Below are 46,092 nucleotides of genomic sequence, written 5' to 3' on the forward strand. Positions count from 1 at the left end.
GCGGCCCCCCCCCCCCCCCCGCGGGATTCGCGCGGCGTACGCGAGCCTCACGGCGGTAGGTAGGTCTACCCCCCTCCCTACCCCTCCCCCCCAAGGGGGGAGGGGACAAGAGTTGCCGACGGTGGCGGTCTCCGTCGTCACCCCCGACGGCACGGCCGCCCTCCGCGAACAACTCGCCGCGGTCGTGAAGTCCCTCTCGCGGTCCGCCCTCGCGCCGAGCCAGAGCCGCTGCCGGCATCACGTCGAGGCCGCGCTCGACGCCCTCCGGCGGGCGCACGGGCACGTCCTTCAGGACGACCCCCAGGAACTGCTCGCTTTGGAACTCCGCACGGCCCTCGACCAACTGGGGGAGATGGTCGGCGCGGTGTACACGAACGACTTGCTCGACCGCATCTTCAGCCGCTTCTGCATCGGGAAGTAGCCGGCCCTTTGCCCGCCACGACCTCCGAAAGTATCGAACCATCGGGGGTTCTCGGGGACAACGCGATCAACGAGCGCTACGTCCTGTCCTCCGCCCGGAAGCCGGCCGCGCGTGTTCGGCCTGGATTCTGTCACATCCCCCGCCCGGCCCGACAAGTCTACTTCGGGTGACGTGCTCGACGACCTGATCCGGCGGGCCGTCGTCGGGAGGGTCCGCTGTTGGACGGAAATGCTTTCGGACCCGGTAAATCAGTTGCTGCGGGTCTTGACAGGCGAGACGACCTCGGTTCAACTTGTCCGAGATTGGAACGTGCATCCGAAAACGATCAACCGACGGGTCGCCGACTTCCGCGCCCGCGCCGCCCACGCCTTGAGGGAGCTGGCCCCGTGACAATCGACCTCGTCTTCCCCGCCCGCGGCGACGCCGTGGCCGTCGATCACGCCTACCCGCTGTACGCCGCCCTGTCCGGCCTCGTGCCGCAGTTCCACGACCCGGCAACTGCCCTGCGGTTCGCCCCGCTCACCGGCGACCCGGCCGGCGACGGCCGCCTGCGGCTGACCGACCGCTCCTGCCTGCGGGTCCGCGTCCCGGACGACGCCGTGCGGGTCGTGCTGCCGCTGGCCGGCCAGCGGCTGGACGTGGGCGGCCGGCCGGTCCGGCTGGGCGTGCCGTCGGTCCGCACGCTGACCCCGGCCGCGAGCCTGGTGGCCCGGCTGGTGACGTTCAAGGGCGCGGACGGGCCGGACCCGTTCCTGGCGACGGCCCGCGCGAAGCTGGCGGCGCTCGGCGTGTCCGGCGAGCCGGGCCTGCCGGTCCACCTGGACGGCGACCGGGCCGGCGAGCCGGTGCGGCGGGTGGTTCGGATCAAGGGGGCAACGATCTGGGGCTACGCGCTGGTGGTGTCGGAGTTGTCGGCCGCGGACTCGCTGACGTTGCAGGCCCACGGCCTCGGCGGCCGCACGCAGCTGGGCTGCGGGTTCTTCGTCCCGGCACGGGGGGTGGGGTGATGGACTCGAACAAACTTTGGGCGAAGAAGCCATTCTTTGGGTCCGCCCCGTCGGTCGTCGAGCACTGTTCGGACGTGCGCGATGCAGCCGAGATGGTGTGGAAGCTTACGGCGTCGGATTTGGCAGCCGCACTCGGCCCGTCATGTTCGATAGGCGACATGGCATCGCACTTATTGGCCGCAACAACGCTTCACGACTTCGGCAAAGTGAATTCCGCGTTCCAACAAATGCTTCAAACGCATGGGACGCGACAACCCGTCCGCCACGAGATCGTGGCCGCTTGGCTGCTGACGGACGATGCCGTCCTCGGGCGATGGTTCCAAACCCTCGGCCCCGTCGAGGCCGTCTGGCCGATCATCTGGGCCATCGCCGGACACCATCTGAAGATGAGTGATCCGAAGCACGCCGGCAAGCCCGGTCAGCCGCCGCCATTGTTCGTCTTGGGGGATACGCCCGACGAGGTAACGATCCCTTTGGCCGCGGTGGAATCTCTATTCCGAGATGCGATGACTGCGCTCGGTCCGAACCAAGCGTTGCCGCCCCTCGGGGAACTTCGCTTCCGCACCCTCGACAACTTAGAGCAGCGAATCGACGACTACGTGGATGCTTCGATCCGTGCGTGGACAAAACTCGGCAAGGCAAGGGAGGTGAAACTCCGTACTGCCGTGTTGAAGGCGTTTCTCATCGCGGCGGACGTAGCTGCCTCGGCCCTGGAGCGAACTGGTCGCCGGCCGGTCGATTGGATACCCGAGGCCCTCGGCACCCGGATCGAAGCACGGACACTTGATTCCGTAATCGCAAAAGGCACAAAAGGGCAAGAGCCGCTCGAATTCCAGAAGCAAGTCGGCACGGCAGCGTCGGCCGCCGTTGTCATCGCCGGCTGTGGCAACGGGAAGACAACGGCCGCGTACCTGTGGGCGCGGCGGCACGCCGTCGGTCGGAAGCTTTGGTTCACGTATCCGACAACGGGCACGGCGTCCGTCGGATTCGAAGATTACGTCTTTCGACAACCGGAACTCCAGGTCGTGCTGATTCACGGTCGTTCAAAAGTGGACCTCGTGGCAATGCAGGGAACGAAGGAAGACGACCGCGACGAGGAAGCCTTACGGTTGGAATCGCTCGAATCTTGGAAGTCGCAGGCCATCGTCTGCACGGTAGACACCGTCCTCGGCTTACTCCAGAACCAACGGCGGCCGCTGTTCTCGTTCCCTGCGCTCGCGGCCGGGGCGTTCGTGTTCGATGAAATCCACAGCTACGACGCCCGGATGTTTGGCTGCCTGTTGCGATTTCTGAAGACGTTTCCCGGCCTACCCGTGTTGCTCATGAGCGCGTCCATTCCCCCGGCTCGGCTGGTCGCGATTAAGGCCACGCTCGGCGACCGTGCAGGCGACGAGATTCGTGGCGACCCCGCGCTGGAGGGCTACAAGCGTTACCATCTCGAACCAGGGGCGTCGGCCGAAGCGTGCCAAGAGTCGGTGAAGGCCAAACTCACGGAGAAGAAAAAAGTCCTTTGGGTGTGCAACACCGTCGGGGATGCAATCCGGATCGCGCAGGAAGCCCGAACGTGGGCCGGTGTCGAACCGATCGTTTACCATAGCCGGTTCCGGTACCGCGACAGGGTGAACCGCCAACAAGAATTGATCCGGGCGTTCAAGTCCCCAGGAGCCGTCCTCGCGGTCACGACACAGGTGTGCGAGATGTCGCTCGACATCAGCGCGGACCTGCTCGTCACGGCCGAGTGCCCGCTCCCGTCGTTGGTGCAACGCCTCGGCCGCCTGAACCGCTATGCGACGGCCGACGACCCGGGGCTTTGCCTCGTCTATCCGTTCACCGGCGACCCGTACAACGAAGACCCGAAGCACGCGGCGACCCGCGGCAATTTTCGTGTCGAGATGCAAGCGACCCGTACGACGGTGGCCGAGCTTGGTGGACGCCCGTGTAGTCAGAAAGACCTCGCCGAGCGGTTAGACGCGATGTTCGTCGATGAGGAATTTGAAGAAGGCTCCGCGTGGCTCGACGGGGGCTGGGTGACCGTGCCGGCTCACGTTCGGGATGCGGGCGCGAGTGTCACGGTCGTTCGCGAGGAAGACTTGGCCGCGGTCGAGGCGGAACTCGGACCGGGACACGCGAAGCCGGCGCGATGGAGTTTCCAGTCGTTGGTGCCGTGGAGCATTCCGATGAACTCGCCGGGGCGCTTGCGGACGAATCGGCCACCGGCCGGCGGCTACCCGGTCGCGGCGGCAGGAACCATTGCCTATTGCGAAAAGGAGGGGGCCACATGGCAGACGAATGCAAACTAACGTGGAACCTGTCTGACGACGGTATGGACATGTTGGAACGGGCCGGGCTGGCGGGGTTGTACATGGCCCTGCAAGCGGCGGACGACAAGGATCGCGATCTTTCCCCGCTGTCGTGGGAGTTGAAACCCGACTCCGTGACGGCGCGTTGGGTCGGCCCGGCTCGGCCGGCGTTCGAGAAGCTGATCGAATGGGCATGGCAGGTTACGAAGAAAGACGGCGTGCTGTACCTACCAGGGGTGCACGACACTCACGAGCGCGACAATTTTTACCTCCGTGTGCCGACGCACACCGGAATCATGCGGACTTTCCTACAGCACACTAACGTACAGCCGAAAGGTGAGCCGGTCCAAAAGATTGTTCAGTTGGAGGACAACCGGGAAATCAGCGTGTCGTATCAACCGCCGATCATTCGCCCGCCCAAAGTAAAGGAAGGGGCAGCCCCCACGCCGGTAGCCGAGCCGAAGAAACTCCTCAAGCCCGCGAAAGACGTTGGCGAACTGTTTGACCGCAAGGGGGCGTTCCGAACGGAGGTGGTCGAACTCTCGAATTGGGTTTATCCCGGAATTGCCGGCCGGTACGGGGGCGAAGGGGCCTGGAAGGGGATGCCCGAGCGAGCCGTTCTCCTCATGTTGGCCCCCACGGTCTGCTTGTTCCAGCGCCTGCAGGGAGAGGGCGGCAATTGGGTGTTCGTCGTCCCGGACGTACGCGACCTGGAAGACTTCGCCCCGACACGACGGCGGATGGCTCTCAACGCCGACTTCGTGGATGTTGCGAGCATGGGGGACGCAGGGTTGCAGTTCTTCGCCGAGTACTCGTCCAAGAAGCCGCGGCGGTCCCTCGCAGGTTGCCGCGTCGTGGCGATGGGCAAGGTCGGGTACTACGCCAGCCAGAGCATCCGCAAGGCGGTCCTCGACGTAACCGCGGACCAGCACCAGGTAGATCGCTATCGCCTCCTTCACCAACAGTTCCCGAACGTCTACGTGCCCCCCCGCACCGAGGAGACGAATACCGAGTCGGACGTCAAGCGGAAGAAACCAGCAAAGGCAAAGAAACCGGCCGACGAGCCGCCGCAGGCGGCGGGGTTCATTAAACTCCCGGCCGCCCGCGGCCGGATCGCCGACAACCTCGTCAATCGTCGGCCGTGGTACGAGAGCTTGCACGTGCCCCAATCTTGGGACTTGGCCGAGATGGAGCGACAGCGGAAGAAGTCCCCCGGCAAATCAATCGAACGGCTGTGGTTTGAGGCCCTCTGCTACCAAAGGAGCAAGCTAATGAAGCTCATCCGGGAAGAAGCTATGTGGGATACGGAGGCCGAAAAGGTCTTCGTCGAAGCGTTCTGGGAAGTAATGGATTCCCTTTACGCGCAAGAGGCAGCGGCGACAGAGCGAGGTGGAAGCCGAACCATCATGGATCGGTTCGAGGACCTAAACGACGACATCCGCCGCAAGCTCACGCAAGCGAAGACGCGGACCCTTCTCCGTGCGGCACTGTCCGACTTGTTCGCTAAAGCCGGGCGGCAGAAGACGATTCGGACCCATCCGGCAGCGATTTGGCGACTCATCGATCACCCGGACCATTGGCGGAAGGGCCGCGACCTGGCACTCCTCGCCCTGTCGAGTCACCGCAAGAAGGAAGACCGTGAATCCCCCACCAACAAGAACGGAGCCTAACCCATGACAATGCACTTGTTCGGAACGATCATCACCGCCCAGGCGGTCGCCCACAACAACCGCGGCGAGTCCGAGGGGACGGTGTCCACACTTCAAAAAGTGATCCGAAACGGCGACCTCTACTCGACCGTAAGTAGCGAGGCCATCCGTTATGCCCTCCGGGAGAGCTGGTTGGCCGACCCGAAGCTCAAGCTCAACCGCAAGGTGTCGCACGACGGCAACGAGTGGGAGGACAAGGAGTTCAAGAAGCCCGAGGACTACATCGACAACGACGTGCTCGGGTACATGCACGCGAAGAAAGAAACGGTCAGCCGCCGCGGCATCCTGGAGATCAGTCGGGCGGTTAGCACGACGCCGTGGCCGGGCACTGTGTCCGCGCACTTCGCGTCGGCCGGGTCCAACCCTGCGGTCGCCGCGGACAACCCGATCCCCTACCAGTGCGAGGTTCACGACACCCGCTATCAGTACACGTTCGCGCTAACGCCGGACGCGTTGCTGAAGGACAAGAAGGCCCGGACCGAGAAGACCCTGCTCTCAATCCAGAACCTTCGCCGCCCGGCCGGGAACCACGCCCGATTCCTGTACGACTTCGCGCCCGAGGCCGTCGTTCTCCGGTGGACCACGGATCCGGCCCCGCGGATGATGTTCTGCTTCGAGCAGGCCGAGAGCGGCACGCTCACGTTGGCTAGGTTGGCCGCCCGCGTGAAGGGCGGGGACATCGACCCGAAAGAACTCGCCGTCGGCACGGCCGAGGGCGTCGCCGGGTTGGAAGAATTGAAGGCCCTCGGCGTGCCCACCCACGCCGGCGTGAAGGCCGCGTTCGCCGACATCCTGGCCCGAATCAGTGCCGACAAGTCTATCAAGTGACGGAGGAGTACATGATGACTTCGCCACCGATCCGGGTAGAAGTGCCGGTTTGCGCCTTCCGCCCGTATGCCTCCCGCGAGTACCAGGACACGTTCCCGGTTCCGACCCCGTCGAGTGTGTACGGCATGTTGCTCTCACTGCTCGGCGTACCCCGCGAGGAAAAGGCCCGGCATCGTGGGGCTGAGATGGCGCTCGCCGTCGCTCGACTGCCCGGCCGGTCGAAGGTCTTCCGGAAGCTCCGCCGCGGCAGCGACCTGGAGAACACCCGACCGGACTATCAGGACTTGCTCATGGACTTAACGCTGTGGGTGTGGCTGCGTCCGGGGGCCGACGCCGCCGAGCCGCCGCTGTCCCAGCGCGTGCCGACAGCCCTCTTGCCTCCTCACGCCGTCACCCGATCCGGCGGGTTGTCACTCGGCGAAAGTAGCTACCTCGTGGATACTGTCGTGACCGACCCCAATCCACCGGACCGCCTCGTGTTCCTTACGCCCAACGAGCATGGCTTCTTTTCCATTCCCATTTGGGTCGATCACCTCGAAAGGGCCAACACCGTTCTCCGCCGGTTTGTGATTTCTGACCCCATTCCTGTCAAAGACGGCTTGGAAGCCGCCTGGTTCCGCGTCGGAGGATAACCCCCCATGCTCCCGCTCCCCGTCCTCGACTCGCACCGGCCGCCGGTGCGGGTCATGGCCCTGCACGCCCTCGCGTACTGCGAACGCCTCTTCTACCTCGAAGAGGTCGAACAAATCCGCGTCGCCGACCACCGCGTCTTCGCCGGCCGGCAACTGCACGCCGCCCTCGACGCCGACGACGAGGGGGAGGCCACCGCCCTCGACCTCGCGTCCGACGCCCTCGGCCTCGTCGGCAAGGTCGATTGCCTCCGCCGCCGGGACGGGTCGTACCTCCCCTACGAGCACAAGCGCGGCCGCCCCGCCCGCGACGCGGCCGACCAGCCGGCCGCGTGGCCGTCCGACCGGTTGCAACTCGTCGCCTACGCCGTGCTGCTCGAAGAGGCGTTCGGCCAGCCGATCCCGGAAGGGCGCATCCGCTACCACGCGGCGAACGTCACCGTGCGGGTCCCCATCGACGACGACGCCCGCGCCGACCTGCGGGCCGCCATCGGCCGGGCGCACGAACTTCGCGAGTCGCTCGACCGGCCGCCGGTCACGGAGAACCCCCGGCTGTGCGAGAAGTGCTCGCTCGCCCCGGTCTGCCTTCCCGAAGAAGTCCGGCACGACCGCGAGCCGGAGCGGGACGTGGTCCGGCTGTTCCCGCCGGACCGGGACGGCACGACGCTGCACGTCGTCGCCCAAGGCACGGCCGTCGGCGTGAGCGCCGACTCGCTGGTGGTGAAGCCCCGCGAGGGGCCGGACGTGAAGCACCCGGCCCGCGGCGTCGAGGCGGTCCTGTTGCACGGGTTCACGCAGATCAGCACGCAGGCGATCCGCAAGTGCGCCGAGCACGGCATCGGCGTCCACTGGCTGAGCGTCACCGGCTACCACACGGCCAGCCTCGTGCCGACGGCCGGGCAGGTCCAACGACGGATCCGCCAGTACCGGGCGCTGACGGACGAAGACACGTGCCTGCGGCTGGCGCGGGCGCTGGCGGCCGCGAAGGTCGAGGGCCAGTACCGCTACCTGATGCGGGCCAGCCGCGGCGACGAGGAGGCGCGGGCGGCGATCCAGACCGCGCTGAATTCGATGCAGCCGATCCTCGCGCAAGTCCCGGACGCGGGGAGCCGGGACACGCTCCGCGGGCTGGAGGGGTCGGCGGCCGTGCATTACTTTTCCGCGCTGCGGCGGCTGCTCGGCCCGCAGGTCCCGGAGGCGCTGCACTCCGCCACCCGGTCCCGGCGGCCGCCGCAGGACCGGTTCAACGCCGCCCTCAGCTTCGGGTACGGGCTGTTGCACACGGCCGTCATGCGGGCGGTGCTGGCGTCCGGGCTGGAGCCGGCCCTCGGGTTCTTCCACACGCCCCGGTCGGCCGCGTACCCGCTGGCGTTGGACCTCATGGAGCTGTTCCGCGTCACCCTGTGGGACATGCCGCTGGTCGGGTCGCTCAACCGCGGGCAGTGGGACCCGGACGGGGACTTCACGGTCACCCGCACGAAGGTCTGGCTGTCCGACGCCGGCCGGAAGAAGGCGATCGGCCTGTTCGAGGACCGGCTTCAAGAATCGTGGAAGCACCCGGTGTTGAACTACTCCTTGAGCTACGCCCGCACGATCGAGCTGGAGGCCCGGCTGTTGGAGAAGGAGTGGACGGGCGAGCCGGGCCTGTTCGCGTGCAGCCGGCTCCGCTAACGGACGGGGTGTGGAATGACCGATGCCAAGTGGTGGCTGGTGTGTTACGATGTCCACGACGCGGCCCGGCTGCGGAAGTGTGCGAAGCACATGGAGGGGTACGGGGTGCGGGTGCAGTACTCGGTGTTCCGGTGTTGGATGACGCGGCGGGAGGTCGAGCGACTGCGGTGGGAGTTAACGGAGTTATTGAAGACGGACGACGACGTGATGTTGATCCCGCTGTGCGGCGGCTGCGTGTCGGGAATCGTGGGCATACACGGCATGGACCGTCCCCCGGACTGGACGGCGGAGCCGCGGCGGCACACGATCGTGTGAGTCACGCACCGCCGGCCGTCGCCGGGTACGCGGCGGCGAACCGGGTCGAACCATTGCCGTAGCAAGCGGTAACGATCTTTGACAACGCGACTCGGTGCATGACGAGGTCGATTTTCCGCGATTTGAAGCTGTCCTAACCCAGCTTATGCGGTCTTGGTCGTGACATTCGGGACCGGATCGAGGGTTGCTTGAAAGGAGGTGAGGCAAACGGCTGCTACTTCAGTAGTTAAGAGATCGCGTGACGAAATCAGTGACGCCTTCGGGCGTTGAGCACACGGGACCGGGGTGTGCGGCCACGACGGACCCGGCCCACCGTGACGAAATCAGTGACGCCTTCGGGCGTTGAGCACGACTTCTGGACGGAGGTGGCGGGCGGGGCGCGGTCCAGTGACGAAATCAGTGACGCCTTCGGGCGTTGAGCACGGGTACGCCCCCGGCAAGGACTGGACCCCGTTCCCTGTGACGAAATCAGTGACGCCTTCGGGCGTTGAGCACCCGGGCAAACAGGTTCCGCAGCCGGCCGCCGTCACTGTGACGAAATCAGTGACGCCTTCGGGCGTTGAGCACTCCGTGTACCCGAACGACGATAGCGCGCCGTTCACCGTGACGAAATCAGTGACGCCTTCGGGCGTTGAGCACCCTAGGAGATTGAAGTGCAACAGAAAGCGTTTGTCGTGACGAAATCAGTGACGCCTTCGGGCGTTGAGCACCTTGAGCAACTAGCTAATGCTTTGGAGCGGACGCGTGACGAAATCAGTGACGCCTTCGGGCGTTGAGCACTTGCTGTTCGTCAGCTCGACCGGGCCGGTGTTCTGCAGTGACGAAATCAGTGACGCCTTCGGGCGTTGAGCACGTCCCCGACGACGAACTCGAACGGGTGGCACGGTGTGACGAAATCAGTGACGCCTTCGGGCGTTGAGCACACGCCCTTGCTGTTGGTTTCGACTTGGGTTCTGGCCCGTGACGAAATCAGTGACGCCTTCGGGCGTTGAGCACCTGTTCCTCGACGGGGACAAGGCGACGAACAACACGGTGACGAAATCAGTGACGCCTTCGGGCGTTGAGCACTTCGCCGCCACCTCCGCCTTCGCGAGGACGGCCTGGTGACGAAATCAGTGACGCCTTCGGGCGTTGAGCACGACAGCCCCTCGGCCGCCGCGTCCCCGTAGTCGCTGTGACGAAATCAGTGACGCCTTCGGGCGTTGAGCACCCGACCAGAGCAAGGAACACGACGCGAACGATGTCGTGACGAAATCAGTGACGCCTTCGGGCGTTGAGCACCCTCACTTCTTCGCGGGAGTCTTGCCGTTTTGGCTCGTGACGAAATCAGTGACGCCTTCGGGCGTTGAGCACCGAGTTTCTGTAACTTGTGACAGCACAATGGGTAGGTGACGAAATCAGTGACGCCTTCGGGCGTTGAGCACAAGTCAGTGTTATGCGATTCGCACAACACTCCCCCGTGACGAAATCAGTGACGCCTTCGGGCGTTGAGCACCCCAACGTCACCGCGGCCGACGCCGAGAACCGGGCAGTGACGAAATCAGTGACGCCTTCGGGCGTTGAGCACTGACGCCGCGTCAGCCTGTGCAACTCAATGCTGATGTGACGAAATCAGTGACGCCTTCGGGCGTTGAGCACTTCGCCGGCGGGTCCACGATCAGTTACGAGGTCATCGTGACGAAATCAGTGACGCCTTCGGGCGTTGAGCACTACGTGCCGCGGGCCGAGGTCGAACCCTACGCCAAGTGACGAAATCAGTGACGCCTTCGGGCGTTGAGCACAGGGTTTGCTTGAGGACGAACGCCGTCATCGCGTCGTGTGACGAAATCAGTGACGCCTTCGGGCGTTGAGCACATTTGGAACATCGGCAGCCGGCGCGACGGGGCCGGGTGACGAAATCAGTGACGCCTTCGGGCGTTGAGCACACCGGCCCGCCGCCCTCGGCCCGCCGCTCGACCTTGGTGACGAAATCAGTGACGCCTTCGGGCGTTGAGCACAGGGCTAACCGGTGTTCAATCACATCCACTTCAACGGTGACGAAATCAGTGACGCCTTCGGGCGTTGAGCACTCCGGCAGCTTGAACGGCTGCGGGGCGTCCGGCACGGGGTGACGAAATCAGTGACGCCTTCGGGCGTTGAGCACGAGGAGGGCGACGACCTGATAACCGACGTGCGGGACGTGACGAAATCAGTGACGCCTTCGGGCGTTGAGCACCGCTTCGGGTAGTTCGTCCACGGCCCTTTCTTCCCGTGACGAAATCAGTGACGCCTTCGGGCGTTGAGCACTTGCTGAGTTGGTGCGTCACAGTTCGCCCTCAGAACGTGACGAAATCAGTGACGCCTTCGGGCGTTGAGCACAATTCCGCCCCCTCCTCCAAGATCGCAACCTTGTGGTGACGAAATCAGTGACGCCTTCGGGCGTTGAGCACCCTCGTGGCGCAGTGTCGGCACGGGCGACGAACACGGTGACGAAATCAGTGACGCCTTCGGGCGTTGAGCACGCTAACGAGGCGTACAAGATTCACGTCGGCGACATCGTGACGAAATCAGTGACGCCTTCGGGCGTTGAGCACGGTGTAAGACGCGGCTTGTCCTGTGCGGCCGGTCGTCGTGACGAAATCAGTGACGCCTTCGGGCGTTGAGCACACTCGCGGCTGTACCGCACCAACTCGGCCGCCGCGGTGACGAAATCAGTGACGCCTTCGGGCGTTGAGCACGGGTTCGAGTCCCGCCCGTCCGCCTATCTCGCGACCCGTGACGAAATCAGTGACGCCTTCGGGCGTTGAGCACAATTCCGCCCCCTCCTCCAAGATCGCAACCTTGTGGTGACGAAATCAGTGACGCCTTCGGGCGTTGAGCACAAAATTCGGGACGTGAATAGCGTGCGGTTCCGCCGGGTGACGAAATCAGTGACGCCTTCGGGCGTTGAGCACGCCCCGTTTTATAATAGCCGAATTGTCTGCCCCCAAGTGACGAAATCAGTGACGCCTTCGGGCGTTGAGCACTACCCGGCGGTCCTGCACGACTTCGGGCTACCGGTCGCGTGACGAAATCAGTGACGCCTTCGGGCGTTGAGCACGGTCTCGACCATTCCGGCAACTCCCGCGACTTAATGTGACGAAATCAGTGACGCCTTCGGGCGTTGAGCACCGCTCGTCGCGCGTCGTAATCGGTTCGCCCCGGACCCGTGACGAAATCAGTGACGCCTTCGGGCGTTGAGCACCTCCACCGGCTTCGGCCCGGCCGGGTGTCTACAGACGTGACGAAATCAGTGACGCCTTCGGGCGTTGAGCACTTGGCCCGGGCCGCGCGGGGCCGGGCCAACAAAAAGGTGACGAAATCAGTGACGCCTTCGGGCGTTGAGCACTCCTTCATGCTCTTCCGCTCGACGGCGGGGTACCAGGTGACGAAATCAGTGACGCCTTCGGGCGTTGAGCACATCTTCACGGCCATGTGTTCGGGCCGGCTGCACCCGTGACGAAATCAGTGACGCCTTCGGGCGTTGAGCACCAGGCCTACGAGGAACTCCGCACCGCCCGCGCGACGGTGACGAAATCAGTGACGCCTTCGGGCGTTGAGCACTTGTCGGCTTCGCCCTGCGACGGAATCAAAAACGGGTGACGAAATCAGTGACGCCTTCGGGCGTTGAGCACTCATGTCCGGCGGGCTGAACTCGGAGGAAACGACGGGTGACGAAATCAGTGACGCCTTCGGGCGTTGAGCACTCCTGCGCGGCACGGAAGGGCTTTCGCCGAACGAGATGTGACGAAATCAGTGACGCCTTCGGGCGTTGAGCACGACGCGCAGGTGGACCGCCGGGTGGACGAGCTCGTGTGACGAAATCAGTGACGCCTTCGGGCGTTGAGCACAAGCGACACCCGCGGGGGAACGCTTACGCCACCTGGGTGACGAAATCAGTGACGCCTTCGGGCGTTGAGCACGTCAAGGGAGTCGTACACAGCCTCCTACAGGGGTCGTGTGACGAAATCAGTGACGCCTTCGGGCGTTCAGCACTTCAGTGCCTGTGCGTCGTGGTCCAACCACAGGCCAGTGACGAAATCAGTGACGCCTTCGGGCGTTGAGCACTCACTCTGGCCCGGTATGTATACAGGGAAACTTGCCTGTGACGAAATCAGTGACGCCTTCGGGCGTTGAGCACTAGAGCCGGCCGCGTTGGGCGGGCCGGTAGCGGTGTGACGAAATCAGTGACGCCTTCGGGCGTTGAGCACGTCCCCACGAGCCAGCAACTCAGTTGGTCCGGGGCGGTGACGAAATCAGTGACGCCTTCGGGCGTTGAGCACGTCTAATTGATGGTCTGCACCGTTACAATGCAGCTTGTGACGAAATCAGTGACGCCTTCGGGCGTTGAGCACCCGAACGTCACGCTGGAAGACGCGAAGGCGCGGTCGGGTGACGAAATCAGTGACGCCTTCGGGCGTTGAGCACTGGCGGGCGGCCGTCCCCTGCGACGTGCCGCCGACCGTGACGAAATCAGTGACGCTTTCGGGCGTTGAGCACAGGTTACTCAAACGCTCGCCCGATCAATCGGGCAGTGGTGACGAAATCAGTGACGCCTTCGGGCGTTGAGCACACTCGCGAGTTTTCATTGGCCACATAATCCATTTCGTGACGAAATCAGTGACGCCTTCGGGCGTTGAGCACTAGTCTTCGAGATCGTCCACCACGATCTGCAGGAGCGTGACGAAATCAGTGACGCCTTCGGGCGTTGAGCACAGACCTGGCTGAGCACCTGCCCGCGTCCAGTGTGGTGACGAAATCAGTGACGCCTTCGGGCGTTGAGCACCCCTCCCGGTGGGAGTAACAAGCAATGTCGTAAGAGTGACGAAATCAGTGACGCCTTCGGGCGTTGAGCACCCGTCGAAGCGCAGCAGCCGGGACAAGATCGACGGCGTGACGAAATCAGTGACGCCTTCGGGCGTTGAGCACCAGGCGAGCATCGCGACGGGGACGAAGACGATCCTGGTGACGAAATCAGTGACGCCTTCGGGCGTTGAGCACCAAGAGGAAGCCCGCAAGCGTCAGCTAGAAGACATGGTGACGAAATCAGTGACGCCTTCGGGCGTTGAGCACGTCGTCGGGTGGACGGCCGCCTGGTGCGCGAGGACGTGACGAAATCAGTGACGCCTTCGGGCGTTGAGCACCCACTGCCTGGAACGTCGCCGACGAACCCGATACGTGACGAAATCAGTGACGCCTTCGGGCGTTGAGCACCTCAGGATCAACCAGTTGCCGGAGTCGAACCGGGAGTGACGAAATCAGTGACGCCTTCGGGCGTTGAGCACATCGAAGATCAGCACGGCTGCCTCATGACGAGATCAGCGACTACTGAGCAGTGACGCCTACGCGAGAAGGCACGACGATCGCCCTCTCATTCCGCGATCGACGCCGGGCCGAATGCGTCAAGAATTTATGGTTGACAATTGTACATTATATCTTAATTATCCCCGTCGGTCGTACGTCGCCCTCGCACCTCGTTCCGGGCGGTAACCCATGCCCCGTCGCCAGCCGTCAGCCCCGCCCCCGTTCTTCTTCCGGGCGGCCGAACTCCGCGCCCGCGGGGCGTCGTGGGACGCCGTCGCGAAGGAAATCGGCCGGACCGAACGGACGATCCGCGGGTGGACGCGGACGTTCGCCGCCGCGTGGCGGAAGGCCGTCCGCGACGCCGGGCGGCAGTTCGCCGAGGAGGCGGCCGAGTCCGTGCTGACGCTGCGGAAGCAGCTGCGGTCCGAGGACGCGAAGGTCTGCCGGGAGGCGGCGGCGGCCCTCGTCAAGTTCGCCGCGGGCCGGAAGCCGGTCCCGCGGAAGAAAAGCGATCCCAAGTCCAGGCTCACGTCGCAGGCGGCCGCGCTGGCCGAGTTCGTCGGAGGGTTGACCGATGCGGAAGTCACCACGCTACTTCGCGAACTCCGCGACGAGCCGTCGCCGGCTGGAACTGATGCTCCGCCTGCGGCTGTCGCTGCCGCGGGTACGGCGTGAGCCGGACGCGTTCATCGAGTTCTGCTTCCAGGAGCCGACCGGTCGGCCGATCCGTCAGGCCCCGTTCCACCGTGAGTTGCAAGCCTTCCTCTCGAACCATCGCAAGGCGCTGATCGAACTCCCCCGCGACCACGGCAAGAGCACGCAGGTCTGCGGCCGCGTCCTATGGGAACTCGGCCACCGGCCGAGCCTGCGGGTGAAGCTCGTCTGCTCGACGGACGCGCTGGCGGCGGAGCGTACACGATTCCTTCGCGACGCGATCGAGACCAACGCCCGCGTGCGGCTCGCGTTCCCGGAGTTGCGGCCCGGCCAACCGTGGGCGGCCGAGGCGTTCGCCGTGGCCCGGCCGACGCCGATGATCGGCCCGACGGTCGCCGCCTTCGGCGTCGGCAGCGGCGCGACCGGGGCGCGGGCCGACCTGCTCATTTGCGACGACATCGTGGACGTGGCCGCCGCGTACAGCAAGGCCGAACGCGACCGGGTGACGAACTACTTCCACGACAACCTTCTCAACTTGCTCGAACCCGACGGCCAGTTCTGGGGGCTGTTCACACCGTGGCACGCGGACGACTGCAACGCCCGGCTGAAGAAGAACACGTCGTTCGCGCACTTCCGCCGGGCGGTCGGGCCGGACCTGGAACCGGTGTGGCCGGAGAAGTGGCCGCCGGAGAAACTGGCCGAGCGGCGGCAGGAAATCGGGGCGGCCGCGTTCGCCCGTGGGTATCATCTGACGCCGATCGCCGCGACCGAGATTCTGATCCGCCCGGAGTGGGTCCAGTTCTGGACGGAAGCGCCGTCTACTTACGACTACTTGATCCTGTCCGTCGATCCGGCCGCGAGCGCGAAGGCGACGAGTGACAACACGGCGCTGGTCGTGTTGGGACGCATCGGCAACGAGGTCCACTGCTTGGCAAGCGTCGCCCGGCGGGTGGCGTCGCCGGAGATGGTAGCGCTGATCGCCGAGCTGGACGCCCTGTGGAACCCGGCCGTGATCCTGTTCGAGGCGAACGGCCCGTTCCAGGCGATGCGAGACATCCTGGTCCACAAGTCGGCGTTCGGCCCGAAGGTGCTGAGCGTCACGCAAAGCAAGCAGAAGGCGGCCCGCGTCAGCGCGTTCGCCGTGGCGGTCGAGAGCGGCAGCTTCCGGCTGAAGGCGGACGGCACGCAGGACGCGCTGTTCCGCGAGATGACGACGTTCCCGTTCGGCGACCGCGACGACCTGTTGGACGCGGCCGCGACCGGCACGGCGTACCTGCTCACGGGGGCACGGGAGCCGCGGGTGTGGATTTAACCTCAACACAAAGGACTTCATCATGCTCACCCCGATCACCATCCGCTACCCGGTCCGGCCAGTCCGCCGCAGCCTCGTCGTCGGGCAGGTCGCCGACCTGTTCGGGCTGGACGATTCGGAACGCGAGCACGCCGTCGCCGAGAACGTCGCCCTCGACGTGCGGCCGACGGACCTCGTGCTGTTCACCGGGCCGTCCGGGTCCGGGAAGTCGTCGCTCATGCGCGAAGTCGCGCGGCAGCTCGGCGCGACGGACGCGAACGCCCTGGCGTTGCCGGACGTGCCGCTGGTGGAAGCGCTGCCGGGGACGGTGGAGGAGCGGCTGGCGACGCTCGCCGGGTGCGGGCTGTCGGAGGCCCGGCTGCTGTTGCGGACGCCGGGTGAACTCAGCGACGGACAGCGGTACCGGTTCCGCACGGCGTTCGCCCTCGCGACGGCGAAGACGCCGATCGTGCTGGACGAGTTCACGGCCGCGCTCGACCGGACGCTGGCGAAGGTCGTCGCGTTCAACCTGCGGAAGGCGGTCACCCGGTCCGGCGTCGGCGTCCTGGCCGCGACGACGCACGAGGATGTCGTCGAAGACCTGAACCCGGACGTGTGGGTGCGTTGCGAGGGCGACGGCGCGATTCGGGTGGTGGCCGGTGGTGTAAAAAAAAACATATCTCCTTCCACGACGAGCTTTGGCTGTCGGACGGCTCCCGATCCGACTGGCCGTACTTCGCTCGGTGGCATTACCGCAGCCACCGCCTCGCGTACACCCGCCGCGTGATCCTGCTGTGGCACGGCGACCGGCCCGTCGGCGTGTGCGTGTTCGCGACGCCGGCCGCGTCGCTCGCCCTGCGGTCGCGGTACTTCGGCCTGACGAACGCCCGCAGCGGCGTGGCGATGGCGGCGATGAACCAACAGCTCTGGCTGCTCCAACGGGTCGTGCTGCATCCGACGTACCGCGGGGCCGGGATCGCGGCCGCGTTCGTCCGCCGGGCGTGCGAGTTGTGCCCGGTCGATTGGGTCGAGACGCTGTCCGCGATGGGACACGCCAACCCGTTCTTCGAGCGGGCCGGGTTCGTCCGCGTCGGCGTCGTGCGGCGGGCGGTCGGGCCGCACGGGGCCTACGGGTCGGCGGCGAAGCTGACGGCCGAGAGCCTGCGGAAGAGCCGGCACGCGGACCCGGTGTACTACGTGTTCGATAATCGTGGGCGGCGGTCGCCCGACCGCTAAAACAGAGAGTTCCCCCCCACCAGGAACCCGTCATGAACACCCGTCCCTTTGGAAACGACCCGGCCCGCGTGTCGGAAGTCGGCCTCGGCTGCTGGCAGATCGGCGGCGACCAGTGGGGCGCGGTTTCCGACGCCGACGCGCTCGCCACGCTGAAGGCCGCCTACGACGCCGGCGTCACGTTCTTCGACACCGCGGACATCTACGGCCTCGGCCGCAGCGAGTCGCTGGTCGCGAAGTTCGTCAAGGACGTGCAGGCCAAGAACCTGTTCGTCGCCACGAAGCTCGGCCGGTGGCCGAAGCCGGGGCTGCCGGACAACTGCAAGCCGGAGAACGTGCGGAAGTTCACCGAGGAGTCGCTCAAGCGGCTCGGCGTGCAAGCGCTCGACCTGACGCAACTGCACTGCGTCCCGCTCGCCGAACTGGAGAAGGGCGACGTGTTCGAGACGCTCCGGCAGTTGAAGCAGGAGGGGAAGATCCGCCGGTTCGGGGCGAGCGTCGAATCGACGGCCGAGGCGAAGGCGTGCCTCGCGCAGCCGGGGCTGGCGTCGCTGCAGATCATCTTCAACGTGTTCCGGCAGACGCCGATCGCGGCGGTCTTCGACGAGGCGCAGAAGAAGGGCGTGGCGATCATCGTCCGGCTGCCGCTGGCGTCGGGCCTGTTGACCGGGCGGTACAGCCATGCGACGAAGTTCGCGGCGACGGACCACCGCAGCTACAACCGGAACGGCGAGAAGTTCAACGTCGGCGAGACGTTCGCCGGCCTCGGGTGGGAGAACGGGCTGGAACTGGTGGACAAGCTGCGGGCGCTCGTCCCGGCCGGGTACGCGATGCCGGACATGGCGCTGCGGTGGCTGCTCGACTTCCCGGCCGTGACGACGATCATTCCGGGGGCAAGGAACCCGCAGCAGGCGCTGGCGAACGCGAAGCCGAGCGACCTGAAGCCGCTCAGCGAGCAGACGCACGAGAAGCTCCGGCGGTTCTACCAGGAGCAGGTCGCGGCCCTCGTGCGGGGGCCGGATTAATAGTAGTAGGCACACTCCGTGTGCCGTTTCGTTCCCGCCGCGGGGAGTTCGCCCGAGTCGCCGCGGCCGACAGCAAACGGCACACGGAGTGTGCCTACTACTTTGTTGTTTCCCCGTCCCGTTCTCGGTAATTGAAATATCATGGGTAACTCTCCCGAAATCGCCCCCCCGCCGGTCAAGCTGTCGAAGGTTCGCCAGGGTCTTGTCGGCGTCGCCCCGCTCGCGCTCTTGGCCGCGTGGTTCGCCGGCGGCACGGCCGCCTACGACTTCGCCACCCGCCCGCAACCCGTCGCGGACCACGCCGCGCCGCCGGACGGCGTGGCCCTCTTCGTCCAGCACTGCGCGTACTGCCACGGCGAGAAGGGGACCGGCCGCGGCATCGCGAGCCTCTCCCCCCAGGCCCGGTACTTCGGCCGGGACAAGTACAAGTTCACCACCACGAAGAAGGGCGACGCGGGCGGCATGCCGACGGACGACGACTTGCTGTACGTGATCCGCCACGGCATCCCCGGCACGGCCATGTGGGGGTTCAAAGACCGCATGACCGAGGATCAGATGCGGGCCGTCGTCGCGCACCTGCGGACGCTGACCCGCGCCGGGCTGGCCGAGCGATACCGGCTGGAGGCGGAGAAGAACGAGGAAGACCCGGACTGGAAGGAGATCGCCAAGCGGGTGGAGAAGGAAGTGCCGGTCGGCGAGCCGGTCACCGTGCCGCCGCCGCGGGCGACGACGCCGGAATCCGTCCTCCGCGGGCAGCTGCTGTTCGCGAACGCGATGAAGACGGCCTGCGCGTCTTGCCACGGCAACGACGGCCGCGGCGACGGCAAGGAGGCGAACGACAAGAAGAACGACCCGCCGCACCAGGGCGGCGACGGCCTGCCGAACAAGCCCCGCGACCTGACGACCGGCCTGTTCAAGGGCGGCAAGGAGCGGGAGCGGCTCTACCCCCGCATCCTGCACGGCATCCCCGGCACGCCGATGCCGCCGCACAACAAGCTCTCGCCGGGCGAGGTCGAAGACCTGATCGACTACGTGCTGTCGCTGAAGAAGGAAACGATGGCCGCGCGGTAGGAATGAAGTAGCGGCCCCTGGGACCGCGGGCGTCCCGCCCGCCCACCTTCCCAGTTCCGGGGATCAATCTTACGCGGCTGGGGCCGTGGCGGGCGGGACGCCCGCGGTCCCAGGTCAGTCACCGGCCCGCGGCCCACAGCGCGGCGCACGCCAGGGCCAGCACCATCACGAAGATGACGAACTTCGACCGCGGCTCCGCCGGCGCGTCTTCGCTCGACTGAAAGTTCCCGCACTTCGGGCACTGTTCCGCCCCCTCGGCGATCTCCGCGCGACAATACCGACAGGTGACGGTCTGCCACTCGTCGTCGTGGTAGACGCCGTCCGGCAGGTCGTCGTCCTCGTCGTACCGCGGCATCGCGTCAGTCCTTCTTCAGCGAGTTGTACACCAGCCCGGTCAGCAGCTTCGGGTAGAAGTACGTCGATTTCGGCGGCATCTTCTCGCGGTTGCCCGCGATCGTCTCCACATGATCCATCGTCGCCGGCGGGACGAGGCACGCCAACTGGCACGCCCCCGCCGCGACCGCGTCGGTCACTTCCTTCAGCAGATGCACGTACCGGCACTTCCCCTCGCCGACGTGGTCCTTCACCAGCTTGTCGAGGACGAGCTTGTGCAGCACGCTCACGCCGAGGCCGCGCCAGTCGGCCGACTGGTCCGGGGCGAGGCCGTCCATCACCGCCGGGTCGCGGAGCTTCGCGACGAGCCACTTCCCGTCCGCCACCGAGCCGAACCCGAGGCAGAGCTGCGAGCCGTCCATCTGCACGTGCTCCCACGCCGCCGTCGCGTCCGGCTCGTCGGTCAGCTCGAAGTGGTCCTTCAAAACCTCCTTCAGCCGATCCCCCGTGATCGGCGGCAGCCCGCTGACGAGGCGGTGCGTCGGTAGGATGATGAGGCCGGGGTCGCTCATGCCGACGAGCATCATCAGGCAGAAGTTCGCCGCCGCCTCGTCGTCCGCCACCTGCTGTTCTTCGAGGTACTTCAAGCCCGTCTCGTACCGGTGGTGGCCGTCGGCGATGAACACCGGCTTCGGCCCCATCAGCCCGATGACGTGCGAGATCGCCGCCTGGTCCGTGACGACCCACAGTCGGTTCGTGACGCCGAGGTGATCGTTCGCCACCAGCGGCGGGTTCTTGCGGACGAACGGGTCGAGCTTCGCGAACACCTCGCCGGCCTCGTCCGGGTACAGCCCGAACACCGGCGACAGGTTGAAGTTCGTGGCGCGGTAGAGGTTCAATCGGTCCTGCTTCGGGCCGGAGAGCGTTTGCTCGTGCGGGAAGATGCGGCCCGTGCCGAACGGCTCCAGCCGGACGCGGGCGAAGAACCCGCGGCGGGTGTACGTTTGTCCCTCGGCCGTGAACTCCTGCTCGTACACGTACAGGCTGCGGGCCGTGTCCTGAACGAGCGCGTTGGCCGCGACCCAGTCCCGCATCGTCTGGCCGGCGCGGGCGTACTTGTTCTGCGATTCCGTGTCGCCCGGTTCGTCCTTCGTCAGCTCCACGCGGACGGCGTTGAACGGGCTGAGGGCGTACAGCTTCTGCTGCAACTCGGCGTCGATCACGTCGTAGGGCGGCGCGACCACGTCCGAGAGCGCGCCGACCTTGCCCAGGTCGTACCGGAAGCCACGGAACGCGCGGATGTCGGCCATGTGCGGGAACCTCGTGGGGGCGGGCAGTTACTGTAGAAGAAAAGGCATTCACCACAGAGACACAGAGAACACAGAGGAAAGACGAGAAAACCGAAGATTGGTCAGAAGAAATGATCTTCTTCTCCTCTTTGCTCTGTGTTCTCTGTGGTGAACTTCTTTCGGCCGCATTTCTCATTTGCCTCTCACCCGCGCCGTCGCAATCATGACATCACGCCCGCGACCGCTATCCGTCTCTCCAGGAGGTCCCATCATGCGTTACCTGTCCGCACTCGTTCTGTGCCTCGCGGTCACGGCGTTCGCCGCCGCCGAGGCGAAGAAGGGCACGCCGGAAGTGAAGTCGATCACCGCCCTGGCGTTCGGGCCGGACGGCGTGCTGTTCGTCGGCGACCCGGCGGCCGCGAAGGTGTACGCCGTCGCCACCGACGACACGAAGCCGGCCGGCAAGGAGGACGTGAAGGTCGAGAAGATCACCGACCAGGCCGCATCCATGCTCGGCCTGCCGGCGGACAAGATTCAGATCGCCGACATGAAGGTGAACCCGGCGTCCGGGAACATCTACCTGGCCGTCCGCCGCGGGGTGAACGCGACCGCCCCGGCCGTCGTGCTGAAGGTCACCCGCGACGGCAAGCTGCACGAGTTCCCGCTCAAGGACGTGACGTTCTCGGCCGTCGAGCTGGCGAACGCGAACGACAAGCAGCGGACCGAGTCGATCACCAGCCTCGGGTTCGCGAACGGCAAGCTCATCATCGCCGGGCTGTCGAACGAGGAGTTCGCGTCCACCCTGCGGACCGTGCCGTACCCGTTCGAGGGGCCGGTCGCCACCGCGGGGATCAAGATTTTCCATGGGGCACACGGCAAGTTCGAGACGCAGGCCCCGGTCCGGACGTTCACGACGTACAAGATCGGCAACGCCGAGCACGTCATCGCGGCGTACACCTGCACGCCGCTGGTGAAGTTCCCGGTGAGCGACCTGCAACCCGGCGCGAAGGTGACGGGCACGACGCTGGCCGAACTCGGCAACCGGAACCGGCCGCTGGACATGATCGTGTACAAGAAGGGCGGCAAGGACTACGTGCTGATGGCAAACAACGCCCGCGGGGTGATGAAGGTTTCGACCGAGCAGTTCGACATCAAGGACGGTATCGTCGAGCGGCCGAAGTCGGAGACGGCCGGCTCGACCTACGAGAAGATCGACGCGTGGAAGGGCGTGGAGCAGCTCGACAAGCTGGACGACACGCGGGCCGTGGTGCTAATGAAGACGGAGGGCGGCACGCACCTGACGAGCGTGGAACTGCCGTAACGGGACGGGGTGGACTGCCCACGGACGTTCGTCCGTGGGCTTTTTTCTTTTCTGAGTCGCACCATGTTCCTCACCGCACTTTTCCTCACCCTTGCCGCCGACCCGCAACCCGCCATCCGCGTCGTCGAGGGAAAGACCGTCGAGGTCCGCGGCGTGCCGGAGGCGTTCAAGCACAAGACGCTGGAGCAATGGGCCGCCGCCCTCCGCGTGGCCGTGGCCGGCAACGGGACGACCGCCGCCCTCCTCGGCACGCACACGCTCGACGGCGACGCGCTGAAGTTCGAGCCGCGGTTCCCGTTCGAGCCGGGCGTCGCGTACCGCGTCACGTTCCGCGACGGCGACGCCGAGCGGACGCACGACTTCACGCTCCCGAAGCCGAAGGCCGACCCCGGCACGGTCGCGGCCGTGTTCCCGTCCGCGGACAAGCTGCCGGAGAACACGCTGCGGTTCTACGTCCACTTCTCGAAGCCGATGGCGAAGGGGGACATCTACAAGCACGTCACGCTGACGAACGACACGGACAAGAGGGTCGTCGAGATGCCGTTCCTGGAGCTGGAGGAGGAACTCTGGACGACCGACCAGAAGCGAATCACGCTGTTGATCGACCCCGGCCGGATCAAGCGGGAGGTGAAGCCGCGCGAAGACCTCGGCCCGGCGTTGGAGGCGGGCAAGACGTTCACACTAACAATCGCGAAGACGTGGGCCGACGGCGACGGCGTCCCGCTGAAGGAAGCGTTCCGCAAGACGTTCACCGTGACCGCGGCCGACCGCGAGGCGATCGACCCGGCGAAGTGGACGATCTCTGCCCCAAAGGCGGGCGGCCGGGACAAGCTGACGGTCGCGTTTGGTAAGTCGCTCGACGCGGCGCTGGCGCAGCGGCTCGTGTGGCTGGAGGACGCGGCCGGGAAGCGGCTCGACGGCACGGTCACGCTGGCGAAGGCCGAGGCCGTGTGGGAGTTCGCGCCGAAGCAGCCGTGGGCGGCGGGGAAGTACACGTTGCAAGTTGCGACGCACCTGGAGGACCCGTGCGGCAACCGCGTCGGCGAGCCGTTCGAGGTGGACCTGCTGAAGCCCGTCGGCACGGCGACGGAGACGAAGACGGTGACGCGGGCTGTCGAAGTGAAGTGAGTTGACAACACGGCCCCGCCGCCCGGAGAATGAAGCACCGAGGGGAGGATCGAACCCATGACGATGATTCGATTGGACGCCGCGACGCTCGCGCAGTTTCAATCGGCGACCGGGCCGGTGGTGCTGTGCGACCAAGCCGGGCAGCCGGTGCGGGTGTGCGTGTTGCCGCCCGTGCCGACGAGCGAGCCGCAGCTGACGGACGCGGAGTGGGAACGCCGGGCGAAGGCCCCCGGCGGCCTCACGACGGCCCAAGTTTTGGAAAAGATGAAGGGCCTGACCCCGTGAGCTACGCCATCGTCTGGCAGCCAAACGCGGTGGACGAGTTGGCCGCGATCTGGCTCCACGTTTCCGACCGCACGGGTCTGACCCAGATCGCGGAGTTGCTGGAACGCCACCTCTCCACCGACCCGCGTGGCAAGGGCGAGTCCCGCATCGGCACGCAACGAATCTATTTTCTGCCGCCGCTCGGCGTCCGCTACGAAGTGATCGAGGACGACCGACAGGTTCGCATTCTTGCGGTCTGGCTCACGCAATCGTTCTGATTCATCGGCCCGAACCTCCCGTTGCCGGGCGGTGTCCTTCTTCGCGGAGGGGCAAGCCGATTGGCGACGGCAGCTGTCTCGAAAACAGTCGAGCGATGAGCCTTGAGGGTTCGACTCCCTTCCCCTCCGCTGGAATAGTTGTTAGTTGGCAGTTGGTAGTTAGCAGTTCCGAGCCGTAAACTTCGAGCTTTTCATCTTGTAACTACCAACTAACTACTCCCCAATCGCCTTGTCCCAGTCGGCGAGCTGCCGCTTCAGCTCCGTGAAGTCCAGCCGCGTGATCGGCGGGAGCAGCGGGTCGTCCGGCGGGTCGGCGTCGTCCGCGTCCGCCGGGCGGGGGCCGGTCCGGAACTTCCGCAACTCGTCCTCCAGCCGCCGCAGCCACACGGGAACGTCCAGGCCCACGCCGGACGGCGAGTCCGCCAGCGGGCGGATCACGTCCAGCAACCCCACGAACGCCGGGGCCGACTCCGGCAGCGCGCCGCCGGCGGCCATCGCCGCGTCGCGGGCCACGGCCGCGGCGCGGGCCACGCGGGCCGCCGCCTGGTCGATCTGCAGCGGCTGCACGAAGCGTTCTTCGAGCCGGTTCCGCACCGTCCGCACCCGCAGGCTGTGCTCCGTCTCGCGGGCCGCCAGCTTCGACAGCAGGTCGTCCGCGATGCTCTGCGTCTTCCCGTGGATGTACTCCCGCCACTTCCCGGCCAACTCGTCCAGCCCGCGGCGGCACAGCACCTCATGCACGAGGATGAACGGCTTCAGCCGCCACGCCACCCGCTCGTAGGACACCTTCAACCGCAGGAAGTCGAGCAGGATGTACAGGTTCTCGCCGTAGTCGGACTGCGTCGTCGTCGTGTTGTAGTCCCGGTACTCGTCGTAGTGCTCGACCAGCGCCTGCAGCACGATCTCCAGGTTCTTGGAAATCTGCCCCTTCGCCGCCGTCGCCTCGCCCCACGCCTCGATCACCTGCGGCGGCTCCTCGTCCGCCTTGAGGTGGCCGCTGTTCTCCGGGTCGGCCATCCGGTTCAGCCACGTCTCCGTGCCCTGCGTCAGGATGCCGCGGATGTTCGAGAGCGTCAGGAACCGCACCGTGAACAGGTCCGACCCGTACTTGCGGACGAACGCGGCCAGCTCGTTCCAGTCGTCGTCGTCGAGCACGGCCTCGAGTGCCGACAGCCGCAGCGAGTGGCTGTGTTCGAGCCACAGCTTCTGGAACGAGTCGGCGACCTGGCGGATGACCGGGAACAGGGTCGCGGTGTCGAGCGCCTCCTTCGGCTGCGCCTCGATGGACGCGAGCAGGGCGTCGGCGACGTTCACCACGGCCGTGCGGAAGAGCTGGTCGAACGAGCTGACCCGGCGGCCCTCCGGCGGCGTGTTCCGCTCCATCGCGCGGGCCAGCTTTGTGAGCTGGTACGTTTCGCGGAGCAGCCCCAGCCGCGGAAGCCGGGCGAGGAGCGATTCGATCAGGTGCAGCGCCGTCTGCGTGCGGATCGCCGGGCCGGGCGGGCCGCCGTCCGCGGGCGGATGCACCAGCAGCGGCTCGTGCCGGAACAGCGGGACGAACCCGACGACGTACTTCTTCGCCATCCCCGGATCGTTCGACGCGATGCCCCGCTCCAGGCGGACGGCCACGTCCTCCCACGCCGGCGGCGTCCCGCCGGCCCGCGGCTCCTCGGCGGACGGCAGTTCGGCGGCGCGGGTGATCGCCGCCGTCAAGGAGCGGATCGCCGTCGCCGTTTCCACGACCGTCGAGACGGCGAGGTCGAGCAGGTGGCCCTTCAACGACCGGCGGCGGTCGAACTCCATGACGCCGTCCACGCCGGTGGACGGGGCCGGCAGTTCGACGGCGGACAGCTTGTCGATGAACTCGGTCAGCCGGGCCTGGTTCGTGCGGGCCGTTTGCAGCCACTCGTTGAGGGCGACGGCGGACGCCGAGTCGTAGGGCGGCCACAGGTCGGGGCGGGCGACCGTCCGCCACCACCGGGCGACGGCCGCCAGGAACCGCAGCCGGTCCTCGTGCGCGTCCGAGTCGGCCTCCAGCGGGAAGTCGGTCGGCGACGCCGGGCCGTCCCCGTCCGCGACGGACCCCTCGTTCCCGTCCTCCGCGGAGTCCTTGAACAGCATCCCCTCGTAGGCGGACGCGAACAGCTCCTCGTCCTCGTCTTCCTCCTCGTCCTCGTCGGGTTCGTCCAGCGTGACGGCGGCCGCCCCGCTGCGGGTGAGCGTCGGAACCTGCCAGCGGTCCTCGGCGTTTGCCTCCAACAGTTCAAAGAACCGGCGGACGAGGCCGCTCTTCTCGCTCGTCGGCACGTCGGCGGCGCACAGGCTCTTGAGCCAGCGGAACGCGAGGCGGACGAACGACGCGGACGGGTCCTGCAGCGGCACGCCGAGGTTCGCGCCGGGCGTCGCGTCGTGGTCCACGCCGGGCTTCGGGGCCTCGCCCAGCCACGTCATCAAGAGCGCGAGCGCCCCCTTGTAGTCGCCGGTGTCCAGCAGCGCGTCGATGACCTGGGCGAACGCGGACGGGGTGCGGAACCCGTCGCGGTGCTTCCGCCAGAACCCCACGTCGTTCGCGCCGGTCCCGGCCTTCCGCCACAGGGCGAGGGCGTTCGAGACGTGCCCGGCCGCGTCCGTCCGCTCGCCGCCCTGGACGCGGGGCATGTCGCCGACGGTCGTGGTCGCGTACTTGTCCCACCAGTCGGCCAGCTTCCGCATCTGCGCCGTCAGCCGCTCGACGGTGGCGGCGTCCCCGGCGGCGACGGCGGCCGTCAGCGTCAGGGCATACCGGTCGAACTGCCGGCCGACGGTGAGGATAAGCTCCTCCGCCCGCGGGTCGCGGACCGTGTCCTCCCGGCCGGGGAAGATCGGGAACAGGCCCTGGTAGCCGAGGATGTTCCACGGGTCGATCATCGCGCCGCAGTTGATGCCGCGGTGGATCAGGTCTTCCGCCTCGGCGAGCAGGTCCGCGGCCTCCTTCGGCCGGCCGGCCTTCGCCGCGAATTCCGCACCGGTCTGGCGGACGCGGATTTCGCAGTTGAACCGCACGGACGGGGCCGGGATGTGCGCCGCCCGTTCCCGCGCCGCGGCCGGGTAGCCCATCGCCGCGAACAGCATCGCGAGGCGGCGTTCCTGGAGGTGCAGCGCCCGCTCGGTGGCGATCGACTGGTTCAGGAACTGCCGCACGCCGGCGAACGGCTGCTTCAGCTTCTGCGCCTCGGCCCGCAGCCGCTCGCCCTGCGCGCCGGGGAGCTGTTCGAGGAGCCGCTTGTAGAACTCGTCGCGGTAGCGGGCGATCCGCTGCACGAGCGTGGTCAGCGTGACGGACGAGTCGTACACGGCCGGGCCGGACCCGCTGACGCCCGCGCCCATGAGGATCGTGCCGGCCAGCACCGCGACGCTCTCGAACAGGCGCTCGCTATCAAACCCGTGCGGCGAGTTGAGCTTCGCCCACCGGTGCAAGGCGTCGAGCGTCGGCTGGCGGAGGATGAACCGGCGGTAGTTGCCGCGGTTGTCGATGTGGTGCGGGTCCCACTCGCCGAACAGCACGTTCGGCCGCTTCGTGACCGGGTGGAAGTGGTCCGCGGCGCGGGGATCGACCGCGAGTTCGTCGAGGTTGCCCAACTCGAACCCGGCCTCTTCCCGGAGGTTCGTGTCGGTGTTCGCGAGCAGTTCCAGCGCCGGCCGCACGAGGTCGGCATACGGGCCGGGCGCGACGCCGACGCCGGCGAAGAACACGGGTACGGCGGCGACCTTCTCGTGCGGGTAGAACTCCGTCTGCGGCCGCGTCTCCAGCACGGCGATGGGCCGGTAGCCGACGTAGTCGTTGAGCGCTGCGACGACGGCCTTCGCCAACTTCTCGGCGTCCGCGTCCGGCGACTTGGTGCGCTCCCGTAGCGCGACCTCGCAGGATCGGGCGAGGAAGAACGCGGTGAACAGGTGCGCGTCCTGTTGGTGCGAGAGCAGGTCGGCGTGGTGCTTGCGGTACGCAGCGGGAACAAGCTCGAACCCGACGCGGCGGATGAATTTGGCCTGCGCCAGGTCGCGGAACGCGGCGGACCCGCCGGCTTCGAGTTCGTCCGCGGCCGCGACCAGCCACGCGGCGGTGGCGTGCCACGGGGCGGGGTCGCCGGCGTCAATGAGGTGCGCGAACGCGTCGGCGAGCAGCTTCCGGAACCGCGGGTCCGGGCGGCCGTCGGAGAAGTTGAGGTAGCCGAGCAGCTTGCCCGCGTCGAACCGGCGACCGAGTTCCGCGTTGATGCCGTCCATCCGCATCGCTTCCGGGCGCGCGGCCCCGGCCGTTCGCCGGGTGGCCCGCTCCTACATCCTAGCAGAACCGGCCGGCGAAAGTGAACGAGCCGGGGGAAACCAAGAATGGCCCGCAGATGACGCAGACTTCGACGCAGATGAAGAGGATAAAATCAATGATGATTTGGTATTGATCCGGTTTTCATCTGCGTCCGAAGGTCTGCGTCATCTGCGGGCCATTTCTTATATCTTCCCCACCGCGGCCTTCATCTTCTCCAGCCCGGTCCGCGCCACGGTCAGGCCGTCCTGCTTCCAGTAGTCGCGGTTGAACAACTCCAGCGACAGGTAGCCCTTGTACCCGATCGCCTTCAGCGTCTGGAAGATTTCCGTCAGCGGGGCCACGCCGTCGCCGGGGTAGACGCGGTCGGCGTCCGTGATCGTGCCGCGGTCCTTCTTCGGGTAGTCGTTGACGTGGAAGATGCCGACGGCCGCCCCGCCGAGCAGCTTCAGCCCGGCGAAGTCCGAGCCGCCCTTGTACAGGTGGTACACGTCCGGCAGCACGCACCCGCCGACCTTGCCGCACTCGGACGCGATCAGGAACGCCTCGCCCAGCCGCCGCAGCGTCTTCGAGAAGCCCCACACCTCCACTTGCGGCGTCACCCCCATCGCCTGGCCCAACTCCAGCAGCGCCCGGTAACGGTCGGCCGCCGCGACGAGGTCGATGATCGGTTCCGACTTCTTCGGGTCGTCGCGGGCGCTCGTCCCGCCGGTCGCGCCGATGGGCGGGGCCGCGATCCGCGAGCCGCCGATCTGCTGGACCCAGTCCATGTCCCGCTTCGCCGTCTCCAGGCCCTTCTTCCGCCGGACCTCGTCCTCGACGATCCACTCGGCGAACCCGATGGCACTAGGGACCTTCAGCCCGGCGTCGGCGATCCGCTTGCCCAGGTCCCGCAGACTGTTGCCGTCCTTCACGTACGTGTCCAGTTCCGCGATCCACGGCTCGATGGCCTGATACCCGGCCCGCGCGGCGAGGTCGATGAGTTGCAGGATGGGGCGGGACTTGCCGTTGTCGCGGACCGTGCTGGTGTTCAGGCAGAACCCGAAAGGTGCGGCCTCGCCCGACGGCCGGGGGCCGGCCGCCGTCGCCGTCGGGAATCCCAGCATTCCCACCGCCCCCGCCCCGAGCAGGACATTTCGCCGATTCGGATTTGGCATCATGATGAACACTCGTCGTAGAATTTGAGGAAGTGGTATTATTGTTCGGTTCGCGAGTTCCTGCCATGCTAAACTCGAACGGATTCGTGCGACTCGCGCCCAGCGTGTTCGACCCGCCCGCCCGCCGAGTTCGGTCATGGCAACGCACCGGGTCGAACCGACGACGAGCCGCCCGATGACGCCCATGATCCCCTTCGACAAGCCCGACTTCGCGCGGACGCTGTTCGACGAGAACGGCGACGCGCTGCTGTTCATCGACCCGGACACCGACCTCATCCTCGAAGCGAATCAGACCGTCCTCCGGCTGACCGGCTACCTGAAGCCGGAGCTGGTCGGGGCGCGGGCGACGGACCTGTTCCGGCTCGAGCACGGCACGCGGGAGGTGGACCGCATCCGGGCCGCGGCCGGGAAGACGACCGTGTTCCACGGCAAGGGCGGGTTCCAGATGCGGATCAAGGCCCACCCCGGCTGGATCCCCGTCACCGTCACCGTCACCCGGCTGCACGTCCGGCCGAAGACGATCGCCCTGTACACCGTCCGGGACGACGCCGAGCGGCGGGCCGCCATCGCCCGCGCCAAGCAGGCGGAAACCGAGGTCCACCAGAGCGAGGCCCGCTACCGGGCGCTCGTCGAGAAGTCCGGGGACGGCACGCTCGTGATCGACGCGCGGGGGGTGATCCAGTACGTCAGCCCGGCCGTCACCCGCATCCTCGGCCACACGCCGATGGCGCTCGAGCTGCGGAGCGTCTCGGAACTGGTCCACAAGGAGGACAAGTCCTACGTCCGGGAGAAGGTGAAGGAAATCCTGGCCAACCCCGGCGCGGAAATCCCGTCCCTGTTCCGGATGCGGCACGCCGACGGCCGGTGGCGGGACGCCGAGACGGTCGGCGTCAACCGGCTGGACGACCTGAGCGTCATGGGGATCGTCCTCAACTTCCGGGACGTGACCGACCGGCGGCGGACGGAGCAGGAACTCCGGCGGCAGAACGCGCTCATGAAGACGCTGTTCAACGCCATCCCGGACATCATCTGCCAGAAGGACCTGAACGACCGGTTCACCGGCGGGAACGCGGCGTTCGAGCAACTCGCCGGCATGACGATCCGCGACCTGGTCGGGCTGAACTGCCTGGAGGTGTTCCCGTTCCCGTGGGCGGAGCGGCTGCGGATCATCGAGGGGAGCGTCGTCCGCACCGGCAACCCGGCCCGGACGGAGGAGTGGATCCGCTACCGCGACGGCCAGGACGTGCTGCTGGACATCCTCGTGTCGCCCGTGTGGGACGACGACGGCAAGGTGACCGGCCTGGTGCTCGTCGGCCGGGACGGGACGAGCCGCAAGCGGCTGGAGGACCAGCTCCGGCAGGCGCAGAAGATGGAGGCCGTCGGCCAGCTCGCCGGCGGCGTCGCCCACGACTTCAACAACCTCCTCACCGTCGTCCTCGGCAACCTCGAACTCGCCCGCGAGCTGCAGAAGGGCCAGCCGCTCGACGACCTGCTGAAGCCGACCGAGAAGGCGGCCCGCCGGGCGGCCGACCTGACGAGCCAGCTGCTCGGGTTCGCCCGCCGCGCCCCGCTCCAGTTCCACCCGATCGACCCGGCCGACCTGATTAACGAGACGGTCGATCTCCTCCGGCGGACGATCGACCCGCGGATCGTCCTCGAGCCGGCCCCGCGGCCCTACGGGTGGTGGGCGTGGGCGGACGCCGGGCAGGTGACGCAAATCCTGATGAACCTGTGTCTCAACGCCCGCGACGCGATGCCGGGCGGCGGGCGGCTGTTCCTGAGCAACGGGAACGTGACGATCGAGCCGGAGGACGCGCACCCGACGGTCGGGCCGAAGCCGGGCGAGTACGTCCGGTTCCGGGTGCGGGACACCGGGACGGGGATGCCGGCGGACGTGCGGCAGCGGATCTTCGAGCCGTTCTTCACGACGAAGGAGACCGGCCAGGGGACCGGGCTGGGCCTCGCCGTGGTGTTCGGCATCGTGCAGGCGCACGACGGGTGGATCGAGTGCGACAGCGAGCCGGGCCAGGGGACGACGTTCGACGTGTACCTGCCGAAGTTCCGCGGCGTGGTCCCGGACGACACCCGGACGCCGGCCCCGGCCCCGTCCCCGATGGGCCAGGGGGAGCGGGTGCTGATCGCGGACGACGAGCCGATGATCCGGACGCTCGCCGGCACGGTGTTGAAGCACCTCGGGTACGAGGTGACGACGGCCGAGGACGGCCAGCAGGCGGTGACGGCGTTCACGACGGCCGAGAAGCCGTTCGACCTGGTCGTGCTGGACCTGACGATGCCGAACCTGTCCGGGCTGGACGCGATGCGGGCGATCCGGACGGCGAACCCGCACGTGCCGGTGATCCTGGCGAGCGGGTACTCGGCCGACCGGACGGCGGCGGCCGAGGACAAGGTGACGTTCCTGGACAAGCCGTACAGCCCCGGCACGCTCGGCAAGGCCGCCCGCGACGCGCTCGACGGGCGGAACGGGAAGCCGTAGGGCGGGTCAAGGCTTTGCGCCGACCCGCCGTCGGTCCCAGTCCCCCGGCGGGTCGGCGCAAAGCCTTGACCCGCCCTACAAGTCAGAATTCCACGGAGATCACCCGGCCGTCGTTGCGGCGGCCGAGCCACTTCGTCACGGCCGGGTCGCCGGTCTCCCGGAAGAACCGGATCGACCCGTCGCAGAACCCGAAGTACGCCCCGCCGGTGTGCCGGCTGCCGAACGCCTGCGGGGCCGTCCCGTTGATCTTCGCCGAGTTGTCGTCCAGGTGCCACATCACGTCGCTGATCCGGACGCCGCCCTGGTATAGCCCGGTGTGCCCGGCCCAGATGGCCGCCCACTTGTTCACCCCCGGCCGGTCGTCGAACACGCACTCGCCGACGGCCACCGTGTTCGACGTGCCGTCGGGGATCATCTGGAACGTCACCTTGCTGTTCTGCCACAGGACGCCGTTGCGGTCCTCGTTCACGTAGAAGAAGCCCGACGAGTCGGTCCCGCACACGGCCCGGTAGTTCGACAGCGCGAACGACCCGTCGGCCGGGAGGAGGCGGAACGGGTTCAGGTCCGGGGCCGGGTCCGACGGGCAGCGGAACACGCCGAGCTTCGTCTGCGTCAGCGGCGTCGGCTTCGCCGCCAGGTTCGTCGCCGGGGCGAACAGCAGGTTCTCCGGCTGGAGCTGCTTGTACAGCCCGTCCTGCTCGACGAACGGGAGCAGTAGCGCCCCCCAGCCCCAGCCGGGGTAGTACTGGCCGTTCCGCGTGGCCGTGTTCGCGAACGCCGGCGGGTAGTGCCCGCGGACGCCGGCGTAGTTGTGCATCCCCAGGGTGAGTTGCTTCAGGTTGTTGCCGCACTTGATCCGGGCGGCGGCCTCCCGGACCTTCTGCACGGCCGGGAGGAGTAGGCCGATGAGAATGGCGATGATGGCGATGACGACCAGCAGTTCGATCAGCGTGAAGGCGGGGCGGTGGACGGACGGCGCGCGAGTCATGCGAGTCCCCAATCCGAGACGGGTACGGGCGACCGGGACCGGCCGGGAGAGACGAGTGCGAGTCGAAGGCCGGCGAAAAGATGAGAGGTAGTGGGAGAAGATTAAACGACTCTCACGAATCGTGTCAACAAAAAAATCGGCGGCCGGGGTCCACGGAACCCCGGCCGCCGATCCGATTCCGGGCGGGCGGTCAGCCGACGTAGGCCCCGCCGACGAAGTTCGGCTCGAACGCGTAGAACGCGTCGAGGTCTTGCAGCGTCGCCGCGTCGATGACGCGGACCCGCGCCCCGCCGCCGGGGCCGGGCGTCGCGACCAACTCCGCCCGGCCGTCGCCGTTCACGTCCTGGGCCGCCACCCGGACGCCGCCGCGGAACGTGGCCTCGAACGCGAACGTGTTCACCACGGCCGCGCCGGTCTTGCCGTCGAAGATTTGCGCCCGCGGGCCGCCGCCGACCTCCGCGCCGACGCCGATGTCCGGCGTGCCGTCGCCGTTGAAGTCGCCGGCGGTGATGTTCACGCCGCCGGTGAAGCTGGCCTCGAACGGGGCGAAGTCGCGGAGCGTCTGGGACACGTTCGTGCCGTCGAACACCCGGACCCGCGTGGGGACGCCCTTGCCGGTCGTCGCCACGATGTCGGCCCGGCCGTCGCCGTTGAAGTCGGCCGCCGCCACCCGCGTCCCGCCCCGCTGCGTGGAATCGAACGCGAAGAAGTTGTTGAGGACCGACCCGTCCTTGCCGCTGAACGTCGTGACGCGCGGGCCGCCGCCGACCTCCGCCCCGACGATCACGTCGCCGAACCCGTCGGCGTTCACGTCGCCGACGGTCACGAACGTGCCGCCGCGGAACGTCGATTCAAACGCGAAGAAGTCCATGACCGGGTTGCCGGTCGCGCCGTCGTACACCCGCGTCCGCGGGCCGCCGCCGACGCCGGTGGTGGTGACGATGTCGGCGATGCCGTCGCCGGTCACGTCGCCCTGCGCCACCCGGACGCCGCCGGTGAACGTCGATTCATACGGTTGGAGGCGGAACTTTTCGCCGCCGCTCGCGTAGTCGAATACACGGACCTGCGGGGACAGCCCTGCGCCCGCGGACACGATCACGTAGGCCGAGCCGGCGGCCGCGTTGCCGACGCCGAACGCCGGGGACAGCGGGACCGTCGGGCTGTTCGGCGTGCCCGGCGGCCAGCTCGACGCCGGCGTCGTCGCGCCGTTCGAGCCGCCGGAGGAGCCGAGGAACTGCCGCTTCGTCGGGTCGAGGACCGAGATGAGGCCGAAGTTCAGCGACCCGCGGACGACGGCCGGGATCGTCGTCACGTTCGAGAACTGGTTGTTCGTGACCGCCGGGGCCGGCGTCGCGCGGTCGTCGATCTGCTCGCACCCGTCCGCGTACAGGGCGGCCGCCTCCGCCGGCAGGTCGCCGCGGGTGACGGTGTACACGCCCGGCGGCAGCACCGGGAACAGGTAGCGGCCCCGCGCGTCGGTGCGGACCGTCAGCCCGCCGGGCACGTCCGCGGCCGTCAGCGGCCGGGCGAACGGCGTGCCGGCGAACGCCGTCCCGCTAATCGTGACCGGCACGTTCGCCACGGTGATCTCGCTGCCGCGGTCGTACTGGCAGTTCAGGTTCGCGTCCACCCACACGTACCCGGACACCTGCGTCGGCTGGTACTCGCCGAAGTTGTAGTTCTGCCCGTCGTCGTTCGCCGCGAGCGTCACCTGCAACGTGTCGTTGGCCGGCGACGTGCCGCCGAGGCTGCCCGGCGTGTCGAGGCCGTCCAAGAGGCCGGCCGGTTGGCTTTCGACAATCGTGTACGTCCCCGGCAGCAATCCGGTGAACTGGTAGAACCCGTTGTTGTCCGTCTTCGTCGTGCCGACCTGGACGCCGGCGTTGTCGAACAGCGTCACCGTCACCGCGCCGATGGGGGTGTCCCCGTTCGGCGACGTGCCGCGGACGAACTGGCCGTCCAGGTTCGGGTCGCGGTAGACGAACCCGGACACCTTCGCCGACGGCGGGGCGACGAGGCCGAAGTCGCCGTTGACGAAATTGTTGCCGTTCGTGTTCCCCTCGATGCTCGGCGCGCCGCCGAGCAACAGCGTCACGCCCGCCTGGATGACGCTCCCGACCTGCGTGCCGACGTTCTGGTTGCCGGCGTTCGCCGTCGGGTCCACCGTCACCGGCGTCAGCGTGAACCCGGCCGGCGGCGTCACCTGCACCGTGTACGTGCCCGGCGTGAGGTTCGTGAACTGGTACTTGCCGTCCGTGCCGGTCGTCACCGTGCCGACGACCGTGCCGGTCCCGTCGGTCAGCTGCACCGGCACGTTCGGCAGCAGCTTCTCGCCGGCGTCGAGCGTGCCGTTCTTGTTCGCGTCCGCGAACACCGTGTCGCCGAACGTCAGCGGCTGGAACAGGCCGAAGTCCTGCCGGAGGTTGTCGAGGCCGTCCGGGTTCGTCGCGCCGGCCGTCAGCGTCACGTTCGCGCTGATCGTGGTGCCGGTGGCCGTGCCGTGGTCGGCATTGTCGGTCGCGTCCGTCAGGCCCGGCTCGGTCGGCCCGGTCGGGCTGCCGTTCTTGCCGGTGCTGGTGGAAAACCCGGCCGGCGGCGTCACCCGCACCGTGTACGTCCCCGGCGTCAGGTTCGGGAACAGGTAGTTCCCGTTCGCGCCCGTCGTGGTGCTGCCGAGGACGGACGTGCCCTGGACCAGCTGCACCGCCACGCCGGCCTTCCCGACCTCGCCGGCGTCCTTCGACCCGTTGTTGTTCGCGTCGATGAACACGAAGTTCCCGATCGCCTGCGGGCGGAAGAACCCGAAGTCCTGCCGGAGGTTCGCGGTACCACCCTCGTCGGGGTTCGGCGTCACCGCCGGGTTGGTGAGCGTGACGGCGCTCGTCGCCTTGTTCGCCGCGACCGGGTCGATGAGGCCGTGGTCGGTGTCGTCCGGCGTCCGCACGCCGTCGCTGTTGCGGAACCCGGCCGGCGCGAGGGCCAGCACCGTGTACGTGCCTGGCGGCAGGTTGTCGAACCGGTAGTTCCCGGTCCCGTCCGTCGTCGTGGCGGTGATCGGGTTGCCGCCCGCGTCCAGCAGCGTCACCGTCGCGCCGGGGATGCCCGGCTCGCCGGCGTCGCGGACGCCGTTGTTGTTCGCGTCCTCGAACACGAGGTTGCCGAGGGCGAGCGCGATCGGCGAGTAGAGGCCGAAGTCCTGCCGCAGGTTGGCGAACCCGGCGCTGTCCGGGTTGCCGGCCGTTCCGGGGTCGGTGACCGTAATGAGTTCCGTCTGGACGAACCCGCCGGCCGCCGTGCCGCGGTCCACGCCGTCGGCCGTCTGGCCGGCGGACGGCTCGAACGGGCCGGGGGCGAACGGGCCGGGGCCGTTGCCGGTGCTGCTGACGAGGCCGGCCGGCGGCGCGATCCGCACGCGGTACTGGCCGGGCGTCACCGGGAACTGGTACAGCCCGTTGCCGTCGGTCGTCGTGGACGCGAGGACCGTCCCGGCGGAATCGAGCAGATCGACGGCCACGCCGCCGATGCCGGTCTCCCCGGCGAGCGGGTCGAACGCGCCGTTGTTGTTCGCGTCCCGCCAGATGAGGTTGCCGAGCAGCACCGGGCGGTACAGGCCGAAGTCCTGCGCCAGGTTCGCCGCGCCGCCCTCGTCCGGGTTGCCGGCCGGCAGCAGCGTCACGGTCGTGGCGATGAACCCGCCGGCCGTCGTGCCGTGGTCGGCGTTGTTCGCCGTGATGCCGGTCGCCGGCTCGAACGGCCCGGTCGCCTGCCCGTTCGCCCCGGTGCTGCTGGCGTACCCCTGGCCGGCCGGCGGCGTGATGCGGATCGTGTAGTTGCCGCTGACGAGGTTGTCGAACCGGTACAGCCCGTCGGCCAGCGTCGTCCGGCTGCCGATGACGGCGTTCGTCGCGTCGAGCAACTCGACGAGCACGCCGGCGACCGGCGTATCGGCCCCGTCGAAGACGCCGTTGTTCGCGCGGTCCTCGAAGACGAAGTCGCCGAGGGCGAGCGGCCGGAAGAACCCGAAGTCCTGCCGCAGGTTCGCGTCGTTCGGGTTAACGATCGTGTCCGGGTTCCCGGCCGCCCCCACGTCGCCGAGGGTGACGACGGCGTCCACGAACTTGCCGGCCGTGATCGTCGCGTTCAGCGTGCCGTGATCGACGTTGTTCGTCGTCGTCTGCGGGGCCGGCTCGAACGGGCCGCTCGCGCCGCCGTTCACGCCCGTGCTGGTCGTGAACCCGGCCGGCGTCGTGACGCGGACGGTGTACTGGCCGGGCGACAGGTTCGTGAACAGGTACGCGCCGTTCGCGTCCGTCGTCGTCGTGCCGGCCGTCTTGCCGAGCGCGTCGATGAGCTGCACGGCGACGTTCGCGAGCGGGGCCTCGCCGGCGTCGTGCGTGCCGTTGTTGTTCGCGTCCTCGAACACGAAGTTCCCGAGGGCGAGCGGGCGGAAGAACCCGAAGTCCACGGTCATGTTCGCGGCCGCGTCCGCCGTCCCCTGCGGGTTCGGCAGGCCGACGAGATCACCTTCGCCGGTCGGCAGCGTGGCGCCCGGCCCGACCACGGCGACGCCGCTGCGGACGAGGCCGCCGGCGACGGTCGTGCCGCTGTCATCGCTGTCGGTCGTCGTCGGCGCACCGATGAGCGTCGGGGCCGGCTCGAACGGGCCGGCGGCGCTGCCGTTCGTGCCGGTGCTCGACCGCGCGCCGGCGATGGCGTCCACCACGACGACGTAGCTGCCGGCCGACAGGTCGGCGGCGCTGGCCGCGCCGAGCAGGTCGTCGAACCGGTAGTACCCGCCGTTCGCGGTCGTCGTCGTGCGGAGGGCCGTCGCCCCGGCGAGCAGGTTCCCCGCCGCGTCGAAGTCCGTCGGCCGGTACAGCCTTACCGTCGCGCCGTCGATCCCCGGCGTGCCGCCGTCGGCCGCGTCGATGGTGCCGCTGTTGTTCTTGTCCAGCCAGACGCGGTTGCCGAGGCTGAACGTGCGGACGAGGCCGAAGTCCTGCCGCAGGTTCGCGAACCCGCCGCCGTCCGGGTTGCCGCTCGCGGCCAGCGTCACCGTGTTCGCGCGGATCACGTAGCCGGTGACGTTGTTGCCGCTGACGGCCTTGCCGTGGTCCACCTCGTTCGTGAGGCTGTTGCCGGGCGGGAGCGCGGACTCGAACGGGCCGTTCACGAGGTCCGCCCCGCCGCCGCTGGAACTGCGGAACCCGGCCGGCCCGACGACTTCCACGATGTAGTCGCCGGCGAGCAGCCCGGTGAACAGGTAGCCGCCGCCGGCGACCGTCTGCTGCGTGGCGAATACCGTGTTCGGGGCCGCCGCCTGATAGAGGTTGACCGTCACGCCCGCGATCCCGGCCTCGACGCCGGCGTCGAAGTCGCCGTCGTTGTTCGAGTCCTCCCACACGAAATCGCCGAGGGACACGCCGTCGATGAACCCGGCGTCGGAGGTGTGGACGCTGTTGCCGGCCGCGTTCCCGATCAGGTTCACGACCGACACGCCGCTCGTGCCGGTCAGGGCGAAGTCGGAGTTCCGCAGGTCGCCGTTGCCGTCCGTCGTCGTGCCGTCGCCGGTGTGCCCGGCGTTTACGGTCGTGAGGATCAGCCCGGTGAGCGGGACCTGTTGCGTGCCGGACACGTTCGGGATGACGACCTGGTACTTCGCGCCGTTCGCCAAGCCGGCGACGCCGTATTGCTCGCCGTCCGTGGTCGTGCCGGGGCCGTTGCTGAAGTAGTAGCTGCCGTCCGCCGCCGTCTTCGCCGTCGCCAGGAGGTTCCCGTTAATGTCCTGCAGCTGAACGATCACGTCCCGGATGCCCGGCTCGCCGGGGTCCTGGACGCCGTCCCGGTCGGTGTCGCGGAAGACGCGGTTGCCGATCTCGACCGGCGGGTCGTTCGCGATGGCGATCAGGTCGCCGAGGCCGTTCGCCTTGCCGAACGTCCCGTCCGGGTCGGTCGGCCCGGTCGCCCCCTCGTCCCGGCTGTAAATCTGGTAGGACTTCTCCAGCCCGCCGGCGTCGGCGTCGAACCACCGGATGCCGCCGGTGCGGAGGTCGCCGTTGTACAGCGGGTCGAAGTGCGCGTTGACGACGCTGCCGAACCCCGGCAGCTGCGTCACCCCGCCGAGGCTCGTGCCGCCGTGCCCGCCGCCGAGGCCGCCGTTGCCGTAGTCGTCCTCGCCGTAGAACTCGCCGCCGCCCGGCCCGAACCCGCTGCCCACGCCCGTGCCGGCCTGGGCGACGTTGTTCGGGTTCCGGCCGTTCGCCTCGATGTCGAACGTCCCGCCGTCGGCGAACGCCTTCAGCAGGTCCCCGGACGACACCCCCTCGACCCGCCCGGCCGGCGACCCGGCGAGCAGCGGCGGCCCGGCCTCCGGCCCGTTCGACTGCGCCCCGCGGCCGGTCTGGTCGCCGTTCCGGTCGCGGATGCTGATCGTCAGGTTCCCCTGCGTGTCGAACGCCAGCCCGCTGACGATCGGCTGCGGGTACTGCGACGCGTACAGCCCGCCGGCGAGGTTGTTCAACTGCACCCGGTTGTACGTCGGCGACCACGCCCGGAAGTCGTCCGACCCGGCGAAGCTGCTGCCGCGGGCGTAGCTCAGGTCGAACCCGTCGCCGCCGGCGTCGTTCACCAGCGACCCGCCGAAGGCGTTCGTCGCGGTGTCGAAGGCGTACACGTACCCGCGGAGGGTCGTCCGGTTCTGGTCGCTCTCCGCCGAATCGACGAGGCCGACGTACACGAGGCCGCCGCGGGCCTGCACCGCCCACGGCCGCACGTCGTTCGGGTCCGCCCCGGCCGGCGTCGGGACGGCGATCGACCGGACGTTCGCCGCGTCCGCCGCCCCGTTCGCCAGGACCGGGATGATGTACAGCCGCCGGTCGGCGAGGTTCATCACGTAAACGGTGCCGCCGTCGGCGCTCACGTCCAGCCCGCCGAGGGACGACTTGCCGACGGCGTTCCACCCGGCGTTCCCGGAGTCCGTGTCGTAGGCGTACCCGCCGCCGGTCCGGGCCGTGAAGAACGCGCCGAACCCGCCCTGCGTGTCCACCGCCGGCTGGAGCGCGTTCGTGGCCGCGTCCCGGACGCCGGTGAGGCCCTCCAGGTTGATCCACTGCGCCGCGGTCGTGACGGAATTCGGCGTGTCGGTCGCGGGGAGGGCGAACGTGTAGATCGCGCCGGTCCCGCCCGGCCCGAGGCCGCTGTGCCGCTTCGCGTACGCCGCCGCGTAGGCGGCCCGCTGTTGCCGGTTGAACCCGAGGCCCCACGTCGTCCCGACCTGCGACGCCGGGATGGAGACCGCGTGGTCGCTCAGGGCTTGCCGGTTCGCGGCGTCGCTGTTCGCCTGCTGCGTCGAGCCGGACGAGTACGGGAAGCTGATGATCGCCGATTCCGTGTTCCCGACGGCCGTGCCGAACGTGTACCGGGACGTGACGAGCAGCGGGTCGTTCTGGAAGTACGTCGCCGCCTGGACGAGGCCGAGGTTGACCGCCGCCGCGCCGTCCATGACGAACTGCGTCGTCGTGCCGTTCGCCGGGCCGTGCGGCCCGGCCGCGAACCCGGCGGCGGCCAAGCCGGTGAACTCGACGCGGTACTGCCCGGCCCCGGTGGGCACGGACCACGCCCCGGTCCCGGCGGCCGTCGTCGTCTGGCCGACCTGCGCCCCGGCCGCGTCGAACACGGTGACGGTGATGTTGCCGACGCCGGCGTCGGTCGCCGTGCTAATCGTCCCCGCCGCCCCCACGGCCGTGCCGCCGAGGTTGGCGAGCGTGCCGGGGGCGTCCAGCACGCCGTTCGCGTTGTAGTCCTGGAACGCGAACCCGCCGACGGCCGGCACCTCACGGGCTTCCAACGGCAGGGCGGCCAGCTTCGTCGGAGCGGGGCGGAGAAGGGAACGGCGCAGCAGCCCGCGCGCCCGGCGGGCGAAGAACGAGTTGGGCATTATGGGCGAACCTCAAGGGTGCCTATCAGGTGGCGTCGGGCCGCGCGGGTGCTTCACGTCCTGCGGCGGGAGACCGGCTGAAGGCATAGAGGAAATACTCTACCCGTCATCCGAGTAACCGCCACCGAAACCGTCCCCAAATTGCCGCCTTTACCCCGGTAGTGCCCGATTTCGCCACAGTCCGGGACCGGCCGGGTAAGGCGTGTCGAGAATTCAGGGTCGTTCGGTCCGCGAGTTTGATCCCAAAGAAACGACGGCCCGCAATCGCCGGGTGATTCTCATCTCCTATCGATCTTTCATTTTTGACTGCTTCAGCGACTTCACGAATGACGTGTGAAGTCGTCGGGAGGCCCGCGGACACATCCGTCGCAATTCGTTCAGTCGTCGAGGCGGGTAAAGGCGGGACGCCGCGCGCGACCGGCCGGGCCCGGACTTCCCCGACGAGCGCCGGGAACGCCTTGTTTTCTAGTAGATGTCCAAGATGCCGAAGATTCTACCCCCCCACCCCCTCCACGGCGGGACCGGGGCCGTCACGGTTATAACGAGCGCGACCAAAGTAGTAGGCACACTCCGTGTGCCGTCTGCTGGTGGCCGCAGTGACTCGGACGAACTCCCCGCGGCGGGAACGAAACGGCACACGGAGTGTGCCTACTACTCTGTGTCCGCCGCGACCCCGACGAACCCGCCGACACGCCGAGGAGACGGCACACGGGGTGTGCCTACTAATTTTTGTTGACAGTGTACAAACGTATCTTATCTTCCGGCATCCCGCACTCCGAGGGTTGCCGCCAATGGTCCCGCTGTTCCTTACCGCCCTGCTCGCCCAACCGCCGTCGCCGGCGATCAAACTGCCGGACGAGGTGAAGGCCGCGCCCGGCCGCATCGTCCGGCTGACCGCCGAGACGACCGGCCGGCACGTCCGCTGGCACCTCGCGGCCGACGACGCCGACCTCGTGCCGTTCCCGGACGGGGCCGCGGCCGTGTTCAGCAGCCCGAAGCCGGGGCGGTACACGGTCCTCGCCTGGACGGCCGCCGGGGACGTGCCGAGCGACGCCGCGAAGTGCGTCGTTGTGGTCGGCGACCCGCCCGGCCCCGCCCCGGCCGACCCGCTCGCCCGCGACCTGGGGAAGCTGTTCGCCGAGGACGCGACCGCCGACAAGCCCGCGCACGCGGCGCAGCTGGCGGCCCTGTACCGGGAGGCGGTCGCGTTCGCGGAGAAGGCGGACGTGGCGACGACCGGCGACCTCGCCGCCCGCATCCGGGCCGCGGCCGCCACGCTCGTCCCGGCGGACGCGCTCGTCGGCCTCCGCAAGCGGATCGCCGAGGAGGTCGCGAAGGAACTGTCCACCGACGGCGAGAAGCCGCTCGACGCCGCCACGCGAACGAAGGCGGCGAAACTCTTCGACCGCGTTGCCACCACCCTGGAGGGATTGAAATGACGAAGCGCATCGGGTTGTTTCTCGCCGGCGTCGTACTCGCCGGCCTCGGCATCTGGGTTTTCCCCTCGCCGCCGTCGAACGAACCGCGCACGTTCGGCTGGGTCGATGACCGCGATCAGGTTCGGGCGATCACCGGCACGATCCCGAACCCGCAGTTCCAAACCACGGAGGCATTCCAGAGCGAGTACGCCGGGCCGGACGACGTGTTCCTGTGGGACGCGGCCCGGCAGGTGCTCGGCGGCCTCATCCCGCCGCGGGACCAGGGGTCGGTCGGGTCGTGCGTGAGCTTCGGCACGGCCGCGGCCGTCGAGCACCTGATCTGCGTGCAGATCGCGAGCGGCGCGCGGGAGGAGTATCGCGACCTCGTTCAGGAAGTGATCTACGGCGGCTCCCGCGTGGAGGTCGGCGGCGGCCGGGTCCGCGGCGACGGGAGCGTCGGGGCGTGGGCGGCGAAGTTCGTCACCGACTACGGCGTCCTGCCCCGCGGCGTGTTCGGCCGGTTCGACTTGCGGACGTACAGCGTGGCCCGGTGTCGCGAGTTCGGCAACACCGGCGTGCCGGACGAGTTGGAGCCGGAGGCGCGGAAGCATCCGGTGAAGGCGGTGGCGAACGTGCGGAGTTGGGACGAGGCGCGGGCGGCGGTCCGCAACGGCTACCCGCTGATCGTGTGCAGCAGCCAGGGGTTCAACATGGCCCGCGACGCGGACGGGTTCTGCCAGCCGCGGGGCGTCTGGATGCACTGCATGGCGCTGGTCGGCGTGCGCGGGGGAAGTCGCCCCGGCGGGTTCCTGTTGAACTCGTGGGGCGCGTCCGCGCACGGCGGCCCCCGCGGCGTCGGCGACCCGTCGCCGGCCGGGTTCTGGGCGGACGCGGCCGTGCTGGACCGGATGTTGAAGCAGGGCGACAGTTGGGCGTTCAGCAACTTCCGCGGCTTCCCGGCGCGGAAGCTCGACTGGTACGCGAAGCAAACCATTGACGATTCACGGGTCGCCCGCCGGTGACCCACAGTATTTAGCCGCCGGCTTGCCGGCGGGCCTTCCTCCTACCCAAAACCCCGCCGGCAAGCCGGCGGCTATATCGGAACCTTCCCATGCGAACGATCATCACCCTGGTTCTGTTCCCCGCCCTCGCCGCCGGTGCGGGGCCGACGCCCGCCCAGAAGCTGCGGGCGAAGGCCGCCCTCGCGCTGGCGTTCGCGCCGCCGACCTACGCCGAGCAGCACGCGAAGGCGCTGAGGGAGGGCAAGCCGCTCGTCGTGTTCGTCGGCCGCCCGGCGACGCCCCTCGCCGGGTGCGTCTGCGTCGCGTGCGAATCGTTCCCGGACGCGGCGGCGGGGGCGGTCGTGATCGGCCGGCCGCACGGCGGCACGCTCCGCCGCCTCGACCTCCCCGGCCGCCCGACGGCGGACGCCGTCCGCCAAGCCCTCGCGACGGGCACGACCGGCTCGACGGAACTTCCCGGCCGGGAGGCGAATTGATTCCAGGGGCGGGGCGGTTCGCGGCGTCATTTCCCCGGCATCAGGCTCCGCTCGATGAACGTCGTGTCCACGGTCCCGTTGATGAACTCGGCCGTGCTCATGATCCGCTGGTGGATCGGGATCGTCGTCGCGATGCCCTCGACCGTGAACTCCCGCAGCGCCCGCCGCATCACCGCGATCGCCTCGTCCCGCGACGGCTGGTGGACGAGGAGCTTCGCCACCATGCTGTCGTAGTTCGGCGGGACGCGGTAGCCGGGGACGACGTGCGAGTCCAACCGCACGCCGGGGCCGCCCGGCGGCTGCCACGTCGTAATCGTCCCCGGCGACGGCCGGAAGTCCTTCGCCGGGTCCTCGGCGTTGATCCGGCACTCGATCGCGTGGCCGCGGGGGGAAATGTCCTTCTGCCGGTAGCGGAGCTTCTCCCCGGCCGCGACGCGGATCATCTCGCGGATGATGTCCACGCCGGTGATCAGTTCCGTGACCGGGTGTTCGACCTGCACGCGGGCGTTCACCTCGATGAAGTAGAAGTTGTTGTCCTTGTCCACCAGGAACTCGCACGTCCCGGCCGAGTAGTACCCGGCCGCCTTCGCCAGCCGCACGGCCGCGTCGCAGATGTTGTCCCGCACCTTCTCCGGCAGGTTCGGGGCCGGGGCCTCCTCGACGAGCTTCTGGTGGCGGCGCTGGAGGGAGCAGTCGCGCTCGTAGAGGTGGATGACGTTGCCGTGCCGGTCGCCGAGGAGTTGGACCTCGATGTGCCGCGGCTGGTCGAGGTACTTTTCGAGGAAGACGGACCCGTCCTTGAACGCCTGCTCGGCCTCCTGGCGGGCGGACTGGAGGCCGCTGAGGAGGGTGATGTCGTTGCGGGCGACCCGCATGCCGCGGCCGCCGCCGCCGGCGGACGCCTTGATGAGCACCGGGTAGCCGACGGCGTGCGCGAACTTCAGCGCCTCCTCGTCGGACGTGACGATCCCGTCCGAGCCGGGAACGGTCGGGACCTTCGCCTTCTTCGCCAGCTGCTTCGCCTTGTCCTTGTTGCCGACGGCGTCCATCGCCTCTTCCGGCGGGCCGATGAACTCGATCTTGCACTCCCGGCAGATGTGCGCGAACTTCGAGTTCTCGGACAGGAACCCGTAGCCGGGGTGGATGGCCTGGGCGTTGGCGATCTCGGCGGCGGCGATGATCCGGTCCACCTTCAGATAGGACTCCGGGGCCGGGCCGGGGCCGATGCAGATGGCCTGGTCGGCGAGTTTCAAGTACGGGGCGTCCTTGTCGGCCTCGCTGTAGACGCAGGCGACCTCGATGCCGAGGTCGCGGCAAGCGCGGATGACGCGGAGGGCGATCTCCCCCCGGTTGGCGACGAGAATGCGTTGGAACATGCTTCGCTCGAACTCGGAACTCGGAAGTGGGAGCGCGGAACTCGAAGCGACGTGGGTTTTCCGTTCCGCGTTCCGAGTTCCGCGATCCGCGCTAGGACAACTCGACGCGGAACAGGACCGTGCCGAAATCGACCGGCTGGCCGTTCTTGACGCACACCTCGGCGATCGTGCCGGAACAGTCGGCGGGCAGGTCGTTGAACAACTTCATCGCCTCGAGCTTGCAGACGACGGTATCCGGCTTCACCTTGCTGCCGACCTTCACGTAGTCGTCCTTGTCCGGGCCGGGCTTCGCGTAGAACGTGCCGACCATCGGCGACTTGATCTCGTGCAGGTTCGACTTCGCCGGCGGGGCGTGCGGTGATGTCGCCGGCGCGGCGGCGGCGGCCGGGGCGTGGGACGGCGCGACGGGGGCCGGGGCCGGCGCGGCCGCGGCCGTCACGATTCGCGCCCCGCGGCGGAGGCGGATGCGGTGCTCGCCCTCGTGCAGGTCGATCTCGCTCAGGTCCTGCTCGGCCATGAGCTTGACCAGGAATTCGACCGTCTTCGTGTCGAACGGGCGGTTCGCGCCGGGTTTGCTGTCGGACCCCACGGTGGGTTTCCTCCGTCCTGGGTAGACGACAAGGGCGGGCCGGTCGGCCCGCCCTCGGTTGGTTGACTACAGGATATGAAGGGACGGCAACGGCGGCGATTCTCGCCGCGGTGCGGGGCCGTTAAGCGACGCGAGTCGCTCTTATATAGCCGCCGGCTTGCCGGCGGGGTTTTTCGCCCCCCCCCACAACCCCCCCCCGCGCCCGCGGCGCGTTAAAGCGGGGACGCCGGGGCACCGGGGGCGGCGG

30 protein-coding genes, 1 tRNA gene and 1 CRISPR repeat array are annotated in these 46,092 nt (G+C 68.1%); of the genes, 23 read left to right on the plus strand and 8 right to left on the minus strand.

Annotated features, from left to right (window positions below; all coding sequences use genetic code 11):
• Positions 1–112 precede the first annotated feature (112 nt).
• The 14 genes from AC5JJ2_RS13610 to AC5JJ2_RS13675 all read left to right on the plus strand — a co-directional run bounded on the left by AC5JJ2_RS13610 (position 113) and on the right by AC5JJ2_RS13675 (position 19,476).
• Positions 113–421 carry a hypothetical protein gene (locus tag AC5JJ2_RS13610; RefSeq protein ID WP_495858543.1) on the plus strand — a complete coding sequence of 103 codons (309 nt, stop codon included), beginning with the start codon at positions 113–115 and terminating at the stop codon, positions 419–421.
• Positions 422–807: 386 nt separating this feature from the next.
• On the plus strand, positions 808–1,428 hold the full coding sequence (cas6, locus tag AC5JJ2_RS13615; RefSeq protein ID WP_495858544.1) for a type I-MYXAN CRISPR-associated protein Cas6/Cmx6: 621 nt from the start codon (positions 808–810) through the stop codon (positions 1,426–1,428).
• Complete coding sequence (gene cas3 / locus AC5JJ2_RS13620) at positions 1,428–3,728, plus strand: CRISPR-associated helicase Cas3' (RefSeq protein WP_495858545.1); 2,301 nt, start codon at positions 1,428–1,430, stop codon at positions 3,726–3,728. Before cas6 ends, cas3 begins: the two co-directional genes overlap by 1 nt.
• Positions 3,707–5,398, plus strand: a complete 1,692-nt coding sequence (gene cas8a1, locus AC5JJ2_RS13625; RefSeq protein ID WP_495858546.1) for a type I-MYXAN CRISPR-associated Cas8a1/Cmx1 — start codon at positions 3,707–3,709, stop codon at positions 5,396–5,398. The genes cas3 and cas8a1 overlap by 22 nt, the downstream gene beginning before the upstream one ends.
• A gap of 3 nt (positions 5,399–5,401) precedes the next feature.
• The gene (gene cas7i, locus AC5JJ2_RS13630) at positions 5,402–6,265 is read left to right on the plus strand and encodes a type I-B CRISPR-associated protein Cas7/Cst2/DevR (RefSeq protein WP_495858547.1); all 864 of its coding nucleotides are present in this window, start codon (positions 5,402–5,404) and stop codon (positions 6,263–6,265) included.
• A gap of 14 nt (positions 6,266–6,279) precedes the next feature.
• Positions 6,280–6,897, plus strand: coding sequence for a type I-MYXAN CRISPR-associated protein Cas5/Cmx5/DevS (gene cas5, locus AC5JJ2_RS13635; protein WP_495858575.1), 618 nt, complete (start codon positions 6,280–6,282; stop codon positions 6,895–6,897).
• Between the two features lie 6 nt (positions 6,898–6,903).
• Positions 6,904–8,565, plus strand: a complete 1,662-nt coding sequence (cas1, locus tag AC5JJ2_RS13640) for a type I-MYXAN CRISPR-associated endonuclease Cas1 (RefSeq protein WP_495858548.1) — start codon at positions 6,904–6,906, stop codon at positions 8,563–8,565.
• 15 nt (positions 8,566–8,580) lie between these two features.
• Positions 8,581–8,880, plus strand: coding sequence for a CRISPR-associated endonuclease Cas2 (gene cas2 / locus AC5JJ2_RS13645; RefSeq protein ID WP_495858549.1), 300 nt, complete (start codon positions 8,581–8,583; stop codon positions 8,878–8,880).
• A 238-nt stretch (positions 8,881–9,118) separates the two neighbouring features.
• Positions 9,119–14,183: direct repeats of the CRISPR family, unit length 36 nt; unit sequence GTGACGAAATCAGTGACGCCTTCGGGCGTTGAGCAC.
• A gap of 208 nt (positions 14,184–14,391) precedes the next feature.
• Positions 14,392–14,877 carry a hypothetical protein gene (locus AC5JJ2_RS13650; RefSeq protein WP_495858550.1) on the plus strand — a complete coding sequence of 162 codons (486 nt, stop codon included), beginning with the start codon at positions 14,392–14,394 and terminating at the stop codon, positions 14,875–14,877.
• Positions 14,777–16,168 carry a phage terminase large subunit family protein gene (locus AC5JJ2_RS13655; RefSeq protein ID WP_495858551.1) on the plus strand — a complete coding sequence of 464 codons (1,392 nt, stop codon included), beginning with the start codon at positions 14,777–14,779 and terminating at the stop codon, positions 16,166–16,168. Before AC5JJ2_RS13650 ends, AC5JJ2_RS13655 begins: the two co-directional genes overlap by 101 nt.
• Positions 16,169–16,190: 22 nt before the next feature.
• Positions 16,191–16,934, plus strand: a complete 744-nt coding sequence (locus AC5JJ2_RS13660; protein ID WP_495858552.1) for an AAA family ATPase — start codon at positions 16,191–16,193, stop codon at positions 16,932–16,934.
• Positions 16,931–17,383, plus strand: coding sequence for a GNAT family N-acetyltransferase (locus AC5JJ2_RS13665; protein ID WP_495858553.1), 453 nt, complete (start codon positions 16,931–16,933; stop codon positions 17,381–17,383). Before AC5JJ2_RS13660 ends, AC5JJ2_RS13665 begins: the two co-directional genes overlap by 4 nt.
• Positions 17,384–17,415: 32 nt before the next feature.
• Positions 17,416–18,405, plus strand: a complete 990-nt coding sequence (locus AC5JJ2_RS13670; protein WP_495858554.1) for an aldo/keto reductase — start codon at positions 17,416–17,418, stop codon at positions 18,403–18,405.
• A gap of 141 nt (positions 18,406–18,546) precedes the next feature.
• Positions 18,547–19,476: a cytochrome c gene (locus tag AC5JJ2_RS13675; protein WP_495858555.1), complete on the plus strand. Its 930-nt coding sequence runs from the start codon at positions 18,547–18,549 to the stop codon at positions 19,474–19,476.
• Between the two features lie 118 nt (positions 19,477–19,594).
• On the opposite strand, the gene AC5JJ2_RS13680 is transcribed toward AC5JJ2_RS13675, so the two are convergent.
• Both AC5JJ2_RS13680 and AC5JJ2_RS13685 read right to left on the minus strand, forming a co-directional pair.
• Entirely contained in the window at positions 19,595–19,831 is a 237-nt protein-coding gene (locus AC5JJ2_RS13680; RefSeq protein WP_495858556.1) for a hypothetical protein, read from the minus strand.
• A gap of 4 nt (positions 19,832–19,835) precedes the next feature.
• Positions 19,836–21,119 carry a DUF1015 domain-containing protein gene (locus AC5JJ2_RS13685; RefSeq protein WP_495858557.1) on the minus strand — a complete coding sequence of 428 codons (1,284 nt, stop codon included), beginning with the start codon at positions 21,117–21,119 and terminating at the stop codon, positions 19,836–19,838.
• 250 nt (positions 21,120–21,369) lie between these two features.
• Between AC5JJ2_RS13685 and AC5JJ2_RS13690 the strand changes: the two genes are divergently transcribed.
• From AC5JJ2_RS13690 to AC5JJ2_RS13710, 5 genes are all read left to right on the plus strand, one after another.
• Positions 21,370–22,419 (plus strand): hypothetical protein, encoded by a 1,050-nt coding sequence (locus AC5JJ2_RS13690; protein WP_495858558.1) that lies wholly within the window; start codon positions 21,370–21,372, stop codon positions 22,417–22,419.
• Between the two features lie 63 nt (positions 22,420–22,482).
• On the plus strand, positions 22,483–23,547 hold the full coding sequence (locus AC5JJ2_RS13695; protein ID WP_495858559.1) for an Ig-like domain-containing protein: 1,065 nt from the start codon (positions 22,483–22,485) through the stop codon (positions 23,545–23,547).
• 57 nt (positions 23,548–23,604) lie between these two features.
• Positions 23,605–23,832, plus strand: a complete 228-nt coding sequence (locus AC5JJ2_RS13700) for a hypothetical protein (RefSeq protein ID WP_495858560.1) — start codon at positions 23,605–23,607, stop codon at positions 23,830–23,832.
• A complete protein-coding gene (locus tag AC5JJ2_RS13705) occupies positions 23,829–24,089 on the plus strand; it encodes a type II toxin-antitoxin system RelE/ParE family toxin (protein ID WP_495858561.1) in 261 nt (86 codons plus the stop codon). The genes AC5JJ2_RS13700 and AC5JJ2_RS13705 overlap by 4 nt, the downstream gene beginning before the upstream one ends.
• A 45-nt stretch (positions 24,090–24,134) precedes the next feature.
• Positions 24,135–24,218: transfer RNA gene (locus AC5JJ2_RS13710), tRNA-Ser, on the plus strand.
• An 84-nt stretch (positions 24,219–24,302) separates the two neighbouring features.
• On the opposite strand, the gene AC5JJ2_RS13715 is transcribed toward AC5JJ2_RS13710, so the two are convergent.
• Positions 24,303–28,352, minus strand: a complete 4,050-nt coding sequence (locus tag AC5JJ2_RS13715; RefSeq protein WP_495858562.1) for a hypothetical protein — start codon at positions 28,350–28,352, stop codon at positions 24,303–24,305.
• 222 nt (positions 28,353–28,574) lie between these two features.
• Positions 28,575–29,495, minus strand: a complete 921-nt coding sequence (locus tag AC5JJ2_RS13720; RefSeq protein ID WP_495858563.1) for a sugar phosphate isomerase/epimerase family protein — start codon at positions 29,493–29,495, stop codon at positions 28,575–28,577.
• Between the two features lie 187 nt (positions 29,496–29,682).
• On the opposite strand from AC5JJ2_RS13720, the gene AC5JJ2_RS13725 reads away from it, so the two are divergent.
• The gene (locus AC5JJ2_RS13725) at positions 29,683–32,040 is read left to right on the plus strand and encodes a PAS domain-containing hybrid sensor histidine kinase/response regulator (protein ID WP_495858564.1); all 2,358 of its coding nucleotides are present in this window, start codon (positions 29,683–29,685) and stop codon (positions 32,038–32,040) included.
• An 82-nt stretch (positions 32,041–32,122) separates the two neighbouring features.
• Here the strand turns inward: AC5JJ2_RS13725 and AC5JJ2_RS13730 are convergent, their stop codons facing one another.
• Positions 32,123–33,028, minus strand: a complete 906-nt coding sequence (locus AC5JJ2_RS13730; protein ID WP_495858565.1) for a DUF1559 domain-containing protein — start codon at positions 33,026–33,028, stop codon at positions 32,123–32,125.
• 190 nt (positions 33,029–33,218) lie between these two features.
• Positions 33,219–40,964 carry an SdrD B-like domain-containing protein gene (locus tag AC5JJ2_RS13735; RefSeq protein WP_495858566.1) on the minus strand — a complete coding sequence of 2,582 codons (7,746 nt, stop codon included), beginning with the start codon at positions 40,962–40,964 and terminating at the stop codon, positions 33,219–33,221.
• 791 nt (positions 40,965–41,755) lie between these two features.
• On the opposite strand from AC5JJ2_RS13735, the gene AC5JJ2_RS13740 reads away from it, so the two are divergent.
• The 3 genes from AC5JJ2_RS13740 to AC5JJ2_RS13750 all read left to right on the plus strand — a co-directional run bounded on the left by AC5JJ2_RS13740 (position 41,756) and on the right by AC5JJ2_RS13750 (position 43,880).
• The gene (locus AC5JJ2_RS13740; RefSeq protein ID WP_495858567.1) at positions 41,756–42,403 is read left to right on the plus strand and encodes a hypothetical protein; all 648 of its coding nucleotides are present in this window, start codon (positions 41,756–41,758) and stop codon (positions 42,401–42,403) included.
• Entirely contained in the window at positions 42,400–43,404 is a 1,005-nt protein-coding gene (locus tag AC5JJ2_RS13745; RefSeq protein ID WP_495858568.1) for a C1 family peptidase, read from the plus strand. The genes AC5JJ2_RS13740 and AC5JJ2_RS13745 overlap by 4 nt, the downstream gene beginning before the upstream one ends.
• 89 nt (positions 43,405–43,493) lie before the next feature.
• A complete protein-coding gene (locus AC5JJ2_RS13750; RefSeq protein ID WP_495858569.1) occupies positions 43,494–43,880 on the plus strand; it encodes a hypothetical protein in 387 nt (128 codons plus the stop codon).
• Positions 43,881–43,906: 26 nt separating this feature from the next.
• Here the strand turns inward: AC5JJ2_RS13750 and accC are convergent, their stop codons facing one another.
• Together accC and accB are read right to left on the minus strand one after the other, a co-directional pair.
• Entirely contained in the window at positions 43,907–45,256 is a 1,350-nt protein-coding gene (gene accC / locus AC5JJ2_RS13755) for an acetyl-CoA carboxylase biotin carboxylase subunit (protein WP_495858570.1), read from the minus strand.
• A gap of 91 nt (positions 45,257–45,347) precedes the next feature.
• A complete protein-coding gene (accB, locus tag AC5JJ2_RS13760; protein WP_495858571.1) occupies positions 45,348–45,845 on the minus strand; it encodes an acetyl-CoA carboxylase biotin carboxyl carrier protein in 498 nt (165 codons plus the stop codon).
• Positions 45,846–46,092: the final 247 nt, after the last annotated feature.

Source organism: Limnoglobus sp., from assembly GCF_059499385.1.

Excerpts from the sequence above, each read along its gene's own strand:
- cas3 (WP_495858545.1), top strand. The coding sequence starts at position 1,428 with ATGGACTCGAACAAACTTTGGGCGAAGAAGCCATTCTTTGGGTCCGCC.
- cas8a1 (WP_495858546.1), top strand. The coding sequence starts at position 3,707 with ATGGCAGACGAATGCAAACTAACGTGGAACCTGTCTGACGACGGTATG.
- cas7i (WP_495858547.1), top strand. The coding sequence starts at position 5,402 with ATGACAATGCACTTGTTCGGAACGATCATCACCGCCCAGGCGGTCGCC.
- cas5 (WP_495858575.1), top strand. The coding sequence starts at position 6,280 with ATGACTTCGCCACCGATCCGGGTAGAAGTGCCGGTTTGCGCCTTCCGC.
- cas1 (WP_495858548.1), top strand. The coding sequence starts at position 6,904 with ATGCTCCCGCTCCCCGTCCTCGACTCGCACCGGCCGCCGGTGCGGGTC.
- cas2 (WP_495858549.1), top strand. The coding sequence starts at position 8,581 with ATGACCGATGCCAAGTGGTGGCTGGTGTGTTACGATGTCCACGACGCG.
- AC5JJ2_RS13650 (WP_495858550.1), top strand. The coding sequence starts at position 14,392 with ATGCCCCGTCGCCAGCCGTCAGCCCCGCCCCCGTTCTTCTTCCGGGCG.
- AC5JJ2_RS13655 (WP_495858551.1), top strand. The coding sequence starts at position 14,777 with ATGCGGAAGTCACCACGCTACTTCGCGAACTCCGCGACGAGCCGTCGC.
- AC5JJ2_RS13660 (WP_495858552.1), top strand. The coding sequence starts at position 16,191 with ATGCTCACCCCGATCACCATCCGCTACCCGGTCCGGCCAGTCCGCCGC.
- AC5JJ2_RS13670 (WP_495858554.1), top strand. The coding sequence starts at position 17,416 with ATGAACACCCGTCCCTTTGGAAACGACCCGGCCCGCGTGTCGGAAGTC.
- AC5JJ2_RS13675 (WP_495858555.1), top strand. The coding sequence starts at position 18,547 with ATGGGTAACTCTCCCGAAATCGCCCCCCCGCCGGTCAAGCTGTCGAAG.
- AC5JJ2_RS13680 (WP_495858556.1), bottom strand. The coding sequence starts at position 19,831 with ATGCCGCGGTACGACGAGGACGACGACCTGCCGGACGGCGTCTACCAC.
- AC5JJ2_RS13685 (WP_495858557.1), bottom strand. The coding sequence starts at position 21,119 with ATGGCCGACATCCGCGCGTTCCGTGGCTTCCGGTACGACCTGGGCAAG.
- AC5JJ2_RS13690 (WP_495858558.1), top strand. The coding sequence starts at position 21,370 with ATGCGTTACCTGTCCGCACTCGTTCTGTGCCTCGCGGTCACGGCGTTC.
- AC5JJ2_RS13695 (WP_495858559.1), top strand. The coding sequence starts at position 22,483 with ATGTTCCTCACCGCACTTTTCCTCACCCTTGCCGCCGACCCGCAACCC.
- AC5JJ2_RS13700 (WP_495858560.1), top strand. The coding sequence starts at position 23,605 with ATGACGATGATTCGATTGGACGCCGCGACGCTCGCGCAGTTTCAATCG.
- AC5JJ2_RS13715 (WP_495858562.1), bottom strand. The coding sequence starts at position 28,352 with ATGGACGGCATCAACGCGGAACTCGGTCGCCGGTTCGACGCGGGCAAG.
- AC5JJ2_RS13720 (WP_495858563.1), bottom strand. The coding sequence starts at position 29,495 with ATGCTGGGATTCCCGACGGCGACGGCGGCCGGCCCCCGGCCGTCGGGC.
- AC5JJ2_RS13725 (WP_495858564.1), top strand. The coding sequence starts at position 29,683 with ATGGCAACGCACCGGGTCGAACCGACGACGAGCCGCCCGATGACGCCC.
- AC5JJ2_RS13730 (WP_495858565.1), bottom strand. The coding sequence starts at position 33,028 with ATGACTCGCGCGCCGTCCGTCCACCGCCCCGCCTTCACGCTGATCGAA.
- AC5JJ2_RS13735 (WP_495858566.1), bottom strand. The coding sequence starts at position 40,964 with ATGCCCAACTCGTTCTTCGCCCGCCGGGCGCGCGGGCTGCTGCGCCGT.
- AC5JJ2_RS13740 (WP_495858567.1), top strand. The coding sequence starts at position 41,756 with ATGGTCCCGCTGTTCCTTACCGCCCTGCTCGCCCAACCGCCGTCGCCG.
- AC5JJ2_RS13745 (WP_495858568.1), top strand. The coding sequence starts at position 42,400 with ATGACGAAGCGCATCGGGTTGTTTCTCGCCGGCGTCGTACTCGCCGGC.
- AC5JJ2_RS13750 (WP_495858569.1), top strand. The coding sequence starts at position 43,494 with ATGCGAACGATCATCACCCTGGTTCTGTTCCCCGCCCTCGCCGCCGGT.
- accC (WP_495858570.1), bottom strand. The coding sequence starts at position 45,256 with ATGTTCCAACGCATTCTCGTCGCCAACCGGGGGGAGATCGCCCTCCGC.